The following is a 56017-nucleotide window of genomic DNA, read 5'->3' as shown; positions in this document are numbered from 1 at the left end:
AATGTTGTTCTGGATCTGCACCGGATTCAGCACACCATTCGCCCGCGCGATGACCTGGATGTGGTCGTCGAGGTTGCCCGCGAACTGAGAGTTGCTCAGCGTCAGAGTGCCGGTGCCGGTGCCCTGGTCGACATGCACGCCGTCGCCGACGCTGCCGTTGATCGTCAAGCCTTGCAAAGTGATCGCCGACTTCAGGTCGGTGAGTCGAACACCGTCACCGGTCGAGGAGGCGATGGTGCCGCCGGTGACCTTGAGCCCGGTGCCGGAGACGCCCGATGCGACGATGCCGCTCGGTGCGCCCGATGACGAGACCGTGGTGAAGGCGGAGGTTCCGGCCGTGCTGACATTCTGCAGAGTGAGCGGTGTTCCGGTCGTGGTGACCAACGTGTTGTCAGCCTCCCAACGGATCGTGCCGCCGGACGCTGAGAAGGCCGGCCGGGTGTCGGTGCGCAGCCCGATCGCCCCGGTGAAGGCGACGGTGCTTCCAGTGACCGCGGACGTCACGCTGACGCCACCGGAGAACTGCCCGGCCTTCGTGCTGATCGCCGCGAACCGGACGGTGCCCGAGGTGCGTCCACTCACCGCGACTGCGGCGTCTGATGTGGCTGCCGTCCAACTCGGCAGGCTGATCGGTGCGAGCACGTCCAGGTTTCCGCCACCACCGGTGACGGTCACGGCCCGGCCACCGGCCCCGTTGATCATCACCGAGCTCTCCACCGTTGCGGCGTTGACGTTGTTCGCGCTGAGCGCTGCACCAGTGCCTGTCGGCGTGATCGTCAGCCCCGCCACGCGACTGCCCTGGGCAAGTTGCACCAATGCGCCGGTCGCCGCTCCGGCAAGGGTGCTGACGCCACCGGCCGGCAGCAGGGTGACGCCATCGACGACGAGCGCTTCCCCCGCACCGACCAGGCTCTGGCCGGCCTCCAACACCAGCCCGGCAGCAGGAAATCCGGGACTGCCTGCGGCGATCCGGATGACGTCGCCGGGTGCGTCGGCGTCGAGGGCCCCGCTCAACGTGCTGAGCGAGGTCAGCGGAGCCCACGCGCTGCCGGTGCCCCCGGCTGACGCCGCGGCGTCGACGTACCAGACCGCGACGTCGCGCAGCCCGATCGTGATCGTCTCGGGAACGATGTGGGTGCCGTCGGTGACCTGGACGACGAAGGAGTCCTCGCCGCCGCGGGCGCCGAGCGGCGGGCGGTAACTGAAGCGGCCCTGAGAGTCCACCGACGCGGAGCCGCCGCGGCTGGTCGCCAGCCCGTTGGCGGCGACGACGCTCAGCGGCCCTCCTTCGGGGTCGACATCGTTGGCCAGCGGCAGCGCGCCGACCAAAGTGACGGTAGGAGCGGGGACGCTCAGGCCGAGCGCGGCCGACGTGTTGCCGATCGCGCCGGTGTAGGTGTCGGGAGCGATCACCGGCGCCTCGTCGACGTCGTCGACGGTGATCACAAGCGTCTCTACCACCGGCGCGTCGATGCCGTTGTCGGCCGAGACGATGACGCTGATCGTCGGTTCGGTCTCGTGGTCGTAGGGCCGGGAGCTCCGTAGTTCGTTCCCGACGGTGGTGGCCGGGCCGGAGACGACCGTGAAGTCGTAGCTCTCCCCCGTTTCCGCGTTGGGCGCACTCAGCTCGCCGACGGTGGTGCCGGCCGCCGAGTTCTCGTCGATCTTCGACGGCGTGAGCACGATCTCCGCGTCGCTGAGAGCCTTGACGCTCACCAGCTTCTCAAAGGCCGCTCCACCGCGATCGGTGACCCGGACCGTAGCCGCGCGGCGTCCCGGCGTCAGTACGCGGGTGGTGCGCAGCTCGGTACCCACCATGGTGAAGTTGTCGTCGCCGACGACCACCGCGAAGGTGTGCTGTTCATCGGCGTCGGGGTCGATCACGTTCTGCGCGGTGCCGACCACGAAGCCGGCTGGCGCGCCGTCAGGAACGTTGACCACGGACAGGTCGAAGCCGGTCGGCTCCTCGTTGACGTCGGTGACCTGGACCTCCAGCGCCTGTTCCTGCACGACCCCGGCGCGGGTGACCTCGACCCGCACGGTGGCGCTCGGTGTCGCCTCGTGGTCGAAGGAGACCGCCGTCAGCAACTCATCACCGGAGATGGTGAAGCTGGCGTTGTCGGCGTCACCCGCGCCGCTGATCAGGCGATACTGCGCCTCCCGGACACTGGCCGGTGCGGCCGACAACCGACCAACGGAGGTACCCGGCGCGCTGTTCTCCGCAATCCGGGCCGGGTTCAGCACCAGGTCACTGACCGGCAACGGCGCGACCTGAACCGCGAAGACGCGCACGACGCTGCGCCCGAGCAGGTCGCGAGCTTCGACCTTCACGCTGAGCTGTGGCTTGACGGCCATGTCGGGTGGGCTCTTGATCAGCAAGCGTTGGCCGGAGATGGTGAACGCAGCGTTGTCGGCCCCGCCTGCGCTCAACCGGAAAGTCAGCTTGTCGCCGACGTTGGCGTCGCGCGCTGCCAGGGTGGCGGCGACCGCGCCGACCGGGGCACCGTCGACGACGCTCAGGCCGGTTGCGCCCAGCCCGGTAGGTGCTGCGTTGACGAAGACCCGGCGCTTCTCTTTGCCACGACACTTCGCCGAGTTCTGGACCCAACGCGCGGCGCGATCGGTACGCGCGCACAGGGTGAGGGTGGTGTTGCTCGGCACGGTGACCTTGTTGCCTCGCGTGCGCTTGCAGGCCTTGACCTGCTTCGAGGAGGTCGCTTGGGTGACGGCACCCTTCTTCGCCAGGCACCAGGCGGTGCGCTTGGCGACCGTGACGGTCACCTTGCGCTCGCCGCCCTTGCAGGAGCCCGCGGCTGGAATCCGGATCTCACCGCCGCGCTTCGCCGCGCACACAACCGTAGGGCTGGTGGTCGCGACCTTGGCCACGGCTGGTTGACCGGGATCGGCGAACGAGGCGGGAAGTTGCGCGGCGAGCGGCAGGGTCCCTGCTCCTGCCATCACGAGAAAGAGGCTGAGGACCCTGGCCAGGGAGAGTCGCATGGTTGGTCACTCGCTTCGCAGAAGAGCACGACGGAAAAAGCCCGAGAGGTGCAATCCTCACCCCACCTTGGACCTGGTCCAAACCAGTCCGAACCATTTCCCCCGATCGACCACCACAACCACCCGTCCGAGTCATCCGGACCCGGGACGGTCGGTCCCGGAACGGGCCACTTTCGACGCGCACGCCCGCACCGCAGAGCGCGGGCTGGCGGAAGCGGCCCGGCACGAAGCACTACCGCGGCGGCGTAGTGCTTGCCCGGTGAAAGCTCAATGTGACCTCAGCGCAGGAAAACGGACGAATTCCCAGCGCTGAGGTCACATTGAGTTGGGTCAGCTGGTGACGGCGCCCTTGCTTGCGGACTGCACCAGCTTGGAGTACTTGCCGAGCACGCCGTGGGTGAACTTCGGCGGCTCCGGAACCCAGCCCTGCTTGCGCGATTCCAACTCGTCGGCGTCGACGTGCAGCTCCAGGGAGCGGTTCGGGATGTCCAGGGTGATCTGGTCGCCGTCGCGGACGAACGCGATCGGACCGCCGTGGCTGGCCTCGGGAGCGACGTGGCCGATGCACGGGCCGGTGGTACCGCCGGAGAACCGGCCGTCGGTGATCAGCAGGATGTCCTTGCCGAGGCCGGCACCCTTGATCGCACCGGTGATCGCCAGCATCTCGCGCATGCCCGGACCGCCAGAGGGACCCTCGTAACGGATGATCACGGCGTCGCCGGCCACGATCTTGCCCTCGGCCAGAGCGTCCAGTGCCTCGCGCTCACGGTCGAAGACACGGGCGGTCGCGGTGACCACCTCGGCGTCGAAGCCAGCCGACTTGATCACCGCGCCCTCGGGGGCCAGCGTGCCCTCGAGGATGGTCAGACCACCGGTCTTGTGGATCGGCTCGGAGACCGGGTAGATCACCGCACCGTCGACGCTCTTCGGGTTCAGCGCCTCGATGTTCTCGGCCATCGTCCTACCGGTCACGGTGAGCACGTCGCCGTGCATCAGGCCAGCGTCGAGCAGCGCCTTCATGACCACCGGGATGCCGCCGATCTTGTCGACGTCGGTCATCACGTACTTGCCGAACGGCTTCATGTCGGCGAGGTGCGGGACCTTGTCGCCGATCCGGTTGAAGTCGGCCAGCTCGAGGTCGACGTCGGCCTCGCGGGCGATCGCCAGCAGGTGCAGCACAGCGTTGGTGGAGCCGCCCAGCGCCATGGTGATCGCGATCGCGTTCTCGAACGCTTCACGGGTCATGATCTGGCGCGCGGTGATGCCCTGCTTCAGCAGGTTGACCACGGCCTCACCGGAGCGGTGCGCGAAGCCGTCACGACGGCGGTCGACAGCCGGCGGCGCAGCCGAGCCCGGCAGGCTCATGCCCAGCGCCTCGCCGATAGAGGCCATGGTGTTTGCGGTGTACATACCGCCACAGGCACCCTCACCCGGGCAGATCGCCTTCTCGACGCGCTTGACCTCGTCCTCGCTGATCTTGCCGGCCAGGCAGGCACCGACCGCTTCGAAGGCGTCGATGATGGTGACGTCCTTGCCGTCCACATTGCCCGGCATCGTGGAGCCGGCGTAGAGGAAGACGCTCGACAGGTCGAGGCGGGCAGCCGCCATCAGCATGCCCGGCAGGGACTTGTCGCAACCGGCCAGCAGCACGGAACCGTCGAGACGCTCGGCGCTCATCACGACCTCGACGGAGTCGGCGATGACCTCACGGCTCACCAGCGAGTAGTGCATGCCGTCGTGGCCCATCGAGATGCCGTCCGAGACCGAGATGGTGCCGAACTCGAGCGGGTAACCGCCGGCCGCGTGGACGCCGTTCTTGACGGCCTTGGCCAGACGGTCCAGCGAGAGGTTGCAGGGAGTGATCTCGTTCCACGACGACGCCACACCGATCTGCGGCTTGGCGAAATCGTCGTCATCCATGCCTACTGCACGGAGCATGCCGCGCGCGGCCGCCTTCTCGATACCGTCAGTGACGTCGCGGGACCGGGGCTTGATGTCGAACTCACTCATAGCCGAGATCGTAGTCCTGCGGCCCGCGCCGCCGACCGGGTGTCCACGCGTCAGCGACTCTTCTCGACGACGTCCTTCAACTGGCGCAGGCCTCGCTCGAAGTCTTTGCCGACCATCTTGTCCATGCTGAAGATCTTGCCGAACAGCTTCATCAGCCCGTTCTGCTCACCGCGCATCTGCCACACGATCTCGGTGCCGGCCGCCACCGGCGTGATCGTGAAGGTCACCTGATTGGTGGCCTTGAACGGCTTGAGGAAGGTCAGCTCCACGTCGACCCGCTCCGGGGTCGAGGCGGTGATCCGCATGCTTCCCGAACCGGCCTTCCGGTTTCCACGCCAGGCGTAGGTCGCCCCGACTCCGGAGTCGGGGCCGGAGTGTTCGCGATCCATCGCCGGGTCCATCTCCTCCCACGGCGACCAGGCGGGCCACCGGTGGAAGTCGTTGATCAACGGATAGATCTGGTCCGGGTCGGCCAGTACCGTGATGCTGCGCTCAACGAGGAATGACATGCTGTGAATCCTAGTGGCTCCGACCGGGATCGGAGCGCCCCGAAATCAGCAGGAGTACCGCGTGCGCCGGGCAGTGATCTTCGTGATGATCGGGATCGCTTCCGTGCAACTCGGCGCAACGATCGCCAAGCACCTCTTCGACCGCGCCGAACCGGCCACGCTGGTGCTCTTCCGGCTCGCCACCAGCGCCGTCCTGCTCGGCATCGTGGTGCGCCCCTCGCTCCGCGGGCGAAGCCGCGCCGACTGGTGGGTGGTGTTCGGCTACGCGACCAGCCTGGCGGTGATGAACTGGTCGATCTACCAGTCGTTCGCCCGGATCCCGCTGGGCCTCGCGGTGACCATCGAGTTCGTCGGACCGCTCTCGGTGGCCCTCCTCGCCTCCCGCCGAGCCCGCGACCTGCTCTGGGTCGGGCTGGCCGCGGCCGGGGTGGTCCTGCTCGGCTTCGACAGCTCCGGGATCAACCTCGCCGGCGTCGGGTTCGCGCTGCTCGCCGGTGCCGCCTGGGCCGCCTACATCCTGCTGAGCGCAGGTACTGGACGGCGCTGGCCCGGGTTGGACGGGCTCACCGTGGCCAGCATCATCGCCACCGTCTGGCTGCTGCCGATCGCGCTGCCGTCCGGCGACCCGGCACTCGTGGACCCGCAGATCATCGCCGTCGGTGTCGCGGTCGGCCTGCTCAGCTCGGTGATCCCCTACAGCCTGGAACTGGCCGCGCTGCGGACTCTGGCTCCGGCCACCTTCGGCATCCTGATGAGCTTGGAGCCGGCCGCTGCCGCGCTCGCCGCGCTGGTTGTCCTGGACGAACAATTGACCGGGCTCCAGTGGCTCGCTCTGGCCTGCATCGTGGCCGCCTCGATCGGAGTGACCGCCGCCGCCAGCCGCGGGTTCACACAATCGTCATCTGGAGTTGACGCCGCAGTAGTGCCTGAACCGTAGGTTGGTGAACACCCCACCACCTCTCCCCCGGGACGGTCGCCATGAAGCACCTCCGCCTCCCCCTCACCCTGGTCCACTCCTGGGCCGTCGCCTCCCAGCATCGCGCCCGCCGCAACGCCATGGTCGCTGCCACCGACCTGACCGCTCGCCGCGCCGAGATGCTCGACGTCCAGGAGTTCATCGTCGCCGCGACCCAGCGTCGAGCGCTGGCCGCGCACGCCTGATCGAGCGTCGGCAGGTACGAATCGCGGTTGGTGCGGCAGAATTGCCTCATGACCGCCGCGTCCGTACCCGCCGAGCCGATCAGCGTCATCCCGGCTCCTGCCGACCTGATCGAGCCCTTCTTCTACGACGTCGTCTCCGCTGACGGCACCGTGTTGAAGGCCTGGACGAACGACCCTGACTGTCTGATCGACGGCCCCACCGTGCTGCTGTGCAACGGCCTGGGCACGAATGCCTGGACCATGCCGGCGTTCCTGGAGCCCGACTGCAAGGTGCGGGTGATCTCGTTCAACCACCGCGGTGTCGGCGGCTCCGCACGCCCCAGCGATCCCGACCGGGTGGGCGTGGAGGAGTTCGCCGAGGACGCCCTCGCCGTCCTCGACGCGGCCGGGCTGGAACACGCGGTCTTCATGGGCTGGTCGATCGGCGTGAACACCATGTTCGAGGTGGCCGTCCAGCACCCTGAACGGGTCGACGGGCTCTTCGCGATGGCCGGCGTGCCCGGCAACACCTTCGGCACGATGCTCGAGCCGCTGCTGATCCCCGCCGCCCTCGCGCGGATCGTCTCGGTCAACGTCTCGCGAGCATTGAAGCGGACCGGCAAGCTGATCTCACCGATCAGCACCCGGCTGCCGATGGGCCCACGAACCATCTCGGCCCTGAGCCACACCGGTTTCATGTTCCCGCTGCCCGATCCCGAGCTCGCCCAGCGCGCACTCAAGGAGTTCGTCAGCACACCCGTCGACTGGTACTTCCACCTGGCGGTCCGGACCTCGACCCATAAGCGGGTCTCGTTGAGCGGCATCGACGTGCCGGCGATGTTCGTCGCCGGGAAGTGGGACCTGCTGGCCGGTCCGCGCGCAATGCGCGGCGCGGCGTCGCGGATGAAGGAGGCCACCTACGTGGAGCTCAACGGTTCGCACTTCATCGGCATGGAGCAGCCCGACGCCGTCCACGAGCTGCTGCTGGAGTTCTTGGCTAGTGGGGTGGGTCGGTGGTCCTGCGATGGTTGACGTGCTTGGGGTGCGTGCATCGCAAGGCGGAGGCCCGTCGAGTGTTCGACAACGCGGCGAGGTGCGTGCCCCAAGTGCGCCAACCGCTCAGGATCGCTGGCCCACGCCGCTAGCCTCGACTGACATGAGCGCCCGACGAGCCGGCCTGCAGTGGTCCCTCCCGATCCTGATGTCGGCGAGCCTGTTGGTCGCCTGCAGTTCTGACGACGAGCCCTCCAGTACCCCGCGCTACACCCAGCCCAGCGACGCCGCCAGCGAAGAGGCACCCAGCGATCGGCCGACGTCGAGCGGCAGTTCAGCGGACGCCGACCCGCGGGTGGTGCGCACCGTCGCCACCGACCTGGCCGCGCCCTGGGGCCTGGCCTTCCTGCCCGACGGGACCGCGATCGTCACCGAGCGGGACACCCGCCGGGTGCTGGCGATCAAGGGCGGCACAACCCGTGAGATCGCCGTCCTGGGGTCGTTGCCGCAGACCGGCGAGGCGGGGCTGCTCGGCGTCGCCGTCTCCCCCGACTTCGCCCAGGACCGGCTGCTCTTCTTCTACCTCACCACCGACTCCGACAACCGGATCGTGCGCGCCACCTTCGACGGCCGTTCCCTGGGCCAGCCCGAGCCGATCCTGACCGGCATCCCGCGGGGCTTCACCCATGACGGCGGCAGGTTGGCGTTCGGCCCCGACGGCGCGCTCTACGCCTCGACCGGCGAGACCGGTGACACCGCGTTGTCACAGGACCGGTCCTCGCTCGGTGGGAAGATCCTGCGGATCGACACCGACGGCAACCCGGCCCCGGGCAATCCGGACCCGACCTCCCCGATCTGGACGCTGGGTCACCGCAATGTGCAGGGGCTGGCCTTCGACGACCAGGATCGGCTCTGGGCCAGCGAGTTCGGGGCTCAGGACTTCGATGAGCTCAACCTGATCGAGGCCGGGGGCAACTACGGCTGGCCGAAGTTCGAGGGCAAGGGCGGCACCGCCGTGTTCACCGACCCGCAGGTCACCTGGCGCACCGATGAGGCCTCTCCCTCGGGCCTGGCCTACCTCGACGGCAGGCTCTGGATGGCCTCCCTGCGCGGCGAGCGGCTCTGGTCGGTCCGCGTCGTCGACGGCAAGGCAAGCGATCCCCAGTCCTACTTCGTCGGGAAGTACGGGCGGTTGCGGACCGTCGTCGTGGCCCCGGACGGCGACCTGTGGGTGACCACGTCGAACCGCGACACCCGTGGCACCCCGGGCCCCAAGGACGATCAGATCCTGGTGGTCAGGCCGTAGCCACGCCAGCGGTGTGGTCCCAGGCGAGCGCCGCACCCTCCACCGCCGCTACCCACACCCGTTCCCGCTCCTCCAGGCTGCCGGCTCCGGGCAGCAGCAGGACAACGGCGTGCCCCATCGTGCCCGCCGCGAGCAACACCTGTTCGACCTGCTCGCTGGCCAACTGCTGAAGGTCGAGAGCCGCGACATCCTCGCGACACAAGGCGATCACGTCGGGATCGGTGGTGGCGAGCGCCGCGATCAGGACGTCGGCTGAGCCCAGCATCCTGGTCGCGCGCACCGTCAACAGATCGGCCGGTCCCGGCCCCGCGCCGACGAAGTGGATGGTCATCGCCGCGACCCTATCGCCCAGGTTGCGCGAACACATCTTGCGCTCACCGTGAGGCCAGCATCCTGTTCCTGCCCTCCGACGACTCTCCCGACCGGATCGTCGCCGTCACCCAGCACCTGCCACGCAGACCGTCACGGTGACCGCACTCGCCGCCTACGGCGCACCCGGCGTGCGCCACACCTCGGTCCGCCCGGTCGTGCTCGACCGGCACGGCGTGGTGCTCCGCCTCGAGGGGGCCGACGCCAGCCCCCTCGACGTGCGTCTCGCCTTCGCCCGCACGGAGCGCTGCGGATGCGACCTGGAGGCCGCCATGATCGAGCGGATCGAGCGCGCCGCGCGCCAACACGGACGGCGAGGGCCTGAGCTGCGCCGGCTGAGCCGCCGCGCCCTTCTGCCTGACCTATGCTCGGCCGCATGCTCGGAGCCGACGACCCTCTCCCGCTCCGGCCCCGCCGCATCCTGGTCGCCGGCGTCAGCGGGAGCGGCAAGACCACCCTGGCCGGCCGGATCGCCGACGCCGTCGGCTCGCCCCATACCGAGATCGACGCCCTGTTCCACGGTCCCGACTGGACCCCGCGCCCCGAGTTCCTGGACGACGTCGCCGCACTGATCGCCCAGCCCGCCTGGGTGACCGAGTGGCAGTACACCGCTGTTCGCGCGGTGCTGGCGGCCGAGGCAGAGCTGCTGATCTGGCTCGACCTGCCGTTCCGGGTCACCCTGTGGCGAGTGGTGCGGCGCACCGTGCGTCGCTCGCGACGCCGCGAGGTGCTGTGGAACGGCAATGTCGAGCCGCCGCTGCACAGCATGCTGACCGACCGCGACCACATCATCCGGTGGGCGATCCGGACCCGCCGCAAGTACCCGGCGCTGGTCGCCCAGACAGCCGCCGCCAACCCGGGCCTCGTGGTGGTCCGGCTGTGTTCTCAGCGCGAGGTCGAGACCTGGTTGCGGGCGCTCGCCTCGTCGGCGTCCAGGTAGACCGTGCTGCCGAGGGCCACGAACTCTCCGGCCTTCCGCTGCATCGCCTCCGCCACCTCGGCACCGTCGAGGGCCGAGCCTCCACTGCCGAACCGGTCACGGACGTCCTGGCTGATCCGCATCGAGCAGAACTTCGGCCCACACATCGAGCAGAAGTGCGCGGTCTTCGCGTTCTCCGCCGGGAGTGTCTCGTCGTGGAAGAACTCGGCCGTGTGCGGGTCCAAGGACAACGCGAACTGGTCGCGCCACCGGAACTCGAAACGGGCCTTGGAGAGCTCGTCGTCCCAGGCCCGGGCGCCTGGGTGTCCCTTGGCGATATCCGCGGCGTGCGCGGAGAGCTTGTAGGTGATCACCCCGGTCTTGACGTCGTCGCAGTTCGGCAGGCCGAGGTGTTCCTTCGGCGTCACATAACAGAGCATCGCGGTGCCGTGCATGGCGATGGTCGCAGCACCGATCGCCGAGGTGATGTGGTCGTAGCCCGGCGCGATGTCGGTGGCCAACGGGCCCAACGTGTAGAACGGCGCACCGTTGCACCAGTCCTGTTGTAGGACGACGTTCTCCTCCACCAGGTTGAGCGGCACATGACCCGGTCCTTCCACCATCACCTGGACGTCGTAGGCCCAGGCCCGCTCGGTGAGTTCGGCGAGGGTACGCAGCTCGGAGAGTTGGGCTTCGTCGTTGGCGTCCGCGGTGCAGCCCGGACGCAACCCGTCGCCCAGACTGAAGCTGACGTCGTAGCGCGCGAAGATCTCGCACAGCTCGTCGAAGTGCGTGTACAGGAAGTTCTCCTGGTGATGGGCCAGACACCAGCCCGCCATGATCGAGCCGCCACGGGAGACGATGCCGGTGATCCGATCGGCGGTCAGCGGTACGTAGCGCAACAGCACACCGGCATGGATCGTCATGTAGTCGACGCCCTGCTCACACTGCTCGATCACGGTGTCGCGGAAGATCTCCCAGGTCAGGTCGTCGGCCTTCCCGTTCACCTTCTCCAGCGCCTGGTAGATGGGCACGGTGCCGATCGGCACCGGCGAGTTACGGATGATCCACTCCCGGGTGGTGTGGATGTCGTCCCCCGTGGAGAGGTCCATCACCGTGTCCGCGCCCCAGGTGATCGCCCAGGTGAGCTTGTCGACCTCTTCGCTGATCGACGACGTCACCGCGCTGTTGCCGATGTTCGCGTTCACCTTCACCAGGAAGCGGCGTCCGATGATCATCGGCTCCGCCTCCGGATGGTTGACGTTCAGCGGAATGATCGCGCGACCTGCGGCGACCTCGCTGCGCACCAGCTCGACGTCACAGCCCTCCCGGAGCGCGACGAACTCCATCTCGGGTGTGATCCGACCAGCCCTGGCGTAGTGCATCTGGGTGACCGTGCTGCCCTCGCGGGCACGCAGCGGCGCGCCCCGCTCTCCCTCCCACCGCTGCTGCGCTTCACGGCGGAGCGCACCCCGGCCGTCGTCGAGCGGGGACGGCGGCCTGCCCTCGTAGTTCTCGGTGTCGCCACGCTCGGCGATCCAACCGTCGCGCAGTTTCGTCAACCCCTGTTCAGGTTCGCTGCCCGGGCCTGCCGTCGTGTAGCGGTCGAAGTGGTCACCGTTGGTGAGGGCGACTCGGGTGTACGGAACCTGGAGGTCGGCGCGGCTGCCCGCCAGGTAGCGCCGGCTATGGGACTCGTGGACGTTCATCGGGTGCTCCTCAATTCGTTGACATGGGCGATCGGCCCGCGTCCGCGCCCGAGCCTCCAGGCGCTACCGCGAGCCAGTTGGGTGGTGGTGAAGCCAGCGGCCATCTCCGCGGCCGACTCCAGTTCGTGGCCATGGGCCAGCAGCGCCGCGACGGCGGCACTGAAGGTGCAGCCGGTGCCGTGATCGTTGGTGGTGGCGAGGGTCGAATGCTGGAGGCGCTGCACGGTGCCGTCCGGCAGAGCCAGCCAGTCGGTACAGGTGTCGGCAACGTCTCCGGGACGCCATTCGGGGCCTCCGGTCAACAGAACTCCGCAGCCGTGACCCGCCAACCGCTTGGCGAGCTCGGCCGGCTGGGCCCGGCCACCAGCGGCGTCGGCCCCCGCCAGAGCCGCAGCCTCCGTCAGGTTGGGCGTGACGACGGTGGCCACCGGCAGCAGCGACCTCAGGTAGGCGTCCCGCACGGCTTTTCCACCGAGCACGGCACCGCTGGTAGCGACCAGGACGGGATCGACGACCAGGGGCAGCCCGGCGCATCGCTCGGCGACGAGCCGGACGGCCTCGGCGGAACCCAACATGCCGGTCTTCACCGCCGCCACCGGAAGGTCGTCGAGGACGGCGGAGAGTTGCGCCGAGACCACCTCCAGAGGAACGGGATGGATCGCGTCGACCCCCAACGTGTGTTGGGCGGTGACCGCCGTGACCACGCAGGCGCCATGCACTCCGAGCGCGGCGAAGGTGGTGAGGTCGGCCGCGGTGCCGGCGGCGCCACCGGAGTCGGTGCCGGCGACACTGAGCACGACCGGAGGCGTCGTCATCGGCACTCCTCGACGAGTCGACCAACGACCGCGCCGGGGTCGACGGCACGCATCACCGCCCCCATCACCGCGACGCCGTGGGCGCCGGCCGCTCGGAGTGCCCGGGCGTTCGCCACCTCGACCCCACCGAGCGCGAGCACCGGAATCTCGTGGCCGGCAAGGGCGGACCAGTCCAACGGACGCCGCCCCGGCTTGCTCAACGACGGCGCGACCGGCGAGAGCGTGGCCCACGAAGCACCAGCACGGGCCGCCGCACCCACCTGGTCCGGGCGGTGGCAGGAACGCCCCCAGGCCAGCCCCTCGGTGCGGCCGCGCACCGGGTACGAACCGTCCGGATCGGGAAGGTGCACACCGGCCACCCCTGGCACTGCACGATGAGCGCTCCAGAGGGTCAGACCCTCGCTCCGTAAGCGCTCTGCCAGCCTTTCGCGGTCCGCGTCGGCAAGATCGAGCTCGCGCACCAAGACGTGGGTCAGACCAGCCTCAGCGCATCGCGCCAGATGGTCGACCAACTCGACGTCCACCGGCAACTGATGCCGGTCGGTGAGCACGACCAGGCGAGGAACACTCATCCGATCCGCCCCACCATCGGGCTGGATGCGCGAGCGCCTGCCCGCCGGGGAATTCGGCCCGCGGTGGCCGCTGCCTCACCGGCCACCACCGCCCAGCGCAACGCCTTCGCCATCAGCACCGGGTCCGCGGCACGGGTGACCGCGGTCGCGGCCAGGACCGCATCGCAGCCCAGCTCGATAGCGCGGGCCGCATCCGAGGCGGTGCCGATCCCGGCGTCCAACACGACCGGGATGTCGACGGCGGCGATCACCGCTTCGATCGCGTGCGGGTTGAGTACCCCGAGACCAGAGCCGATGGGTGCCCCGAGCGGCATGACCGCTGCGCAGCCGACGTCGGCGAGGCGACGCGCGAGGACCGGATCGTCAGTCGTGTAAGGCAGGACGGTGAAGCCGTCGCGGACGAGCTGCTCGGCGGCGTCCAGCAGCTCGACGACGTCCGGCATCAGACTGTTCTCGTCGCCGATCACCTCCAGCTTGACCCACGAGGTGTCCAGCGCTTCGCGGGCCAGCTGGGCGGTCAGTACGGCCTCACGGGCCGAAAGACAGCCCGCGGTGTTCGGCAGGATCGCCACGTCGTGACGCCGTAGCGTCGCCAGCAGTCCGGTCTCGGCCTGACTGCCCTGGCGCCGCATGCTGACCGTCACCAGAGCGGGCTGGGCGGCCGCAAGCATCGGCTCCAGCAAGGCGGAATTGGGCAGGCCGCCGGTGCCGAGGAAGAGTCGGGAGGCGAAGGCCCTGCCCGCGATCTCGAGACTCATCCGCCCTGCACCGCCGTCACGATCTCGACGACGTCTCCAGGTGCGAGCACGGTGCTGCGATACCGAATGCGCGGCACCACCATCCCGTTATGGGCAACGGCGCTCCCGGCCTGCTCCGGGCGGTGCCGGGCGACGAGATCGCCCAGCGTCCACCCCTGGGGCAGGGACTCGTCGACTCCGTTCACGGTGATCCTCATGGCTCTCTCCTGTCGGTAGGACGTGGGGTATTCGTTTCAGGCGTCGGCGCGGATCGCGCAACCACGGCGCGCCGGGGATCGAAGAGCTCCTCGACGCGGCCCGTCGCCAGGTGCTGCGCAACGAGCCGGGCCACAAGTGGCGCCAGCAGGACGCCGTGGCGGTGCAGCCCGGCAGCCAGCACGACCTGGCCGTACTCCCGGCCCCCGGCCCAGGGCGGCGGGCCGACCAGCGGCAGATTGTCGACTGCCGCCGGCCGATCTCGGGCGGCCGCTTCCAAGAAGACCGCCCGGTCCAGAGCCGGAACCAGCTCACGGGCGCCCTGCAGCAGCCGAAGCACACCCCCGGCACTGACCTCGGCGGGCGCGTCGTGCTCCTCGCTGGTCGCGCCGACCACCACATCGCCATCCGGGCGTGGAACCACGTAGACGGGTTCGCCGCGGACCCAGCCACGCAGGGTGTGCCCCGGAGGTGACCCCAGCCTGAGCCGAAGGATCTCGCCACGCACCGGCCGGACCAGGCCACGCCAGGGCTCCGGCAACTGGGCCCCGGTCGCGATCACCGTCACCTCAGGCGCACCTCCGGATGGCGTCGCGGCGACCGGGATCCGACGGCGTAACGCCGCGACCACCGCCCGTGGATCGACCGCCGGTTCATCCGGCAGCCACAGCGCAGCGCTGACCCGTGGTCCGACCTCGGCTTCGAGACGTCGCAGCTCGGCACGGGTCAGCAACTGCGGCACCTCACCCAGCTCGCTGAGCAGACTGGCGTGCCGCTCCACCTGCTGGACGTCGCCCGCGTCGCAGCCGACCACCAAGGTGCCATGGCGGTCGAGACGGACGCCGAGGCGGGCTGCGAGCTCCGGCCACAACGCCAAGCTCGCCCGCCCCTGAGCAAGCAGCTCCGGTTCGTCGTGCCACACCTCACCGGCCGGCGTCAGCATGCCAGCGGCCGCGAACGAGGCCCCCGATCCGGGAGCAGGATCGACCACCTCGACCCGATGTCCCTCGGCGAGTAGCGCCTCGGCCACGCTGAGCCCGACGATCCCGGCGCCGAGCACCCTGACCGCGCTCACCGGGCGGCGTCCACCAGCTCCTTCGCGGCCAGGACCGGATCAGGTTGTCGCCAGATCGAGCCGATCACCGCAACGCCGTGGGCTCCGGCGGCCCGGGCCCGGGTCGCCAGCGCCGCGTCGATCCCGCCGATAGCGATCAACGGCAGCACTCCGACAGCGCTGGTGATCGCCGGACAACCGAGAGGTTCCGGCAAACCCTGCTTGGATCCACTCACCGCGATCGGCCCGAACCCGGCATAGTCGGCACCGAGCGCCGACGCCCGGTCGACGTCGTCACGGCTCCGGCAGGTGGCTCCGATCACCAGCTCCGGCGCCTGCTCGCGGGCGCGGTCGATCGGCAGGTCCTCGCGGCCGAGGTGGACGCCGTGCGCCTGGGCCGCCACCGCGACGCCGAGCCGGTCGTTGATGACGACCATGCTGCGATCACCGACGAAGGAAAGCACCCGGTCGACCAGATACCTCAACGACCAGTCGGGAAGCTCCTTGTCACGCACCTGGAACCCGGCAACACCGACGTCGGCCAACTCCGGAAGCAACGCGAGATCGTCGCGTCCTGAGACCAGACAGAAGAGTCGTGGCAGGGGTGGAGCAATGCGGAAGGCGCTCATGTTGTTCCTTGCTTCCTTCGCCGGAATTACCCGGAGCAGGTTCAACGGTCAGAGCAGCTTCAGCTCCATCTCAGCCCACTGCTGTGGGCACCCGTGCTGGATGCAAGGAGGCTAACACCAACCCGAGCTCGGACTACACCACCTGTCCAGAACCGAAGCCAGCAAGGAGATTGCGGCCTCAGCGGAGCCGTTTACGCCGCGGAGTAGGCATCGGTTTGCGGGTCACCGTGACCGCGCCCATCAACGCGAAGCCCTTGACCCGCACCACCGGCGACATCGCATCCAAGCTCGCCTCGACCCGATCGCGGCTCTGGCTGAAGTCACCCATGATCCCGATGCCGTCGACGATCACCTTGGTCTGCGCGTTCACGATGATGTCGATCCCGCCCATGATCGTGCAGGCGGTGATCTCTACCTGCTGGCTGGCGAAGACCGCCTGCCGCAGGTCCAAGTCGACACCACCCATCAGCGCGAAGGCGTTGTGGGTGGCGCCGATCTCCCACACGCCCTTACGGGCTTGGCCGCCCATGATCGTGACCGAGGTGTCGAAGCGTGAGACAGCCGACGTCTCCGTGGGCTGGACCGGCTGCACCGAGGCTGCCTCCAACACCTCCGGAAGCCGCGGAGGCTGCTCCGGTAGGTCGGCCAGGATCGGCGGCAGGTCGGCATAGACCTTGGCCGCGTACGCGGCGTCCAACCGCTCGTCGAGCTCGTCCAGATCGAGCCGTCCCTCACCCGCAGCCCGCCGCAACACTTCGGCGACCTGGTGCCGATCGGCGTCCGAGATCCGCCACTGGCTCGGGTCAGGCTGCTGGGGCTCGTCACGAGATGGCTCCATGTCCCGAGCCTAACCGTCGTCCGGCCCCCGCTCGGGCAGCTCATCCAGTAGCCGGCCGGGCCCGGCGTGGTCAGCCGAGTGCGGCTTCGGGTTCGGCGCTGAGCAGGCGGACGACCGCCGCCGCGGCGGAGCGGCCCGCCCGGTTCGCTCCGATCGTGCTGGCCGAGGGGCCGTATCCGACGAGTTGCACCCGCGGGTCCAGCGCTGTCTGCGTGGGGGTCTGCCCTGCACCCGGCGTGCCGACCAACTGGATCCCGCCCTCGGGAGAGCGCAGGTGAAGAGGCGCCAGATGGCCGAGCGCAGCGCGGAAACCGGTCGCCCACAGGATCACGTCGACCTGCTCGTAGGAGCCGTCCGCCCACCGGACGCCGTCCTCCTCGATCGAGGCGAACATCGGCTTCCGCCGTCGATAGGCACCCAGCTCCTGGGCGCGCCGCTCCTGGGGCCGAAGTGCGAGCCCGGTGACGCTGACGACGCTCTGCGGAGCGAGACCTTGCAGAACCCGCTCCTGGACCATCTGCACGGCCTGGTAGCCGGCCTCGCCATCGAACTCCTCGCGCCAGACCGGCTCCCGCCTGGTCACCCAGAGGGTCTCGGTGATCGGCGCAAGTGCTCCGATGAACTGGACGGCGCTAGCGCCCCCGCCGACGATCAGCACCCGCTTGCCCCGGAAGTGGTCGGGGCCCGGATAGCCCGCCGTGTGCAGTTGCTCGCCCCGGAAGAGCTCGTGGCCGGGGTAGTGCGGGATGAAGGGGCGGGTCCAGGTCCCGGTGGCGTTGACCAGAGTGCGGGTCAGCCAGCTCCGCTCACCGGCCCGCACCTGCAACAGGTCGCCTACCGACGTCACCGAATCGACGCGGACCGGCCGTTGCACGTCGAGCCGATGCGCCTGCTCGTAGGCCGCGAAGTAGTCCGGAACCGCCCGGTTGGCGCGAGCGGCGCCCCGAGGCGGTGCGGCCGCCTCGGGGAGATCGGCAACGCCGTGGACGTCGTCCATGGTGAGCGCGTCCCAGCGATGTTGCCAGGCTCCGCCGGGAGCCTCGTCGGCGTCCAGGATCACGGTGCGGACCCCGCGGCGCAGCAGATGATGGGCAGCCGACAGGCCGGCTTGACCGGCACCAATCACCAACGATTCCCAAGGCTCCACGCCGATTCCAACACCGATGCCCCGGTAGGTATGCCCGACGCGGTGTGAGCCGGGTTGCCCGAAGTCGGCCCGCCGGGCGCATCCGCACCGACCCGCGGCCCATCGACGGGGCGATTCGGCGTACCCTGAGTTCTCGTGAGCAACGCTGCATCCGGACCCGAGTTCCGCTACTCAGACCTTCTGCCGACCCAGGGCTCGAACGGCGCCGACGAGACGCCGTACCGCCTGATCACCACCGAGGGCGTGGAATCTTTCGAGGTTCCGCAGGCCGACGGCAGTACGCAGACCTTCCTCCGGGTCTCCCCCGAGGCGATCCAGCGGCTCACCACCGAGGCGATGCACGACATCAGCCACTTCCTGCGCCCCGGCCACCTGGCCCAGCTGCGCAAGATCATCGACGACCCCGAGGCGAGCGGCAACGACCGCTTCGTGGCGCTCGACCTGCTCAAGAACGTCAACATCTCGGCCGGTGGCGTGCTGCCGATGTGCCAGGACACCGGCACCGCGATCGTGATGGGCAAGAAGTCCGAGGGTGTGCTGACCGGCGCCGACGACGGTGAGGCGATCAGCAAGGGTGTCTACGACGCCTACACGAAGCTGAACCTTCGCTACAGCCAGCTCGCGCCGCTGACCACCTACGAGGAGAAGAACACCGGCACCAACCTGCCTGCGCAGATCGAGATCTACTCGACGCCGCAGACCAGCGGGAAGCCCGAGTACAAGTTCCTCTTCATGGCCAAGGGCGGCGGTAGCGCCAACAAGTCGTTCCTCTTCCAGGAGACCAAGGCCGTCCTCAACCCCAAGCGGATGCTGGAGTTCCTCGACGAGAGGATCCGCTCGCTCGGTACCGCGGCCTGCCCGCCGTACCACCTGGCGATCGTGATCGGCGGAACCAGCGCCGAGTACGCGATGAAGACTGCCAAGTACGCCTCGGCGCACTACCTCGACGACCTCCCGACCGAGGGTTCGATGAGCGCCCACGGTTTCCGCGACCTCGAGCTGGAGGAAGAGGTCTTCAAGCTGACCCAGTCCTTCGGCATCGGCGCCCAGTTCGGCGGCAAGTACTTCTGCCACGACGTCCGCGTGGTCCGTCTCCCCCGTCACGGCGCGTCCTGCCCGGTCGCGATCGCGGTCTCCTGCTCGGCAGACCGCCAGGCCCTGGGCAAGATCACCCCGGACGGCGTCTTCCTCGAGCAACTCGAGACCGACCCGGCCCAGTACATGCCGGAGGCCGGTATCGCCGACGACATCGCCGGCGGCGAGGTCGTCAAGATCGACCTCAACCAGCCGATGTCGGAGATCCTCGCCGAGCTCTCCAAGTACCCGGTGAAGACCCGCCTCTCGCTGACCGGCCCACTGGTGGTGGCTCGCGACATCGCTCACGCCAAGATCAAGGAACGCCTTGACGCCGGCGAAGAGATGCCCGAGTACCTGAAGAACCACCCGGTCTACTACGCCGGCCCGGCGAAGACCCCCGAAGGCATGGCGTCCGGTTCCTTCGGCCCGACGACGGCCGGCCGGATGGACTCCTACGTCGAGCAGTTCCAGGCTGCCGGCGGCTCGATGGTGATGCTGGCCAAGGGCAACCGGTCCAAGCAGGTGACCGATGCCTGCGGTACCCACGGCGGTTTCTACCTCGGCTCGATCGGTGGCCCGGCCGCCCGTCTGGCGTTGGACTGCATCAAGTCCCAAGAGGTCATCGAGTACCCCGAGCTCGGCATGGAAGCGGTCTGGAAGATCGAGGTCGAGGACTTCCCGGCCTTCATCGTGGTCGACGACAAGGGCAACGACTTCTTCACCGACCCCTCCGGCGCGGTCACCGTTCCGATCACCGGCATCCGAGTCCGCTCCCAGGAGCGCTGACCCGGTGGCGGGAGAAGCGCCCCGACGCCGGGTGATCAAGGGGCTCGACGCCGACCAGCGTCGCGAACTCCGGCGCCAGGCGCTTCTCGACTCCGCCCTGGACCTCTTCGCCCGTCAGGGATACGCGGCGACGACGATCGAGCAACTGTGTCAGCACGCCTATGTGGCGACGAAGAGCTTCTACGAGGTCTTCGAGAGCCGTGAGGCCTGCTACCACCAGTTGCTGATCCAGGTCACGCAGCGTTCCTTCGCGGCAGCCTTCGCCTCCCGTGAGGGGGCGGAGCAGACCGAAGAGGCGATCAGCCGGGCCCTCCTGTCCAGCCTCGCCGGCAGTTTCGGCAACGACATCCGTACCGCCCGGGTGACCTTCGGCGAGGGGGCCGCCACCTCGGTCGCCGTCGAGCGGATCCGTCGGGAGAATCGGCGGACGATCGCGGCCTACATCGAGTCGATCTGGGCGGAGTTCGACGTCCCCGGAGTCCTCCCGGGCCTCTCCACCGGCCTGGTCGGTGGCCTCCTCGACATCATCGCCGACTGGAGCCACAGCCAGTCGATCGATCTGGACCCGGCGGAGAGCTCGGCCCAGGTCGAGGCGCTCAGCCGGCGGTTGACCGTCTTCTACGGAACCCTGCGGGCCGGGATGGGTGTGGACACGCCCGTCTCCACCCGCCGCTGACGCGACCGGTTCCGCTCTCGGTGCGGCCCGGGCGCACGGCCGTGACGATCTTGGAAAAGATTCCTTGTTCACAACCTGAGATCATGTTGTACTGAGTCCGACCTTGATCCTCGGGGGAGGAACGACATGAAGCTCAAGCATCTCGCCGGCGCCATCGCCGTCTGGCTGGGGATGGTCGGCGCCACCGTCGCCATCACACCGGCTCAGGCCCACAGCGCCGCACCGCCGTCGTCCGGTATCAACAACTGGAACTGCAAGCCGAGCGCCGCACATCCCGAACCCGTCGTGCTCGTGCACGGCATGGGTGCCAACGCCCCGGTCAACTTCGCTACCCTGGCGCCGGCCATCGCAGCCGACGACAACTGCGTCTTCATGGAGACCTACGGCACGATCTGGCTCGGCCCGGCGATCGGCGGACTCGACTCGATGCGGACCAGTGCGGCCACGCTGGCCAGGTTCGTCGACCGGGTCCGTGCCGCCACCGGCGCTGCCAAGGTGAACATCGTCGGACACTCCGAAGGCACCACCGTCCCGGCGTACTACCTCAAGTTCCTCGGCGGCGACACCGCCGTCAAGAAGTTCATCGGCTTCGGCTCCAACTTCGCCGGCACCACGCTCTACGGCCTCGGGCCTCTCGCCGTCGCCCTCGGCTTCGACGACGCCCTCAACTCCGGCGGATGCGGTGCCTGCAAGGAGTTCCTACCTGGCTCGGATTTCCTCGAGGACCTCAACGCCGGCGGCGTCACCGTCGCTGGACCGCAGTACACCAGCATCATCAGCACCTACGACACCGTCGTTGTGCCCTACACCAGCGGGCGTCTGGCACCGGCTCCGAACGTCAAGAACATCGTGCTCCAGCAGGCCTGCGGGCTCGACTTCTCCGGACACCTCGGCCTCGCCGTCGATCCGAACGTCGCGTCCCTGGTACTCCGCGAACTGGACCCGAGCAACCGGCTCCGCTGCGTTCCCTACTGGGCCCTGGGCCTCTAGTCGCCCCTGAGACCGCCTCGGTGAGGCAGACCCGCCGGTAGGTGTCGAACCCGTCGTAACGGGGGGACGGGACCGACGCCTACCGGCACCCGATCAGGATGCGTGGGGCTGTATCCCACCACGGCAACCCCTGCCGCTCCCATGGCCCCACGCATCCGCCACCGACACGAACGCCGATCTGGCCACGCCTGCTTGCCCGGCTGGGAAAGAATCAAGACGTGGCCCCACTTTCGCTCCCTTCGCACCTGCCGCGCAGCGTCGGCGCACGTCCAGCCCCGGATGCCCATACGGCGTCCGCCCAGTTCCGTGACGGTGCCTTCCACAACTCCGAACCGGCCTCGTTGCTCGCGGAGGAGAGCCGCTTCCGGCTCGCCCGCGACTTCGCCCGCAAGGGCCGCTCCGGCAAGCCGTCAGCACCGATCCCTCTGGTGACGCCGTCGATCATCAAGGGCGCCGCACCGTGCTCCGCGACCTGGCTCGGCCATGCCACGGTGTTGCTAGAAGTGGATGGCCACTGGGTCCTTGCCGATCCGGTCTGGAGCAGCCGGGTCTCCCCGTTCACCTCCCTCGGCCCCAAGCGCCACCACCCGGTTCCGCTCGCTCTGGCGGGGCTGCCGGAACTGAGTGCCGTGGTGATCTCCCACGACCACTACGACCACCTCGATCTCCGCACGGTGGAGTGGTTGACCCAGAACCAGACGATGCCCTTCGTCGTCCCCCTCGGCATCGGCGCTCATCTACGCGCCTGGAACGTCCCGGAGGATCGGATCGTCGAGCTGGACTGGGAGGGCAGCTTCACCACCGCCGACCTCACCATCACCTGCACCGAGGCGCGCCACTTCTCCGGCCGCTGGCTGCGCAACAACACCTCGCTGTGGTCGTCCTGGGTGATCGCCGGCCCCACGCATCGCACCTTCTTCGGCGGCGACACCGGTTACTCCCGCGCCTTCGCCGGGATCGGCGAGCGACACGGCCCCTTCGACCTGACCATCCTCCCGATCGGCGCCTACGACCACCGCTGGCCCGACATCCACATGGACCCGCGCGAAGCCCTGCTCAGCCACCGCGACCTCCACGGCGGCGTGCTCCTGCCGATCCACTGGGCCACCTTCGACCTCGCCTTCCATCCCTGGGCCGAACCCGTCGAACGGCTCACCGCCGAAGCAGCCGAGGTCACCCTCGCCCTCCCCCGCCCCGGCGAGCGGTTCGACGTCACCGGCGCGCTCCCCAGCAGCCCCTGGTGGCGCCCCTGATCCACAGCACCGACGACGCCCTCCCCCCAACTGTCGGAGGGCCGCCCTAGCGTCTGTCTCCCTCAACCACACCCAACAAGGAGGAAGACAATGACCACCACTTCACGCCCCACCTGGCAGCACGACGACTGCCCGACCTGGTGCATCAGCGAACACGCCGAGCACGACACCGTCGCGGACCGGGTCCACGACAGTTCCGGCAGCTACCTCACCGTGGTCGCCGAAGATCCGGTCCAGCACACCGAGGACGAGGTCCTCGTCTTCCTGGCCACCTTCCGCAAGGTCGGTAGCACCGAGGACTGGATCCACCTCTCCACCCCGGACGACGGCCAGATGAGCCTGACCCTCTCCCTCGAGAGCGCCGCACGACTCAGCCGGGTCCTGACCGAACGGGTCGCCATCGCCCGCTCCTCGATGACAGCCGCAGGTGCCCGCTGATGGCCACCGCTAAGTTGGGCCTCAACGCCCATCGTCGGCCTTGGGCAGCGACGGTAGATTTCGGACAACGCCCGATGAAGGAGATTCCCCATGCAGTGCCCCACCGACGGCGCGACGCTCGTGATGAGCGAACGCAGCGGCATCGAGATCGACTACTGCCCGACCTGTCGTGGAGTCTGGTTGGACCGCGGCGAACTCGACAAGATCATCGAGCGTTCGCTCAGCCAGGGTGGCCCAGCCGCGCCGGCCCCTGCCGCGTCGGCCCAGCCGCAGTACCAGCAGCCGCGCACGGAGCAGCCCCGCTACGACTCCGATCGCTACGACCGGGATCAGAGTCGTGGCTACGACAAGGGCTACTACAAGAAGCGCCGCAAGGAGAGCTGGCTCTCCGAGCTGTTCGACTGACGCCCGGGTGAGTAGTCCGCTCCCTTCCCCGCGGCAGCTCGATGTCTGAGATCGCCTATCGCGAGATCGCCCGCGCCGAGTCGCCACGCGGCGAGGTCGTCCTCCGTGAACGTCGTACGGAGGGCGCCTCGACCGTGGTGGAGCTTCGGGTGAACGGAGTCTTCGTGATGGACACCGTCGAGACCACGAGTGAGCGCGCCCTGGCAACGGTCGCGCTCGCTCAGGTCACCGACCCCGCACACGTCCTGGTCGGCGGCCTCGGTCTCGGCTTCACGCTGCGTGAGGTTCTCGACGATCAACGCGTCCAGAAGGTGACCTGCGTGGAGCTCGAGGAGAGCTTGGTGGGCTGGATGCGCGACGGCACCCTGGCCCACGGCCCGGCGATCCTCGCTGATCAACGCGTGGAGCTGGTCACCGCCGACGTCGCCCAGGTACTCACCGAGGCCGGCGCCGACACGTTCGACCTGGTCCTGCTCGACGTCGACAACGGTCCCGACTATCTGGTCCATGACACCAACGGATCGCTCTACCAGACGCCGCTGCTCGCACTCGCCGCCCGCGCCACCCGACAGGTACTCGTGGTCTGGTCGGCCGCGGAGTCCAACGCCCTGCACCAGGCGATGACCGAGGCCACCGGCAACTGCACCGCGCACTCCTACGACATCACGCTCAACGAACGCGCGGAAACGTACTGGCTCTATGTGAGCCGCACCGGCCGCTGACCGCGGCCCCTCAGGGGTGGGTCATCGAGGCGACGTCCAACGCCTCGTCGAGCTGCTCGACGGTCAGTTCTCCACGTTCGACGAACCCGAGCGCGAGGACGGTCTCGCGGATGGTGTGGCCCTGGGCCAGGGCCTGCTTGGCGACCTTCGCCGCCGCCTCATAGCCGATGTATCGGTTGAGCGGGGTGACCACCGACGGCGAGGACTCCGCGTAGCGCCGCATCCGATCGACGTCGGCGGTGATGCCGTCCACACAGCGAGTGGCCAACAGCGTCGACGACGTCGACAGGATCCGGATCGACTCCAGCAGGTTGCGGGCCATCATCGGCATCATCACGTTGAGCTCGAAGTTGCCCGCCGCACCGCCCATGGCGAGCGCGGCATCGTTGCCGATCACCTGGGCACAGACCATCAGCGTCGCCTCCGGCAGGACAGGGTTGACCTTGCCCGGCATGATGCTGGAACCGGGCTGAAGGTCCGGCAGATGGATCTCCGCGAGTCCGGTCGTCGGGCCACTCGACATCCAGCGCAGGTCGTTGCAGATCTTGGTCAGCCCGACCGCAATCGTCCGCAGCACCCCACTGAGCTCGACCAGCGAGTCACGGGTGCCCTGGGCCTCGAAGTGGTTCCGAGCCTCGGTGAAGGTCACCGACCCCCGCGCTGAGAGCTCCTCGATCACCGCTGCGGCGAACCCGGGCGGGGTGTTGATCCCGGTGCCGACCGCCGTCCCGCCCAGGGGCAGCTCCGCGACGCGGGGCAGGACCGCGTCCAACCGCTCCAAGCCGTAGCGGACCGTGGCCGCCCAACCACCGAACTCCTGCCCCAGCATCACCGGCGTGGCGTCCATCAAGTGAGTACGCCCGGACTTCACCACCTCCGAGAACTCCTCTGCCTTCGCCTCCAGCGAGGTCGCCAGGACCCGCAGGCCGGGCTGGAGATCCTCGATCACCGCCAGCGTCGCCGCCACGTGAATCGCGGTCGGGAAGGTGTCGTTGCTCGACTGACTGGCGTTGACATGGTCGTTCGGGTGCACCTCCACGCCAGCAGCCTGGGTCAGCGAGGCGAGCACCTCATTCATGTTCATGTTCGAACTGGTCCCCGAGCCGGTCTGGAAGACGTCGATCGGGAACTGGTCGCCGTGCTCGCCGGCGGCGATCACCGCCGCCGCCTTCTCGATCGCCGCTCCCTTCTCGGCTTCAATCACGCCGAGGTCGGTGTTCACCTTGGCCGCTGCACCCTTGACCAGGGCCATCGCCCGGATCAGCCGCGGCTCCAAGGTGGTACCGCTGATCGGAAAGTTCTCGATCGCACGTTGGGTCTGGGCCCGCCACAGGGCCGCCGCCGGGACCTGCACCTCACCCATGGAGTCATGTTCGATCCGGTACTCGCTCATGCTCCGAGGCTATGCCGTCGACCAAGTGGAACGAGCACCACCAGGACCGTCCCTTCCCCTGCTGCGTAGGGTGCTGGGTATGGATGACATCCATACTCTGCACACGCAGTACGCGACCGAGGATCGTCTGGAGATCCGGCGGGCCGTCTGGCAGCCGGGCCCGGAGGGCAACCCGTCTACCGCGGCGCTCGACGCCATCCTCCGTTCGGGGGCTGCCGACGTCCTCGAACTCGGCTGCGGAACCGGTGCCTTCGCGGCCCGGCTCGCCGCCGTCGGCTCGATGCGCGTGACGGCGACCGACGCGTCGGCGCGGATGGTCCAGGTGACTCGCGACCGCGGCCTCGAGGCCCAGGTGGTGGATGCCCAGGCGCTCCCCTTCGCCGACGACTCGTTCGACGCCGTCGCCGCGCTCTGGATGCTGTACCACGTACCGGATCGTCAGCAGGCGCTCGCCGAGATCCGACGGGTGCTCCGCCCGGGCGGGGTCTTCGCGGCGATCACCGTCGGCACCGACCATCTGGCCGACCTCCGCACCGAGGCGGGCGGACGCCCATGGGAGCCCGCCTTCTCCAGCGAGAACGGGCCGGAGCAGTTGGCCCCGCACTTCGCCGACGTCACCGCGGAGCATTTCCATACCCGGGCCTACTTCGAGAACCGGGACGCCGCCCTGGAGTACCTGCACACGATGCCGGACGACATCGCGTGGGACCTGCCGGAGTTCGCCGAACCGCGCGGCTTCGGCGGCCACGTCACCCTCTTCACCTGCCGCTGAGACGGCAAGAGCCGCCTGCTGACCTGGTCAGGAGGCGGCTCGTTGCGGTGGATCAGTACCAGCCGCGGGCCTGGCTGTGGCCCCACGCGCTGCACGGCGATCCATAGCGGTCCTCGATGTAGCCGAGGCCCCAGCGGATCTGGGTCACCGGGTTGGTCGCCCAGTCGGCGCCGGCGGATGCCATCTTGGAGCCGGGCAACGCCTGCGGGATGCCGTAGGCACTCGACGTCGGGTTGTCGGCGTTGACGCGCCAGTTCGACTCGCGGGTCCACAGCGAGTCCAAGCAACCGAACTGCCCGGCGTCGAAGCCGAACTCGGCGAGGAGAACCTTGGCGACCTCTTTCGGGTCGGCGTCGGAGTGGTCCTCGGTGCGGGTGATGGCGTTGCCCTTGGGCTGGGCGCTGAGCAGCGCTGCCTCGGTGGCTGCCGGCACCTGGTCGCGGCGGTCCGAGCGGGAGACCTGCTCGGTACGGCGCTCGGCGATCGCCGCAGCGTCGGGAGCCTCACCCGTGCTGGCTGCCACGCCCGCGGACAGGTTGGCCGAGACGTTGTCGAAGTTGCCCGATGCGGGGCTGTCGCCCGCCACACCTGCAGCAACAGCGGTGCCGGTTGCGGCAACCGCGATGGTGGAGAAGACCAGGGTGTTGCGCACGACCCGCTTGGGCGCGCTGGCAACGGGAGCCCGGTGCGTGGGCACGTACTTCTTGTGTTTGGACACAGGCCGTCTCAGGGTCTCGACTACAGGGGCGACCCCTCGACTCGACGTCCCCACAGCCGCGAGCGGTCCTCCGACACCCTGCCCCACGATCCAAGCCCAGGCAAACCGAACCGCCCAATCTGTGGAACCTCATTCATCACATTGGTCACAACCATCACAGTGACCTCACTCACCACAGCGACCGCGGCGAGATGTCCTGTTTGGGTGGCGCCTGGATGTGAGGCAGAGCGCGTCGGACCGGCGTTACATCGTCACGTGCTCCAGCATCTCGGTGACCAAAGCAGCGATCGGCGACCGCTCCGAGCGGGTCAGGGTGACATGGGCGAAGAGCGGGTGCCCCTTCAACTTCTCGACCACCGCGACCACCCCGTCATGGCGCCCGACCCGCAGGTTGTCGCGCTGCGCGACGTCGTGGGTCAACACCACCTTGGAGTTCGCACCGATCCGCGAGAGCACCGTCAGCAGCACGTTCCGCTCCAGTGACTGCGCCTCGTCGACGATCACGAAGGCGTCATGGAGCGAACGGCCTCGGATGTGGGTCAGCGGCATCACCTCGAGCATGCCCCGGTCGATGATCTCGTCGATCACGTCCTGGCTCGTCACGGCGCCCAAGGTGTCGAAGACCGCCTGCGCCCACGGCGACATCTTCTCGCTCTCCGAACCCGGCAGGTAGCCGAGCTCCTGACCGCCCACCGCGAAGAGCGGACGGAAGATGACCACCTTCTTGTGTGCCCGGCGCTCCATCACCGCCTCCAGGCCCGCGCAGAGCGCCAACGCCGACTTGCCGGTCCCGGCCCGGCCGCCGAGCGAGACGATGCCGACCTCCGGGTCGAGCAGCATCTCGAGGGCGATCCGCTGCTCGGCGGAGCGGCCGTGGAGGCCGAACGCCTCGCGGTCGCCGCGGACCAGGTGGACCTGCTTGTCCGGCCCGACCCGACCCAACGCGGTGCCCCGATCCGACAGCAGGACCAGACCGGTGTGGCACGGCAGGTCCCGGGCCTGGTCCAGGATCGCGACCCCGTCCTCGTAGAGCTCGTCGACGTCCGCCGCGGCCACCTCGATCTCGGCCATCCCGGTCCAGCCAGCGTCGGACTCGTGGATCGACTCCGCGCGGTACTCCTCGGCGTCGAGGCCGACGGCTGACGCCTTGATCCGCAGCGGGAGGTCCTTGGAGACCAGCGTGACGTCGGCGCCCTCGTCGGCGAGGTTGCGAGCGACCGCGAGGATCCGGGTGTCGTTGTCGCCGAGGCGGAATCCGCTGGGCAGGGCGTCGGGGTTCGTGTGGTTCAGCTCGACGCGCAGGCTGCCGCCGGCGTCACCGATCTCGATCGGTTGGTCGAGCCGCCCGTGCAGCACCCGCAGCTCGTCGAGCATCCGCAGCGCCGACCGGGCGAAGTACCCCAGCTCGGGGTGGTGCCGTTTGCCTTCGAGTTCGGTGATCACCACGACCGGGAGCACCACCTCATGCTCGTCGAACCGGCGGATCGCGCCCGGGTCGGCCAGCAGGACGCTGGTGTCGAGGACGTAAGTGCGGACCGATGCCTTCTTGGAACGCTTCGCAGCCACGGGGTACCCCTCACAAGCCAGCGAGCACTCCGCGCCGGCCCTAGCTCACACAGATGGACCGGGACGGCACCCGAAGACCGGAGTGCCGGCCTCCTCGCCGAGCCCGCACGGCAGCCACCGCACGGTCTCCACTCGGGTCGTGAATGCTCACGATCGGGCCTCCTGGTATCCGCCGGCTTCCCCACCGGCTGACGCCTCGAAAGTACGCCGCCACGCCGCCCGGATTCGGCGACACGCCACAACGCCAGGTTGCGAATCCATGAACTCTCCCCAGCCCTCCGCCCCGATAGTCCCTGACGTTTCGCCCCTCTCATCGGCGTGTCGAGGGGCCAAACGTTCGGCAGCGTTCGCGCAACGGCAAGAAGCTGCGGTTTAGAGCTCGGCGAATTCGCGGGTTCGCGTGCCGCTACTCCTGGACCGCCTTGGCCAAGGTGATGGCTCTGGTGAGTTGGGTCTTCTCCGCCGGGTTCATCGACCGACCCGCACTGACGGCGTCCTGGTAGGTCCAGTGGGCGTTCAGGACGCTGCGCACGATCACCCAGTCACGCGCGCGCTCCTCGTCCATGCCGGCGGTGTCGATCAGGGCATGGAACCGCAGCCGGACGTCGTCGCGCACCGAACCACCCGCGCCGTACTCGTCGAAGCGGTTGCGCAGCATCGGCTCCAGTTCGTAGGCCGGGTCGCCGTTGGCCGGCTTCGGGTCGATCGCGAGCCAACGCTCGACGCCGTCGCGGGAGTCGAGCAGCACGTTGGCGTAGTGCAGGTCGCCGTGGATCACGCTCCGGTCGGGCGCAGCCGTGAGGTCACGCGCCAAGGTGAGCGCCTGATCGACCATCCGGCGTGGCACCGGCACGCTGCGGGCATCAGCGCGCAACGCCTCGGCCCACCGTCGGACCCGCGCGCGCTGCGAAGGAAGCTGCGGCATCACGGGCACGTGCAGCACCGGGTAGAGCCCGGCGACGATCTCGCAGGCCTGCTGGTCCCAGTAGTCGGTCAGGTCGGTCCTGGACAACCGTTCCAGCAGCAGTGCCCGCCGTCCGGGATCGGCACGGAGCAACCTGACGGCGCCGCGTCCCTGCCAGCGCTGTAGCGCGACCGCCTCGGGCTCCGACTCCTCGTCGGGCAGGGCGACCTTGAGTACCGCAGCCTGGCCCGACGCCGTCCGAACCGGGATCGCCACCGAGCAGTAGCCGTGCCAGACCGGCCCCTGGGCCCGGAGCTCCCACTCGCCGATCAGCTCATCGACCAGCCGCGGTAGGCCGTCGAGCCAGTCCGCCCAGGGGTCGCCGAGGCCCGCCCGACCCATCAACTCGGCTGGGATCCGCACCTGGTGACCTCCTCCACGAAGTCGCAAGTTCGCGTCGTTGCGGCGACGCTGCCGAACGGAAAGCCCCTAGTTGAGGCGGTTTCGGGGGCTTTTCGTCAGGGACTATCTTCCGGTGAGCGGAGCGGGTCAGGTGCCGTAGCGGCGTTCCCGCTGGGCGTAGGCGCGGAGCGCGCGGAGGAAGTCGACCCGGCGGAAGTCGGGCCACAGCGCCTCGCAGAAGTAGAACTCACTGCGCGCGCTCTGCCAGAGCAGGAAACCGCCGAGGCGCTGCTCCCCCGACGTGCGGATCACCAGATCCGGGTCGGGCTGGCCCTTGGTGTAGAGGTGGTCGTTGATCAGCTCGACCGACATGGTGCGGGCGAGTTCCTCGAGGGAGGTTCCGGCCCGGTCGGCCTCGGTCAGGATCGACCGGACGGCGTCCGCGATCTCCTGGCGTCCGCCGTAGCCGACGGCGATGTTGACCAGCATCCCCTCGACGTCGCGGGTCGCCTCCTCCGCCTCTTTGAGGCGGGCGGCCGTCCGCTGCGGGAGCAGGTCGAGAGCACCCACCGGATGCAGGCGCCAGCGGCGCTGGTCGGCCAGCGAGAGCACGGCCTCCTCGATGATTCCGAGCAGCGGCTCCAGCTCGGCGGCGGGCCGCGACAGGTTGTCGGTGGAGAGCAGCCACAAGGTGACCACCTCGATCCCGACGTCCTCACTCCAGCCGAGCAGCGGCTCGATGTTCGCCGCTCCCGCCCGGTGACCGTGCGCTGTGTCGGCGCCTACTGCTTTCGCCCAACGCCGGTTGCCGTCCAGCATCACCCCGATGTGTTTGGGGAGACCGTCGGTCGGCAGCGTCCGCAGCATCCGCGCCTCGTACGCCGGGTAGAGCGTGCGCCGCACCGCTTCCTTCCAATTCGCCACAACTCGATGGTAGCCGGGCGCCGACGACGTGATGTGGGCCGCAACGATGCCGCAGGCAACCTACGGTCGGGTAAGTTAGCGCCATGAACGACATGATCCGCACCCGAGTCGACGCTGTCCGCGACGGTTTCGAAGGTCTTGTCGACCACGTCGAAGACGCGATCGCCGAGATCAAGCCCAAGCTGCGCGGCTGGCTGCACCTGGCCTCCGCCCCGCTGATCCTGGCTGCCGGGATCGTGCTGATCGTGCTCTCCCCCACCACGACGACGAAGATCGGTTCGACCGTCTTCACCATCTCGGCGTTGGTGCTCTTCACCGTCTCGGCGGTCTACCACCGCGGCACCTGGTCACCCCGCACCTGGGCGTTCCTACGCCGCTTCGACCACGCGAACATCTTCGTGCTGATCGCCGGCTCCTACACGCCGTTCGCACTGCTCTTCCTGCACGGCGCGGCCCAGGCGACCCTGCTCACCGTGGTCTGGGTCGCTGCGCTCGGTGGAGTCTTCTTCCGGGTCTTCTGGACCGACGCCCCACGCTGGCTCTACACGCCGATGTACATCGCACTCGGCTGGGCCGCGGTCTTCTTCATCCCGCAGTTCATCGACGGCGCCGGCCGCTACCAGGCCGGGATCGCCATCGCCGCACTGGTGCTGGTCGCCGTCGGCGGCGTGCTCTACACCCTGGGCGGCGTCGTCTACGGCCTGAAGCGGCCGAACCCGTGGCCGCAGTACTTCGGCTTCCACGAGGTGTTCCACTCCTTCACGGTTGTCGCCTTCATCACCCACTACGTCGGCGTCTCGCTGGCGACGTACTCGTTGCGCTGAGCGCGCGCATCCAGCCTCCTTCCTGACGGTTCGGCGCGTGCGCCTGACGGTTCGGCGCGTACACCTGACGGTTCGGGCCGTGCGCCTGACGTTTCGGCGGGACTGACGCGTGGGAACCTTCTCCGCACCCTCGACAGTCTGAAGAGTGTTGAGGGCACTGTGAAGGAGACCAGGTGGAGTTCAGCGAGTATGTGGCGAACCGGAGAGCGCGGCTGGTGCGCTCGGCGGTCCTCCTCGGCTGCTCGGAGGCCGACGCCGAGGACGTCGTCCAGACAGCGCTCTCCCGGGCGCTGCGCGCGTGGCGCAAGGTCCAGCGCGCCGACTCACCCGACGCCTACATGCAGCGGATCCTGCTGAACACCCTTCGCGATGCCAAGCGACGCCGCTGGTCCGGCGAGGTCCCCACCGAGACGCTCCCCGATTCGATCGTCGACGACGGCACTCAACGCCATGCCGAGGGTTTCGCCGTCCGCCAAGCCCTCGCCGCGATGAGCCCTGAACACCGCGAGGTACTGGTGCTCCGCTTCTACGCCGACCTCACCGAACGCGATACCGCGCTCGCCCTCGGCGTCGCCCCCGGCACCGTGAAGAGCCGAACGTCACGTGCGTTGCGTGCTCTCGCCGCCGACCTCGACACCACCAGGAGTCAGCGATGATCCACGAAGACGAAGCCCGCCGCCTGATGCACGCAGCAGCCGAGACGATCGAGATCGACGCTGCTACGGTCCATCCCGAACGAGCGTCCCGTCGAACGCCGTGGCTTGCTGCGGCCGCCGCCCTGGTGGTGATCGGCGCAGGGGCCGGGGTTGCCTGGCAGCTCGGCGGCGACGACGGCTCGAGGGCAGGACGGCCCGCATCCAGCCCGTCGAACACCCCGAGTGCACGCAATGAGTTACCCGCGGGCAGCGTTCCGTCACTCTTCGGCATGCCTACCGACGACGCCACTGAGCTGCTCCGAACCGAGGGTCTCACCGAGCAGATCACCGAGAAGTACAGCTGCCTCTACCCCGCCGGCCGGGTGATCGAGAGCAACCCCAGCGTCGGGATCGTGCCGACGGGGCCGGTCAATCTCACCGTCTCCAGGGGCCCCGGGCCGGCGATGGACTGCGCGATACTCCCTTCGGACTATGAATGGTCCCTCCTTGATCTTGCCGAGGGGCGCGACGCGACGTTGAAGTTCGACGCAGAGGTGTCGGTCGTCGTCGACGGCGGCAGGGCGTCCACGCTGACCCGCAAGCAGGCGCTCGACCCGGCCACCTGGGCGTCAGGCAACGGGCTGGGCATCGTAGGCGCCGCTCTCCGCTCGGTGCGCGCTCCCGAGCGGGAGGGCGACGCTTGGCTGGTCCCTGAACTTTCACTACGGATCGGCCTCCCGCCGTTGACGGAGTGTGGGGTCACCCGACCGGGGACCGCAGCCGACCTTGAGGTCACCACGCTCGCCGTGAACCTCCCCGGCGAGGCCTGCGGCGCTGCGGTCGACGTCCTCCGCACCTCTGACGGACGCTGGGGCCAGGGCGAGATCGTGGCGCTCTTCGTGCGTAGTCCGCGGCCCACCGTGGTCGAGACCGCGCCGGTCCCCGACGTCCGCGGCCTCAGCAAGGACGCCGCCCAGGAGGCGGTGATCGCGGCCGGCTTCGCGGTACAGGACTCCACCGAGATGCGCTGCGAACCTCGCGTCGGCGCCGCCAGTCAGCAGCCCAAGGCCGGCAGGTCCCAGGCGATCGGCGGCGTCGTCAGCGTCACCTTCGAAGAAGAGCCTCGCGGTGCCAACTGCGCCGGCCTGACCAAGGCTGCGACCGACCTACTCGCCTGGGCCCGCGGCGGGTCAGCGCCAGCCTTCGCCGACGAAGTCGTCCTGATGCGCGGATACGCGGAGTCGGCGACTCTGAGCGGCACCGAGGCTGCGGACCGGAACAACTGGCGGACCTGTGCGCCGGCCCTCTCGTTCTGCCCCACCGCGCTCGACGCATTGGCCGACACCGACGGCAAGATCCAGCGCCGCTGGGACACCGACAACGTGCCCGAGCTCGACGACGGCCACTTCTTGATGGACTGCACCGCCGACCTGGGCGGCCTTCCCGATGGCTTCTACGACGCCACCCGGATCCACCTCTACCCGCCGTCGTCACTGCCCTGCAACCAGCAGTGGGACGTCACCGTCTGGGTCGACAAGGCCGGCGCCATCACCGGCGTCGACTATGCGCCGCCGCAGTAGTCGCCCCTCAGCCAGGCGCGGGGGTGATGGTCAGCGGGCCCGCAGCTCCTCGCGGGTCCGGACCACCCGCACCGCACCGCCGTCGCCGGGCACGGGGTCGGGGACCACGCCGTCCGGATCGAGGAAGAGCACCTCGCGGCCATCCAGGGAGAGTCTGCGGACCACCTCCAGCAGCATCACCCGCCCCACCCGATCCACAGACTGCAGGCGTTCGATGTCGAAGATCACCCGATCGGTCCTCTCGGTCGACTCCACCACCGCCCGGACCACCACCTCTGCGGTGGTGAAACCCAACGACCCTTGGAGTTGGAAGACGATCGCGGTGCTGTGACCGTCGTCGAAGGTGCGGACCTTGCGGAGCACCGAACGACTCGGCGCCGGCACGTCCATCAGGTGCAGCCCCATGTCCTCCGACATCCGGCCGAACAGATGGACGCCACGCACGCTGTTGCCGTGCACGTCGAGCCTCGGCGAGAAGGTAGCCACCCCCACCTGTCCCGGCAGCGCCCCGATCAGCCCGCCCGCGACACCGCTCTTGGCGGGGATCCCCACCGTGGTCACCCAGTCCCCGGCCGCGTCGTACATCCCGCAGGTCGTCATCACGCTGAGCACCTGGCGCGCCACCCGCGGCGAGATGACCTGGCGTCCGGTCACCGGCTGTCGACCGCCGTTCGCCAACGTCGCGGCCATCACCGCCAGGTCTCGCGTCGTGACCAGCAGTGAGCACTGCCGGGTGTAGCCCTCGACGACGGCGGTCGGCTCCTCGTCGAGGATCTGGTAGCTGCGGAGCATGTGCGCAAGCGCCAGGTTGCGGTGTGCCGTCTCCAGCTCCGAGGCGCAGACGGCCTCATCGACGCGCAGCGGGCGGCCGGCGAACTCAGAGAGACCGGCGACCACCCGTTCCATCCGCTCGGCGGCGCCCCACCCCGCCATGCCGGCGAGCGCATGGGTGGCGATCGCCCCGGCGTTGATCATCGGGTTGCGCGGGCGCCCGGTGCCGGGCTCCAGCGACAGCTCGTTGAAGGCGTCCCCGCTCGGCTCGACGCCGACCTTGGCCAGGACGCCGTCCAGCCCCCGGTCTGCGAGCGCCAGCGCATAGACGAACGGCTTCGAGATCGACTGGATGCTGAACTCGACGTCGGCGTCACCGGCCGCATAGACGACCCCATCGACCGTGGAGAGCGCCACTCCGAACCGGTCCGGATCAGCCTTCGCCAACTCCGGGATGTAGTCGGCGACGGCGCCCTCCACCGCATGAGCACTATCGCCGAGCACCTCGGCCAGGTAGTCCGGGATCGGGGACTTCATCGGCTTCTCCTCGAATCGCAGCCAGGTCCCGTCCACCGTAGTGGTGCGTGGGTCAGCCCTCGGTGGGTTTGCGCGCCCACCGTGCGAGGACGAAGACGCCTTCGCTCTCGGCGGTGACGCCGTCCTCGGTGCTCAGCGTGCACTTGACGATGAACTTGGTGGGCGTGCGCGACTCGACCCAGGCCTTGGCCACGACCGGGCCCAGCCGGGTCGGTTGCAGGTAGCGGACGGTGAGCGTGCCGGTGAAGGTCGGGCCGTTGCCCATCACGTGGGCGGCTCGACCGCTGGCATGGTCGAGGACCAACGCGACCCAGCCACCGTGCAGGCAGCCGGGCGGACCTTCGTAGGCGGCACCGAAATCGGCCTCGTAGCGGACGCCTTCCGCGACGGGGATCTCGCGCAGCGGCGGGGCGACGGCGTTCTTCAGGCCGGTGGCGGCGTTGCCCCAGTTCCAGGCGAGGCCGTCGTCATTGAGGTGCATCCCGAAGGATCCCGTGTCCGCCTTGGCGCCCAGCAACTCCCGTGCGGCACGGATGTGTTCGCGGGCCGCGGTGATCTCGTCTGCTTCGACCTCGCTGAGGATCGCGGTGTCGACCAAGTCGCGGAGCTCGTCGCCGAGCGGTCCCCACAACGCGGCCCGCTCAGCGAGTTCGTCAGCGGTCACCGACTCGTTGACGCGTTTGTGCCAAACAGGACGCTGCTCGCTGCTCACCTTGGTCTCCGGCCTACTCGGGTCTCGTCCATCACGAGGAACAAGGGTCACTTTCGCCTGTCCGCACTTCGGGTCGCGCACCGGGTCTCGCTGGCCGGACGGGTTGTCAGCACACAGCGGCTCGACCCACGGCTTGAATTACGCGAACTATCGGCGTACGTTAACGATATATCGCGAAGTGGTCGCGATACTCAGACTCGAAAGAGAGCACCCCATGAACAACTTCTCAGAGTTCAACGAATTCACCGGCCCCCGACGTCGTCGCGGCCCCGGACGCGGCCCTGGCCCCCACCCGGGAGACGCCCACCGCGGCGGCCCCGGCGAACACGGGGAACACGGCCACGGCGGACGCCGAGGTCGTGGCCCCGGACACGACGCCGGTTTCGACTTCGGCGCAGGCTTCGGCGGCGCCTTCGGACCGGTCGGCCCACCGCCCTGGCTCTCCGAGCTGTTCGGCGCCCCGCGGCCGCGTGGCCGCGGTCGCGGCGGACGGCCGGGCCCCAAGGTCCGACGCGGCGACGTCCGCGCCGCGATCCTCGATGTCCTGCGCAGCTCCGAGCAACCGATCAACGGGTATCAGGTGATCGGCCAGATAGCCGAACGGAGCGGGGACGCCTGGCGCCCCAGCCCGGGCTCGGTCTACCCGACCATCCAACAACTGCAGGACGAAGGCCTGATCGACCTCGACGAAGGCGCCGGACGGCGCGCCCTCCGGCTGACGGAGGAAGGTGTTGCCTGGTGCGCCGAGCACGAGGCCGAACTGGCCGCCGTCTGGGCACCCTTCGACGCCGAGCCCGAGCAGCCGGCCGACGAGTTCGCCAGCGCCAAAGCCCAAGTGGGCCAGGTGATCTCCGCCGTCTGGCAGATCGCAGCAACCGGTTCCGCCGCCCAGCGGCATGCCGCCGTCGAGGTGCTCAGCGACGCACGCCGTCGCCTCTACGGCATCCTCGCCGACGGCGATGAGGCAACCCAGCAGGACTGAACACAGGAACGGGCCACGCCGACCGGCGTGGCCCGTTCTGCTGTTCCCGGCAGACTGGACTCAGACGGGATAGAGCGGAAGCGCCTTACGGGGTTGGAAGACGAAGCTCGCCCCGGTGCTGATCCGGGTCACCGCCACCTCGTCGAACTCCTTCGCCCCCTCGCCCCGCGTCACCTGCACGGCGAACGAGTCAGCCATCCCCGTGATCGTGACATCGAAGCTCGCGTCGAGCGCTCGGACCGCAGCTTGAAGCGGCCGCAGTTCCTCGGGCCCACAGAGGGAGATCCACGCTCCGTCGAGGTGCGCCGGGCCGGGCCGCACCTCGAGCCGGTCCCCTGCCCCTGAGGCGGTGACATAGGCGGCCGGGTTGAAGATCGGATGCAGCAGCAACAGCTCGACGGCGCCGTCGGGCGTCCGCGGAACGTCGACCGCACGCATGATCCGCTCCGAGGCGATGCCGGCGATGCCGATCAACGTGCGCAGTGCCAGCCGCTCGGCATCGGCAGGCGCATCGGGCAGCCGCTTGGCGACCGCCATCCGGAACCCGTTGAAGAGCAGGTGCATCTGCAGGCAGACCTCGTCGGCGATCCGGACCAACGCCGAGTGCGAGAACTCCGCGAAGTCGAGGTCCGCCAACAGCGGGCCCGCATAGTCATGACGCCCCTCGCCCTCACCTGCGATCGGAGCGAGCTCCACCAACGCAGCTTGGGATTCGGCGTTGCGTAGACACTCCGCAGTCGCCTCTACCGGCGGATGGCCCGGGTCGATGATCACCGTCCAGGCACAGTGCGGCGAGCGGTCGCTCGGCACCCGCGGCGGCCGATGGATGGGCCGCACCTGGGCATGCGGGTTGGTGGCTACGGCCGTCGCATCGAAGGTCGGGTCCTCGATGTCGTGGCACATCGCGCGGACGTACTCGGCGCCCATCGGCTCCACGTCCATCAATGCACCACAGTGGTCGAGGTGGAACGCGCCATGGTTCGGATCGTCAACGGTGTAACGGAAATCCATGAACTGGGGCGGTGCGCCGATGTCGAGCTGCAGGCCCTTGAAGATGGTGACCACGTCGTCACCGGCGTAACCGAGCGCGCGCTGCATCCGTCGGGTGTAGATCGGCGAGGCGGCCGCCCACTCGTCGATGGCGACCTGCGCCATCTCGTCGCGTCCGAATGCGCCGATGCACCAGGCCATCCCGGACCGGTCGATGAGTTGCCCGATCAACAGCAACTCGGGGACCAGGCGCGCCAGTTCGTCACGGCTCAGGGCTGCATAGCGAGATCGCTCTTCCACATTTCCCATAGTGACCCCTATGATAATTGCAAGTCAACGCCCCGTCTTGAGATCGGATCGCCTTATGCGTAACGGCCTTGTGCTCTTCACCAGCGACCGCGGCATCACCCCTGCCCGGGCCGCCAAGGCCGGAGAGGACGCCGGTTTCGACACCTTCTACGTCCCCGAGCACACCCACATCCCGATCAAGCGCGACGCCGCGCACCCCGGGACCGGCGACGAGACACTGCCCGACGACCGGTACCTGCGCACCCTCGACCCGTGGGTATCGCTGGCGACCGCAGCCGCCGTCACCGAGCGGATCAGGCTCTCGACCGCCGTCTCGCTCCCGGTCGAGAGCGACCCGATCACCCTCGCCAAATCGGTGGCCACCCTCGACCACCTTTCGGGCGGCCGGGTGACGATCGGCGCCGGCTTCGGTTGGAACACCGACGAACTGGCCGACCACCATGTCCCCGCCGGCAAGCGGCGAACCGTGCTGCGCGAATACCTGGAGGCGATGCGCGCGCTGTGGACCCAGGAAGAGGCCAGCTACGCCGGCGAGTTCGTGAACTTCGGCGCTTCCTGGGCCTGGCCCAAACCGGTCCAGGACCATCTGCCCGTGGTGATCGGCGCAGGCGCAGGCCCGAAGACCTTCGCCTGGATCGCCGCCAACGCAGACGGCTGGATGACCACCCCGATCGAGACCGAGATCGCCGAACGCTGCCGACACCTGCACCGAGCCTGGGCCGACGCCGGACGCGCGGGCGCACCGCAGATCCACGTGCTGATCACCATGCGCCCCTCCCCCGACGACCTTGCGGCCTGGGCCGACGCCGGCGTCACCGACCTGATCTGGGGCATCCCCGACAAGAGCGCCGACGAGGCGGCCGGCGCGATCGGCCGGCTGGGCGAGCGATTGAAGCTCTAACCGATCGCTGGCCGTAGAATCGCGGCGTGACGCTCAGCGCGAAAGGGACCCGACTCAACCGTCGAGGTCTGGAGACCCGTCGCCACCTCCTCAAGGTCGCGCTCTCCGTCCTGGCACAGGGCGGCCCCGAGGCCGTCAGTGCCAACCTGATCGCACGCGAAGCAGGTGTCACCTGGGGAACCGTGCAACACCAGTTCGGCGACGCCGACGGCCTGTGGGCCGGCGTCCTGGAGTACGTGGCGGAACACCGCGGCCCGGTCTTCGAGACCGTCACCGAGAGCTCCGACGTCGCCGGCCGGGTCTCCGCCGTGGTCGCCGCGATGTGGGCCTCCCTCGACCTGCCCGGGCAGAAGGCGCTCTACAACCTGCGCAAGGCTCTGCCCCGTGAGCGTGGGGAGTTGGAGAGCCAGTACCCGAAGACCGCTGCTGCGATCGCCAACTGGGACGGCGAATGGACCGCGATGTGCGAGGCCGCCTTCGAGGGGCTCGACGTCGACCGTGACCGCCTGGCCCGGGTCCGCGCGCTGCTGCCCGGCGCGATTCGCGGCGTCCGCGAGGAGCAGTACTTCAGCTCCTACGCGGACACCGACGCCGCCAAGCAGGGCTTGGTCGACGCGCTCTCGCTCTACCTGGCGTAGCCCGGCGCTGGATGCGGCGCGACCGGTCAGTTGCCGCACCTTCGGGGGCTGTTACTGCCCCTTCAGTGGCTATTTGTGCGCCTTCGGGGCTATTGGTTCACCCTCGAGGGTCAGGCGCGACGGGCGTCGGGGCGGCAGACCCGGCACAGGGTGAGCGCATCGGTGCGCGCGCCGAGCGGCACCAGGTCGGAGCGGTGTGCGATCAGTTGGCAGTCCCGGCGGTGCACCGTGTCACCCTCGCCGACCGTCACCTGCAGCGCGCCGAGGTCCTCCCCTTGGGGGTCGAGCGCGGCCGCCCGCGACGTGACGTCGGCCAGAACCAGCAGCGTGTCGGCCAAACGCTTGGCGGACTCGCGCTGGTCGGCAGCGATCCGTGCCAACCAGGCACCGAAGTAGAGGAACCCACCGACGAAGGTGAGGCCGAGACCGAAAAGACCGCCGGAGACCAGGTACGACAACTGCTCGTGCTGGTACGGCGTATTGGCTGCGCCGTACCAACCGAAGGCGATCACCACCAGGCCCAGCGGCAGCAGGATCGCACCGGCCCAGAAGAGGACCATCTGCAGCAGTTGGTAGTGGTTGTTCATCAAGGGAGCGACACCGGAGCGGTCGCGGGTCCCGGCGCGGGGCAGGCTCGTCGTGGTCATGTCACACCTTTCGAAGATCGGGAAGGCCGCTGTCGAGGCCGTGAGTGCAGGCGCCACCGGCACCTAGTGCCAGGAGGCCGGCCCGTCTGAACCAGCTACCGATCGCTGCGGCGATCGCCATGCCGCCCAGCAGCAGACCGCCCGAGATCGAGAAGAGCTTCGGCAACCCCGCCGCGACCGGCTGCACCGGCGGTAGGTCACCGGCCGCCGTGGTCGGTGTGTCGACGCTCGGCGCATCGGGGGCGGCGGGTGCGTCGGGGAGACTTCCCGTGCCATCCTCGCTCGCCGGAGTACCGGCGCCGTCGTCGCTCCCCGGGTCGGTGGCCGGTGGAGTCCCAGCGCCATCGTCGGTGCCGGGCATCGAGACCGGCGGGACCGTCTCCAGGTTGGCGCGGGCCTCTCCCAGGGTCAGCACGATCCGCGGTGCCAGGCTGCCGAGACCGGCAACCAGGCTCTTGGCCATCCCGGCCTCGGCCGGCATCAGCTCGGCGAGCTGGGCCAGCGGCAACGCCGAGAGCAGCGGCGACAGGATGTCCGTCTTGATCTCGATCACCAGGCCACGGCTCACCGAGACGGTCGTATTGCCCTCACTACGACGTTCCGGCTTCGGCACCGTGAACGTCACGCCGAGCTGTTCCAAGGCGGCAGCAGGGTTGTCGGAGAGGAACGGGATCGCCTGGGTCTTGCCCATCGCGACCACACCGTCGGGGCCGATACCGAACTCCTGGCCCGCGATGGTCATCCCGCCGTAGCTCGCCTTACCGCCGGCCTGGCCGGTACTGCCATCGCTGGAGGCGGTCGCCACCGAGCTGACCCCTTCCAGCTTGATCAGTCCACCGAGCAGGCTGACGTCACCCAACCGCGACTTCGAGGTGACCTGCACCTTCCCGTCGACGAGCGCGGTCTTCGAGGTCGACACGTAGCCGTTGAAGTCGATCAGGGTGGAGAGTCCGGCGGGCATCCCGGGCACGCCGGACTCCTGCTTCGCCGCCCCCGTCAACTGGCCGAGCCCCAAGGTCTGCAACAGGTTCCCGGCCAGCCCCGAGGAGGCCGGCACCTCCTCGACGTCGCTGTCGGGCGAGAACCCGGTCGAGCCGGTCGCCAGCTCACCGTCGGCGCTGGCCCTCATCACCATTCCCGGGAACGGCTCGTCCTTCTGGGACTGGGAATCGGAGGGGTAGACGGCGTTGACCTGTACCGGGTAACCGCCCGCGAAGAGCTGCGGGGGCAGCCCCAGTTGCTCCCCGAAGGTCTTGAGCCCCTCGCCCACCGGGTCACCGGGCCAGAACCAGCTGGCCCGGCTCGAGCTACTGCCCGAGTCGGCCTTCGCCTTGCTGTAGGCCATCATGAACTCCAGCTGCGGGCTGGACGGGATCGGCAGCGAGGGCTCGAAGACCTCGACATGCACCGGCGTCGCCCACGCCGTCGAGGAGTAACCACCGAACGTGGGCGCCGCTGGCGTCTCCTCGTCGGCTGCCGCGCTCCACGGGAGGGCCGCGCCCACCAGGAGGGTCGCGCCGACCACTGCTATCCGTCTCATGCCGCTCCCCCGAGGATCACATCGGTCATCGTGCTCATCACTTCGGCCGGTTCGCCGGTGGCCACCACGCGTCCTCCCGACATCACCGCCGCATAGTCCGCGACCCGCAGTGCGGTGCGGGCGAACTGCTCGATGCAGACGATGGTCACGCCGCTGGCGGCGATCATCCGCACCGTGTCGTAGAGCTCCTCGACGATCAAGGGCGCCAGCCCCATCGACAGTTCATCGAGCAGCAGCAGTGCCGGGTCGGAGGCCAGCGCCCGCGCCATCGCAAGCATCTGCTGCTCGCCACCGGACATGGTGCCGGCGAGTTGGTGACGCCGTTCGTGCAGTCGCGGAAAGTAGTCGAAGGCGGTCTGCTTGATCAGCGACGCCGACACCCCGGCATACGACATCAGCAGCAGGTTCTCCTCGACCGTCAGGTTGGGGAAGACCGAACGCCCTTCGGGGATCGTGCAGAGACCGACCCTGGCCAGTGCATCGGGCGAGGAGCCCTTCACGTGGACGCCGCCGAGGTGCAGATCCCCCGACGTCGGCGCCTTCTGCCCGCTGATCACCTTCACCAGCGTCGACTTGCCGGCACCGTTCGGCCCGAGGAGCGCCATCACCGCACCCTTCGGCACACTCAGGTTGACCCCGCGCAGCACTTCGATCCGGCCATAGGCCGCATGGAGGTCGATCACCTCCAGCATCGGCACGCTCATCAGCTCACCCCCACCGCAGGAAGCACCGTGGTGGCGTCGAAGGCGGCCAGGTCGGTGCGGGTGTCCTGCTCGTCGCTCTGACCGAGGTAGGCCCGCTGGACCCGCTCGTCGCTACGCACCTCGGCGGGCGAGCCGGAGCAGATGATCTCGCCGAAGTCGAGCACGTGGATGTCGTCGCAGACGGTCATCACCAGGTCCATGTCGTGCTCCACCATCAGGATCGCCCGGCCTTCGCCGGCCAGCGCCAGCAGCAGTTCACCGAAGGCGTCGGTCTCGTGCTCGTCGAGTCCCGACGACGGTTCGTCGAGCAACAGGAGCCGCGGATCGCCCGCCAGGCAACGCGCCAGCTCCAACAGCCGGGCGGTTCCGGTCGGGATCGCGTCGGCGCGCTCACCCGCGTAGTCGGCGATGCCTACCCGCTCCAACAATCGGTCCGCCTCGGCGCTCTGGCTCCGCCAGACTCCCCGCAGGCCACCCGCGATGTCGAGCGCCACCCGGACGTTGTCGTGCACCGTCAACGAGCCGAACGCCTCCAGCCGTTGGAAGGTTCGCGCCATCCCCCGGTGCGAGCGACGGTGGACCGGCATCCTGGTCACGTTGCGGCCGTCGAACCGGACGGTTCCCTGAGTCGGCCGCTGCAGCCCGGTGATCACGTTGAAGCAGGTGGTCTTACCAGCACCGTTCGGCCCGATCAGTCCGGTGATCCGTCGTTCTTCGGCGGTGAAGGTGGCGTTGTTGACGGCGGTCACTCCACCGAACCGCACCACCACGTCCTCGACCTCAAGCAGGGGCATGGTTGGTCTCCTCGTCGGGCTCACTGGGGGTGCGGGCGGCCGGGACCGCGAACGTGCTCTCCGGCGCCGCGACGGCATCGTCGTCGTCAGCTTCGGCGGCGTCCTCGATCGAACCGCCGCCAGCAGGGACTGCGTCGAGCGACGGCGCCCAGATCGGGATCCGCTCCCGCACCCAGGGCTCGCCACGTTCACGCGCCAGCCGACCGAGCCGGAAGAGCTGGTTGGCGAGTCCGTTCGGGTCCCGGCCGAGCGCCACGGCACCGAAGCCGAGGACGACGAAGAAGAGACCGGCCAGCTCCGGGTTATTTGCCTGGAGCTCGGGCAGCAGCATCAGTCCGACCCCGCCCAGGCAGGCGCCGGTCACCGAGGTGACGCCGAAGACGACCGCAAGGAGCAGCAGCGGCAGACTGTTGAAGAACTGGAAGTCGGCGGCGCCGATGGTGCCGCGGAGCCCGGCGAAGAGACCGCCGGCCAGGCCGGCGATGCCAGCGGACGCGGCGAAGAGCGCCACCCGGAACCAGCGTTGGTCGAGGCCCAGTGTGCCGCAGGCCGAGGGGCTGTCCCGCAGGGCGATCAGCAACCGGCCGACCACCCCGCGGCGCAGCGCCAGGACCGCCAGCGCACAGAGCACCAGGAAACAGACCATCACCAGGACGTAGCCGCTGCTCGACTCGATCTTGACGCCGAGGATCGAGAGCCGCTCAGCGGTGAGCGCGCCGTTGAATCCGAAGGCCCACTCCTCCTGGAAGATCATCTTGTCCATCAGCACGCCGAAGGCGAGCGTGGCAAGAGCCAGGTAGAGGCCCGTCAGCCGCAGCACCGGCAACGCCACCAGCGCACCGACCCCCGCCGCGATCAACGCGGTGAGCAACAGGCCGTAGAGGTTCGGCTCGTCCAACTTCGAGTAGGACAGGGCACCGACCCCGGCGAAGGTGAGCTGGGCGAGTGAGACGTGGCCGCCGTAGCCGGTCAACAGGACCAGCGAGAGCATCACCATCGCGAAGGTGGCCGCCGTGCCGACCAGGAGCAGGTTCGCCTCGGACATCCCGATCGTGATCACCATGACGAAGACCAGCAGCCCCACGCCGCAGAGCGCGGCTCGACGCAGCGTCGGCACCGGCGCCGAGACGGTGCCCTTGACCTGACCGATCCGCAGCTGCGCCTGGGGCAGCACGATCAGCAGTACGAAGAGGAAGAGGGCCGGGATCACCGGACGGATACCGGCGATGAAGCCGTCCGTCGGCAGGTACCCGACCGCGAGGCTCTCCAGGATGCCCAACGCCATCGCGCCTGCGAAGGTCAGCGGCAGGCTCTTGAGCTTGCCGAGCATCGCGGCGGCGTAGGCGTTGATCACCAACAGGGTGAGCGCGTAGTAGTCGAGGCCCACCACCGGAGCGAGCAGGATGCCGCCCAGCGCGGCCAACGACATGCCGATCGCCCAGGCCAACTGCGCGACCCGGTCCGGCTGTCCACCGAAGAGCTGAAGCAGCTCGGGATTGTCGACAGCCGCGCGCATCGCGGTACCGACCCGGGTCCGGTTGAGCAGTACGTAGAGCGCCAGCGCCACCAGAACCGAGCAGACGATGGTGATCAGCTGGTGGGCGGTGATGAAGGTATCGCCCACCTGGTAGCCGGATTCGGGACGGAACGGCAGCAGGATCCGCGACTCGGGCGGCCACAGGTACTGCGCGACGCCGATCAGCCCGACCAGAAGACCGACGGTCACCACCAGCGAGACGCTGACCGGTGCCGAGCCGAGGTTCCGGGTCACGAACCGCTGGATGAACCAGCCGATAGCCGGGGCCACCACGCCGAGGACCAGGACCAGCGCCAACCAGGTGGGCATCCCCTGGCGTACCGAGAAGTCCCAGAAGGTGAAGGCGAGCACCATCCCGAACGCACCGTGCGCGATGTTGAAGACGCGGGTGGTGGCGTAGGTCAGGACCAGACCGCTGGCCGCGATCGCATAGGCCGCGCCGGTGAAGACACCCAGCACGACGAAGGCGAAGAAGCCGCTCACCGGCTCAGCCGCCGATTCCGGTGGCGACCATCGGTGCACACATGTAGCTGCCCGGGCTGACCTGCTTCCAGGTGCTGCCCTGGAGCTGGATCACCTTGCTGCACTCGGCTCCGAGACCCCGGCCGATGTGCTGCTTGGCGTGCAGTCCGTTGCCGGTCCAGTTGTCGACGCCACGGAGCGCGGCGACCATGTTCTTGCGGTCCAACCGGCCGCCGAGGGCGAGTGCCTTCTCCACGAAGAGGCGGGTCGCCGACCAGGCGTAGAGGCCATACATGTTCGGTGCCGCACCGGGCTTCACCTGCTGCAACCAGGAGAGATAGAGCTGCATCTCCTTGTTGTTGGCCTCGAACATGTCGTTGGTCAGGTAGACGAAGGTCTTGTCGCCGACGCCGCCGGCCTGGTCGACATAGCGCTTGTCGTAGACAGTGCCGTCGGCCAGCACGACCTCGGGAGAGAACGCCTGCTGCTTCATCGCCTGCTGCAGCTTCACGTAGTTCTGGTACGGGCCCTGGTAGTAGACGAGCTTGATGTCCTTGCTCTTCATCTGCTGGACGTACGGCGCAAAGTTGAACTCCGCGACGTCGATCCCCTGCACGTACTTGACCCCGTAGCCGATCTTGCCCCAGGCCGAGGCGAGCGACTTCGCGTTCGGCGGCGCGGCACCGGCATTGATGTAGAGGACGGCGGCGCTGTCGGTGGCGCTCTTGTACTTGCTGCGCAACCACTTGGCGTAGGCGACACCGATCTTGGAGGTGTCGACCACCTGGGTGGCGAAGCAGGTGGAGCACTTCTGCCGTTCCGGGTTGACGATGGTCGAACGCAGGTCCGGCAGGCCACAGTTCTGGGCGGTGGCCGCACCACCGGAGTCGAACGCCGACATCGAGCCGACCGCGGCGAAGGCCTGGTCGCAGGCCTTCAGGTAGGCCTGCTGGTCGGCGCCGGCGTCGGCGCGGGTGTCGAGGGCCAGCACATCCAGCTTGCGTCCACAGATCTCGCTCTGCGAGTTGAAGTAGGCGACGTAGGCACGGGTGCCCATCTGCGCCGACTCGAAGATGCCGGGCACCGGACCGGAGAGGTCGGAGGCGTTGGCGATCAGGATCTTGTCGTCGGTGACCCCGGTCTGGTTCTTGAAGCCGTTGCAACTGCCCTTGGGGCCGTCGCCGGTGGAGGCGTTCTCGCCCTTCACCGGCGAGGTGCCGGGCTTGCTGTCGGGATTGCTTCCCGCGTTGTCGGTGCTCCCCGGCGCGGAGCCGGAGTCGCCGCTGTCGGTTCCGGAATCCCCCGTGTCGCCGGTGTCGACGGTGCCGTCGTCGGGCAGGCCCTCGCTCCCCGGCGCCGTGCCGGAGTCTCCCTGGTCGCCGACATTGCTGCCGGTCCGAACCGTGCCGTTGGCCCGAGCCACGTCCTCGGGCGCGACCTGCGAGCCGCAGGCGGCCAGAGCCAAGGTCAGGGCGATCCCGAAGAGAGCGACACCCGCCTGCGGGCGGCGGTGGCCAACTCGTCGTTTGAGCATCATCTGTCTCGTTCCTCACAGGAGCGGTAGGCACTGTCTCAACGAGGGCTCTATTCGAAAGTTATGAGCTAGCTCACATTTGGCTGAGCTTTCTCACCGCGGCTCAGCGCCCTTTCGCGATGGTCTCCTCGACCAGGCTGTTCAACCGCGCGCCGACCGGCCATCCTGCGTAGTGCGACAAGAAGATGACGATCTCGCGCAACGCCTCGGCGTCCAGGTCGCCGGCCTGGAGCGCAGCGGGGATCTGGATGCCCATCACGTCGTGCGCTCCGGTGCCGGCCAGCAGCCCGACCAGCAGCAGCCGACGATCCCGGTCGCTGAGTCCCGGTCGGGTCCAGATGTCGGCGAAGAGATGGTCGGCGGTGTAACCGAAGAAATCACCGTCGCCGTCCGACATGGTGAAGCCGTAGACCTCCTCCATCTTGGACAGGCCGCGGCGGCGGGTCTCAGGCAGGTCGGCGAAACGATCGGTCATCTCAGGGCCTCTCAGCAGGGTCGGCCGGAAGCCCGAGGCCGGTACCGAACCGGTCCAGGGCGATCCGCGCCAGAGGTGTCTCTACGCCGAGCTCGTCAGCGAGTTCGACGGCGAATCTCAGGTCCTTCTCGCCCAGGGCCCGAACATGGGCGAAGACGTCGAACCAGAAGTCGTCGGCGGGGATCGGCGCCGACGTCGGTCGATGCATGATCGCCCCTGGGCCACCGGTCACCGCGTCGGTGTGCCGGACGACGTCGCCCAGCGCGAGTAGGTCGAGCCCGGCCGCCTCGGCCAGACGCTGAGCCTCGGTCGCGGCGGTGAACGCGACGAAGTGCATCAGGTTGCGGGCCAACTTGAACTTCGTGCCAGCCCCGAGCGGACCGGCGTGGACCACCTTGCTGGCCATCGCGGCCAAGACCGGGCGGACCAGATCGAACGCCTCGTCGCCGCCGCCGGCCATGATCGCCAAGGTGCCGGCGTTGGCCCCCATCGCGCCGCCCGAGACCGGCGCGTCCACGATCGCGATTCCGGCGGAGGCCGCCGACGCCGCCAGCTCGGCGGGCGTCGTCGGAGCGACCGTGGAGTGCACCACCACGGCGCGCACCGCAGCGCCGTCCGCAGCCTCGATCGCAGCCAGTAGTTCGGTCAGCACCGACCGGACCTGGTCGTCGTTGCGGACCATCACGCAGACCACCTCGACCTCGGCCAACGCCGCCACCGACGCAGCCACGCCGGCTCCTGTCGCGGCCAACTCCACCAGTGGTGCCGGTTCGAGATCGAAGACGGTGAGCTCGACGTTCGCGGCCCCCGCCAACCGCAACGCCATCGGCTTGCCGATGTCGCCAAGGCCGACGAAGCCCACCCGGAGCGGAACCTCGACGGTCACGACCGGAACACCTGACCGCCGTCGACGGCGAGGATCTGCCCGGTCACCCAGGCCGCGTCGTCGCTCAGTAGATAGAGGCAGGCTCCGACCATGTCCTCGGGTTGGCCCATCCGCTTGATCGCCAACGAGTTCCGGACGATGTCGTGCGCAGCGTCGCCGGCCTGGGTCCGGGTCGCGGCGGTGTCGGTCGGTCCCGGCGCGATCGCGTTGACCCGGATCTTCATCCCGCCGAGCTCGTGGGCCAACTGTTGGGTGAGGCCGTTGATGCCGACCTTGGCCAACCCGTAGAACCCGGAGTAGAGCCACGCCGCCGTCGAGGACTGGTTCACGATCGCGCCTCCCCCACGAGCCTGCATGTGCGGATAGCAGGCCCTGGTGACGACGAGTGCCCCGTCCATGTTGACCGACATGAACCGGCGGTAGTAGTCCCAGTCGACGGTGACCAACAGGTCGAAGGCCATCTCGCCGTAGATCGCCGCGTTGTTGACCAACAGGTCGATTCCGCCGAACGCCGCAACGGCGGCGTCGGCCATCGCGGTGGCTGACCCCGGGTCCGCGACGTCGGTGCGGACGAAGATCGCACGGCCGCCGTCCGCCTCGATCTGCTTCGCGACCGTCTCCCCCGCCTCGACGTGGAGATCGGCGACGACGACCGCTGCGCCGTTGGCAGCAAGGGCTCTGGCGTAGGCCTCACCGATCCCCTGTGCGGCCCCGGTGACGATGGCGACCTTGTCGGTGAACCTCATCGGCCCTGCCCTTCGCTACGCGCCGGCTCGGCCAGCGTCTTGATCTCCAGGTACTCCTCGAAGCCGGCCATGCCCATCTCACGCCCGAGTCCGGACTGCTTGTAGCCGCCGAACGGTGCGTCCGGGCTGAACCAGACGCCGCCGTTGACGGCGATGGTCCCGGTCCTGATCCGCGCAGCCACCGCCTTGGCACGCTCCAGCGAACCCGACTCCACCGAGCCGGAGAGTCCGTAGGGCGAGTCGTTGGCGATCCGGACGGCGTCGTCGTCGCCGTCGTGGGCGATCACCACCAGAACGGGCCCGAAGATCTCCTCCTGCGCCAGCCTGGAAGAGTTGTCGAGTCCGGCGATGACGGTGGGCCGGATCCACCAACCGTCCTGATCGATCACCTCCCCGCCGGTCGCGAAGGTGGCACCCTCGGCGCGCGCGATCTCGAAGTAGGCAGCGATCCGATCGCGCTGGACCTGCGAGATCACCGGACCGCAGATCGCGCTCGGATCGGCCGGGTCTTTGGCCCCGATCGACTCCATCGTCGCGGCCGCCACCGCGACGGCCTCGTCATAGCGTGCCCGCGGGACCACCAACCGGGTGGTCAACGCGCACCCCTGACCGGCGTGGATGCAGGCGGCGAAAGCTGTCGCCCCGGCCGCGGCGGCGACGTCGGCGTCGTCCAGCACGATCGCCGCGGACTTGCCGCCCAGTTCCAGGAAGACCTTCTTCAACGTGGGCGCGGCGGCAGCCATGATCGCGCGCCCGGTCGCCGTGGATCCGGTGAAGGAGACCATGTCGATCCGCGGGTCGCTGGCCAGCACAGCGGCGACCTCGTTGGCCGACGGGGTCACCACGTTGAGCACCCCGGCCGGGATGTCGGTCTGCTCCGCGACCAACCGGCCCAGCTCGCAGGCGACCCAGGGGGTGTCGGGGGCAGGCTTGAGTACCACCGTGCAGCCGGCTGCCAGGGCCGGGCCGATCTTGGCCAGGTTGATCTGGGTCGGCACGTTCCACGGGGTGATCGCGGCGACCACCCCGACCGGTTCGCGCAGCACGGTGCGGTGCGTCGGGATGCCCATCGGCGCCGCCTCGCCCAGGTCGGTGGCGAACTCGTAGTCGGCCAACAGGTCGGTGACCCAGGCCAACCCGTCCACCGGCACGTCGAAGCCGGCCGCTCCCATCATGAAGCTCGGCATGCCGACCTCCGCGGTGGTCAGCGCCCGGAAGGCGTCGGCGTTCTCCAGCAGTGCCGCGTGCAACTGGCGCAGGCAGCGAAGCCGGAGCTCGCGGTCCGTCGACCAGTCGCTCTCGTCGAAGGCCCGGCGCGCCGCCGCGATCGCTGCCTCTACGTCGTCAGCGGTCGCGTCCGGGGCGTAGCCGATCGTGGAACCCGTTGCCGGGTTGAGGATCGGGTAGCTGGTGCCGTTACTCGCCGGGCAGAGCTTGCCGTCGATCAGGAGGTGCGCGGGCGGAGTGTCGAGCGTCGTCATCGGCTCGCCTCACTCGTCTCGGCGGGCGCAGCCTGCTGGGTGATGAAGTCGCCGCGCTCGACCGGCGGCGGCCAGACCGTGGAGGGCAACTCGTCGTAGTGGTAGTGCCCTGGCACCTCGTGCCCGAAGACCGACATCCGCTTCAGCAGCGTCTCTGAGGCCTTGTCGGCGCTGAGGATCTCCATGAAGGTGTGCGTGGTGGAGGGCATGTCGAACCAGTCCCGTTGCCAAGCGATCTTGATCTGGCCGACGTCGGGTCCGGAGGCCTGCCGCTCCACACCGAACCACGAGCCACCGATGCCGAGGATCTCGTACTCGGATCCCGTTGCGTCGTTGGTGATTCCCGACCGCTGTTTCCAGAAGCCGAGCACCATCGACTGCTGCTCGTCGATCATCGTGCAGACGTAGTCGTAGTGCCAGCCGTCGAAACCGTCCATCTCGATCCCGATCGCCCAGTCCCGGATCTGGTCGCGCCCGATCGCCATGAAGTGCTCGTCGTGGCTGTACATCCAGCCGTAGTTGGCGTCGACGGCGTACCAGTCGGCCAGTACCCGCCAATCGCCGCTACGTTCGGCGTCCCGGTTGGCTGCCAACCAGCCCGCCCAGAACTCCTCGATCTCAGCCCTGCTCAAGGTGTCGCTCACTGCTGTCTCCATTCCCGAACCGTCAGTCATCCGTGCCGAACCGTCAGTCATCCGTGCCGAACCGTCAGTCATGCGCGTCGAGCCGTCAGTCATGCGCGTCGAGCCGAGAGCGTCAACGCCATCGCCGGGCAGTACCGGACGGCGGCCGCAACCTCGCCGCGCAGCCCCTCGGGTGGCGACTCGTCCAGCAGGACCACCACGTCGGCGTCCGCGTCGAAACCGAAGACCGCAGGTGCCTCGGTCTGGCACATCTGATGCCCCTGGCACAGGTCGACGTCCGCTTCGACCCTCATCGCACGCGCCTGCGGTAACGGACCCGGCACGGCTTGGCCAACTGGATCACCATCTTGGAGGTGTCGTCACGGTAGGACTCCGCGGGCTGCGCCATCTCGAAGGTGTAGTCGCGCAGGATCACCGAGAAGATCGCCTTGAGCTGCATCATCGCGAACGCGTTGCCGACACAGCGGTGCTTGCCCGCCCCGAACGGGATCCAGGTCCACCGGTTCTGCAGGTCCTCCTGGTGCGGGTCCAGGTACCGCTCCGGGTGGAAGCGGTCCGGCTCCGGGAAGTCCTCGGCGATCCGATTGGAGACCCGTGGCGTCGCGCCGACCATCGTCCCCGCCGGGATCAGATGGCCACCGAGCTCGATCTCCTCCTTCGCGACGCGCAGCAGGAGGACCAGCGGCGGATGCAGCCGCAGCGTCTCCTTGAGCGACGCCTCCAGGTACGGGATCGACCGCAGGGCTTGGAACGAGACCTCGGAGCCATCCGCGTAGAGCTCATCGAGCTCGGCGACCACGCTGGCGAGCATCTCGGGGTGACGCAACAACTCGATGAGCGTCCAGGCAGCCGTCCCCGAGGAGGTGTGGTGCCCGGCGAACATCATCGAGATGAAGATGCCGGTGATCACGTCGGCGGTGTAGTACTCGGAACCGTCGGGGTTCTTCAACGAGATCAGCACGTCGAGCAGATCACGGTCCTCGCGAGCCACCTTTCCCCGGGCGACCCGCTTGTCGATGATCGCCTGGACCAGCTCCACCAACTTGATCCGAGCCGCGTCACGGATCCGGAAGGAGTCGATATCGGCGTAGGCGTCGACATAGGCCAACGCGTCCGTGCCGCGCTCAAGGTCGTGGTAGTGGTGGGCGAAGGAGGCGTCCAGCTCTTCGCGGAACGGCTTGCCGATCAGGCAGGCCGAGGTCGTGTAGATGGTGAGCTCGGCGAAGAAGTCGAGCAGATCGATCTCGCCCTCCTCGCCCCAGCCTGCGACCATCCGATTGATCTCGGCCTCGATGGTGGCCGCGTGCCCGCGCATCATGTCGCCGCGCAACGCCTGGTTCTTCAACATCTCCTGACGTTGCTCGGGAGTCGCATCGAAGACCACCCCTTTGCCGAAGATCGGGGTCATGAACGGGTACGCCTCACCCTGGTCGAGCAGCGAGTCCGGAGCCCGGAAGAAGGCCTCGTTGGCCTCGGCGCCGCTGACCAGGACGACGTCGCGGTCGGCCAACCGGAAGCGGCCGACGTCGCCGCACTCGTCGCGGACCCGGTGCAGCAGGCCGATCGGGTCGTTGCGAAGGTCCTCGAGGTGACCGTGCTCGTGGCCAGGAAAACCGCTGGAAACCTCGGGGATCCCGGCCAGCGCGTGACTCTCGGCGGTGATGCTCATCGCTTCTCCAGTTCGATCTCGGGTTGCACGTCGACCAGGGGGATCGAGGCGCCGCGGGGCATCCTGACCATGGTGGCGATCACGTCCGCCACGACGTCGGGCGTCATGAAATGCCCACTCCGGGTGAACCCGAGCCGGCTCCAGCCATCAAGCACCATCGAGGTTTCCTCGGCGTTCCAGTCCATCCCCATCCCGGTCCAGGTCGGGCCCGGACGCACCACGCCGACCCGGACGCCACTGCCTTCGGTCTCCAGGCGCAGCGAGCGGGCGAATCCTTCGATCGCCCACTTGGTGGTGGCGTAGGAGGACATGAACGGACGCACCGCATCCGCGCAGTCCGAGGAGATCAGGACGACGTCGCCGCGTTGACGCTCGACCATTCCCGGAACGACGGCGGCAACCAGGCGGTGCACGCCCAGCACGTTGATCTCCACCTCTTCGCCGAACCTCTCCGGCGGCGTCTCGACGATCCGGCCCGGCCGCAGCACCGCGGCGCTGCAGACCAACGCCTCGATGGCGCCCAACGCTTCGGTGCTCGCGGCGACGAACTCGTCGACCGAGCTCTGCGTGGCGAGATCGAGCGGATGGGCGAAGGCCTCTCCCCCGGCGTCGCCGATCTCCTGGGCCAGAGCAGCACAGGCATCTACCCGCCGAGCACCGAGGGCGACCGGGTGGCCGAGCGCCGCCATCGCCCGCGCGGTCGCGGCGCCGATCCCCGACGATGCACCGGCCACCAGCACCGGGCGCCGTTGCGGGTGCGCGGGCAAGCTCATCGGGCCACCACCTTGATCGGCAACGAGGCGAAGCCCCGCACGTTGGTCGAATGCACCCGCACCGCGGCGTCGTGGGCGACGTCGACCTGCCCGATCCGGCGGACGAACTCGGCCAGCGCGATCCGCGCCTCCAGTCGGGCCAGGTTGGCGCCCAGGCAGAAGTGTCGCCCGCCACCGAAGCTGACGAGTTGGGCGAGTTCGTCCTTACTACGTTGGATGTTGAACCGGTCGGCGTCGGTGAAGACCCGCTCGTCCCGGTTCGCGGAGCCGAGCACCAGCATCACTTTCGCCCCGGCCGGCGCGACCACACCATCGAGTTCGTAGTCGGCCAGCAGGTGCCGCGCGACCATCTGGCTGGAGGTGTCATAGCGCAACGTCTCTTCGATCCAGACGTCCACCAGGTCGGCGCCGGGCGCGAAGACCGCGGCCTGTTGTTCGGGGTGGGCCGCCAGGTGGAAGAGGGCGTTCCCCAGGAGTTTGGTGGTGGTCTCGTTCCCGGCCACCACCATCAGGAAGAGGAAGGCGATGATCTCCTCGTCATCGAGCCGGTCGCCGTCGATCTCGGCCTGGCAGAGCGCAGAGGTCAGGTCGTCGGTGGGCCGGGCTCGACGCTCGGTGACCATCTCGGCGTAGTAGGCGACCAGATGCAGCGACGCCTCCATCCCGGCAACAGGAACGTCGCGGACGCCCTCTTCGCGGTGCACCACCAGGTCGGCGAGGCGCCGGATCTCGTCGCGGTCGGCGACGGGGACACCCATCATCTCGGAGATGACATCCATCGGCAGGCGGCCGGCGAAGTCGGTGATCCAGTCGAGTTCACCATCGAGGCACTGGTCGAAGTAGTCCTCGGTGAGCGCCTCGATCCGGGGCGCCAACTCCTGGACCCGGCGCGGGGTGAAGCCGCGGGAGACGAGCTTCCGCAACCGCGTCTGGCGCGGCGGGTCCATCGCCAGGAAGCTCATCACCTTGTAGGCGTCTGGGCGCCAGGCCGACGCGTCCAGCGAGACACCCATCGCGTTGGAGAAGCGGGTGTCGTCACGCAGCGCGGCGGCGACGTCCTGGTGCCGGGTGATCGCCCAGAGGTCGTCGATCGCGTTGTGGTGCAGGGGCTCGCTGGCCCGTAGTCGTGCGTAGACCGGGTACGGGTCGTCCTGGAATCCGTAGTCGTACGGATCGAAGCCGACCTCGACGCGGGCGCTCATACGTTCCCCTTCAGGATCACCGCGTTGACGGCGTCGAGGCGGTCGGCGAGTTGGCTGTACGGGACCAACCCCATCCCGGCCTGGAGCAGGACTCCGGAGAAGGCGAGGACCAGCGCGTCGACCACATCGGAGTCGTGTCCCTCACCCAGCGCGAGTTCGAAGCGCCGCACGAACTCGGCGCCGATCCGCAGGCGCAACCGGGCGACCTCCGGGTCGCTGCCGAGCAGGGCCGGAGTGACCGCTGCCGCGAGCTCTGGCTCGGCGACCATCAGTTCGCCGTACTGGCGGACCACGGCACGGACCCGGCTGCGGGCGTCGTCGGCGTCAGCGAAGGCGGGCGGCTCGACGGCACCGAGGGTGCGCGAGAAGAGCTCGGCGAAGAGGTGGTTCTTGCTGGCCAGGTAGGTATAGGCGGTGGCCGGCGACACCCCCGCCCGGGTAGCCACACTGCGGATGGTGAGGGCTTCGTGGCCGACCACACGCAGTTCTTCGGCCCCAGCCGTCAACAACCTCTCGAAGGTCTCGGCCTGGCGGGCGTTGAGCCCGGATCGCGCTTCACTGGACACCTGACTGGACATGTGTCCAGTGAAGCGGCAAGGGCGCGGCTTGGCAAGCGATTCCGCAGAATTCCCATCGCCCACCCCGCCCTCGGGAGCTATCTGTGCGCCCTCGGGGGCAGGGGGCGCGAAGCGGCCGACGTAGGCTCTGAGCGCCTAACAGACAGGGGATTCACCATGGTTGCGAGTCGCGCAGCACGAGAACGGAAGGCCGCCGTCGCCGCCGGCCCACTGGCCCGAGTGGCGATCAGCTTCGGCGCCGACGACGCGTTCGTCTACAAGATCAACTGCGTGCGCTGCAACGTGCCCGACCGGGGCTACTGGTCCACCTACCGCAACGGCGCCGACAACGGATACATGGCCGCGATGGACCGCTGGATCTTCCACCTGCACGAGAAGCACCCCGACGCCGAGGCGCCCTGCCTGGCCTATCTCCCGGAGGCCCAGCAACGTCTGCACGAGCGCCGAATCGCGCAGGAGACGGACCCCGACGCCTGA

At 68.8% G+C, this 56017-nt stretch carries 57 protein-coding genes and 1 riboswitch (1 of these 58 only partly in view); of the genes, 20 read left to right on the top strand and 37 right to left on the bottom strand.

The genetic code is table 11. From position 1 onward, the window contains the following. From ACLM5J_RS06550 to ACLM5J_RS06540, 3 genes are all read right to left on the bottom strand, one after another. Positions 1–2958, bottom strand: partial view of an Ig-like domain-containing protein gene (locus ACLM5J_RS06550; protein ID WP_413655269.1) — the 5' portion only. 681 nt of this gene lie to the left of the window's left edge; the window shows 2958 of its 3639 coding nt (coding positions 1–2958); it begins with the start codon at positions 2956–2958; its stop codon lies beyond the left edge, outside the window. Positions 2959–3330: 372 nt separating this feature from the next. Next, the gene (ilvD, locus tag ACLM5J_RS06545; RefSeq protein WP_413655268.1) at positions 3331–5010 is read right to left on the bottom strand and encodes a dihydroxy-acid dehydratase; all 1680 of its coding nucleotides are present in this window, start codon (positions 5008–5010) and stop codon (positions 3331–3333) included. Between the two features lie 50 nt (positions 5011–5060). Continuing rightward, positions 5061–5519 carry an SRPBCC family protein gene (locus ACLM5J_RS06540; RefSeq protein WP_413655267.1) on the bottom strand — a complete coding sequence of 153 codons (459 nt, stop codon included), beginning with the start codon at positions 5517–5519 and terminating at the stop codon, positions 5061–5063. Positions 5520–5580: 61 nt separating this feature from the next. Between ACLM5J_RS06540 and ACLM5J_RS06535 the strand changes: the two genes are divergently transcribed. The 4 genes from ACLM5J_RS06535 to ACLM5J_RS06520 all read left to right on the top strand — a co-directional run bounded on the left by ACLM5J_RS06535 (position 5581) and on the right by ACLM5J_RS06520 (position 8958). Continuing rightward, positions 5581–6456, top strand: a complete 876-nt coding sequence (locus ACLM5J_RS06535; protein ID WP_413655266.1) for an EamA family transporter — start codon at positions 5581–5583, stop codon at positions 6454–6456. A gap of 41 nt (positions 6457–6497) precedes the next feature. Further along, the gene (locus ACLM5J_RS06530) at positions 6498–6680 is read left to right on the top strand and encodes a hypothetical protein (protein WP_413655264.1); all 183 of its coding nucleotides are present in this window, start codon (positions 6498–6500) and stop codon (positions 6678–6680) included. 48 nt (positions 6681–6728) lie between these two features. Next, entirely contained in the window at positions 6729–7691 is a 963-nt protein-coding gene (locus tag ACLM5J_RS06525; RefSeq protein ID WP_413655263.1) for an alpha/beta fold hydrolase, read from the top strand. Positions 7692–7815: 124 nt separating this feature from the next. Further along, positions 7816–8958 (top strand): PQQ-dependent sugar dehydrogenase, encoded by a 1143-nt coding sequence (locus ACLM5J_RS06520; protein ID WP_413655261.1) that lies wholly within the window; start codon positions 7816–7818, stop codon positions 8956–8958. Here the strand turns inward: ACLM5J_RS06520 and ACLM5J_RS06515 are convergent. After that, positions 8948–9289 carry an SAM-dependent methyltransferase gene (locus tag ACLM5J_RS06515; RefSeq protein WP_413655260.1) on the bottom strand — a complete coding sequence of 114 codons (342 nt, stop codon included), beginning with the start codon at positions 9287–9289 and terminating at the stop codon, positions 8948–8950. The two genes, ACLM5J_RS06520 and ACLM5J_RS06515, sit on opposite strands and share 11 nt — an antisense overlap. Positions 9290–9703: 414 nt before the next feature. Between ACLM5J_RS06515 and ACLM5J_RS06510 the strand changes: the two genes are divergently transcribed. Then, a complete protein-coding gene (locus ACLM5J_RS06510) occupies positions 9704–10267 on the top strand; it encodes an AAA family ATPase (protein WP_413655259.1) in 564 nt (187 codons plus the stop codon). On the opposite strand, the gene thiC is transcribed toward ACLM5J_RS06510, so the two are convergent. The 9 genes from thiC to ACLM5J_RS06465 form a co-directional block, all read right to left on the bottom strand. Then, positions 10213–11955 carry a phosphomethylpyrimidine synthase ThiC gene (gene thiC / locus ACLM5J_RS06505; protein ID WP_413655258.1) on the bottom strand — a complete coding sequence of 581 codons (1743 nt, stop codon included), beginning with the start codon at positions 11953–11955 and terminating at the stop codon, positions 10213–10215. The genes ACLM5J_RS06510 and thiC overlap by 55 nt on opposite strands. Continuing rightward, entirely contained in the window at positions 11952–12770 is an 819-nt protein-coding gene (gene thiD, locus ACLM5J_RS06500) for a bifunctional hydroxymethylpyrimidine kinase/phosphomethylpyrimidine kinase (RefSeq protein WP_413655257.1), read from the bottom strand. The genes thiC and thiD overlap by 4 nt, the downstream gene beginning before the upstream one ends. Beyond that, a complete protein-coding gene (locus ACLM5J_RS06495) occupies positions 12767–13342 on the bottom strand; it encodes a thiamine phosphate synthase (RefSeq protein WP_413655256.1) in 576 nt (191 codons plus the stop codon). The genes thiD and ACLM5J_RS06495 overlap by 4 nt, the downstream gene beginning before the upstream one ends. Next, positions 13339–14100, bottom strand: coding sequence for a thiazole synthase (locus ACLM5J_RS06490; protein WP_413655255.1), 762 nt, complete (start codon positions 14098–14100; stop codon positions 13339–13341). Before ACLM5J_RS06490 ends, ACLM5J_RS06495 begins: the two co-directional genes overlap by 4 nt. Continuing rightward, a complete protein-coding gene (gene thiS, locus ACLM5J_RS06485; protein ID WP_413655254.1) occupies positions 14097–14297 on the bottom strand; it encodes a sulfur carrier protein ThiS in 201 nt (66 codons plus the stop codon). The genes ACLM5J_RS06490 and thiS overlap by 4 nt, the downstream gene beginning before the upstream one ends. Next, positions 14294–15370 carry an FAD-dependent oxidoreductase gene (locus ACLM5J_RS06480; protein ID WP_413655253.1) on the bottom strand — a complete coding sequence of 359 codons (1077 nt, stop codon included), beginning with the start codon at positions 15368–15370 and terminating at the stop codon, positions 14294–14296. The genes thiS and ACLM5J_RS06480 overlap by 4 nt, the downstream gene beginning before the upstream one ends. Continuing rightward, complete coding sequence (locus ACLM5J_RS06475; protein ID WP_413655252.1) at positions 15367–15978, bottom strand: thiamine phosphate synthase; 612 nt, start codon at positions 15976–15978, stop codon at positions 15367–15369. Before ACLM5J_RS06475 ends, ACLM5J_RS06480 begins: the two co-directional genes overlap by 4 nt. Further along, positions 15974–16083: riboswitch (TPP riboswitch) on the bottom strand. Its footprint overlaps the gene before it by 5 nt. Positions 16084–16156: 73 nt before the next feature. After that, the gene (locus tag ACLM5J_RS06470; protein WP_413655251.1) at positions 16157–16816 is read right to left on the bottom strand and encodes a DUF1707 SHOCT-like domain-containing protein; all 660 of its coding nucleotides are present in this window, start codon (positions 16814–16816) and stop codon (positions 16157–16159) included. Positions 16817–16886: 70 nt separating this feature from the next. Further along, positions 16887–17963, bottom strand: coding sequence for an FAD-dependent oxidoreductase (locus tag ACLM5J_RS06465; protein WP_413655250.1), 1077 nt, complete (start codon positions 17961–17963; stop codon positions 16887–16889). 135 nt (positions 17964–18098) lie between these two features. Between ACLM5J_RS06465 and ACLM5J_RS06460 the strand changes: the two genes are divergently transcribed. The 7 genes from ACLM5J_RS06460 (at position 18099) to ACLM5J_RS06430 (ending at position 24310) form a co-directional block, all read left to right on the top strand. Further along, positions 18099–19826, top strand: coding sequence for a fumarate hydratase (locus tag ACLM5J_RS06460; protein ID WP_413655249.1), 1728 nt, complete (start codon positions 18099–18101; stop codon positions 19824–19826). A gap of 4 nt (positions 19827–19830) precedes the next feature. After that, positions 19831–20502 (top strand): TetR/AcrR family transcriptional regulator, encoded by a 672-nt coding sequence (locus ACLM5J_RS06455; RefSeq protein ID WP_413655248.1) that lies wholly within the window; start codon positions 19831–19833, stop codon positions 20500–20502. A 126-nt stretch (positions 20503–20628) separates the two neighbouring features. Further along, complete coding sequence (locus tag ACLM5J_RS06450) at positions 20629–21492, top strand: esterase/lipase family protein (protein WP_413655247.1); 864 nt, start codon at positions 20629–20631, stop codon at positions 21490–21492. Between the two features lie 218 nt (positions 21493–21710). Beyond that, positions 21711–22745, top strand: coding sequence for an MBL fold metallo-hydrolase (locus tag ACLM5J_RS06445; RefSeq protein WP_413655246.1), 1035 nt, complete (start codon positions 21711–21713; stop codon positions 22743–22745). Between the two features lie 90 nt (positions 22746–22835). Continuing rightward, positions 22836–23183 (top strand): DUF6907 domain-containing protein, encoded by a 348-nt coding sequence (locus ACLM5J_RS06440; RefSeq protein ID WP_413655245.1) that lies wholly within the window; start codon positions 22836–22838, stop codon positions 23181–23183. A 90-nt stretch (positions 23184–23273) separates the two neighbouring features. Continuing rightward, positions 23274–23588, top strand: a complete 315-nt coding sequence (locus tag ACLM5J_RS06435; protein ID WP_413655244.1) for a zf-TFIIB domain-containing protein — start codon at positions 23274–23276, stop codon at positions 23586–23588. 41 nt (positions 23589–23629) lie between these two features. After that, positions 23630–24310, top strand: a complete 681-nt coding sequence (locus tag ACLM5J_RS06430; RefSeq protein WP_413655243.1) for a hypothetical protein — start codon at positions 23630–23632, stop codon at positions 24308–24310. A 10-nt stretch (positions 24311–24320) separates the two neighbouring features. Here the strand turns inward: ACLM5J_RS06430 and ACLM5J_RS06425 are convergent, their stop codons facing one another. After that, positions 24321–25703: a class II fumarate hydratase gene (locus tag ACLM5J_RS06425; protein ID WP_413655242.1), complete on the bottom strand. Its 1383-nt coding sequence runs from the start codon at positions 25701–25703 to the stop codon at positions 24321–24323. 79 nt (positions 25704–25782) lie between these two features. Here ACLM5J_RS06425 and ACLM5J_RS06420 point away from each other — a divergent pair, with 79 nt between their 5' ends. Then, positions 25783–26475, top strand: coding sequence for a class I SAM-dependent methyltransferase (locus ACLM5J_RS06420; protein WP_413655241.1), 693 nt, complete (start codon positions 25783–25785; stop codon positions 26473–26475). 52 nt (positions 26476–26527) lie between these two features. Here the strand turns inward: ACLM5J_RS06420 and ACLM5J_RS06415 are convergent, their stop codons facing one another. The 4 genes from ACLM5J_RS06415 to ACLM5J_RS06400 all read right to left on the bottom strand — a co-directional run bounded on the left by ACLM5J_RS06415 (position 26528) and on the right by ACLM5J_RS06400 (position 30989). Further along, on the bottom strand, positions 26528–27193 hold the full coding sequence (locus tag ACLM5J_RS06415) for a lytic transglycosylase domain-containing protein (RefSeq protein ID WP_413655240.1): 666 nt from the start codon (positions 27191–27193) through the stop codon (positions 26528–26530). A 243-nt stretch (positions 27194–27436) separates the two neighbouring features. Continuing rightward, on the bottom strand, positions 27437–28759 hold the full coding sequence (locus ACLM5J_RS06410) for a PhoH family protein (protein WP_413655239.1): 1323 nt from the start codon (positions 28757–28759) through the stop codon (positions 27437–27439). Positions 28760–29165: 406 nt separating this feature from the next. Then, complete coding sequence (locus ACLM5J_RS06405) at positions 29166–30086, bottom strand: aminoglycoside phosphotransferase family protein (protein ID WP_413655238.1); 921 nt, start codon at positions 30084–30086, stop codon at positions 29166–29168. Between the two features lie 126 nt (positions 30087–30212). Then, positions 30213–30989 carry an isoprenyl transferase gene (locus tag ACLM5J_RS06400; RefSeq protein ID WP_413655237.1) on the bottom strand — a complete coding sequence of 259 codons (777 nt, stop codon included), beginning with the start codon at positions 30987–30989 and terminating at the stop codon, positions 30213–30215. Positions 30990–31072: 83 nt separating this feature from the next. Here ACLM5J_RS06400 and trhA point away from each other — a divergent pair, with 83 nt between their 5' ends. The 3 genes from trhA to ACLM5J_RS06385 all read left to right on the top strand — a co-directional run bounded on the left by trhA (position 31073) and on the right by ACLM5J_RS06385 (position 34028). Continuing rightward, positions 31073–31813 carry a PAQR family membrane homeostasis protein TrhA gene (gene trhA / locus ACLM5J_RS06395; RefSeq protein ID WP_413655236.1) on the top strand — a complete coding sequence of 247 codons (741 nt, stop codon included), beginning with the start codon at positions 31073–31075 and terminating at the stop codon, positions 31811–31813. Positions 31814–31986: 173 nt separating this feature from the next. After that, a complete protein-coding gene (locus tag ACLM5J_RS06390) occupies positions 31987–32469 on the top strand; it encodes a SigE family RNA polymerase sigma factor (protein WP_413655235.1) in 483 nt (160 codons plus the stop codon). Continuing rightward, entirely contained in the window at positions 32466–34028 is a 1563-nt protein-coding gene (locus ACLM5J_RS06385) for a PASTA domain-containing protein (protein WP_413655234.1), read from the top strand. The genes ACLM5J_RS06390 and ACLM5J_RS06385 overlap by 4 nt, the downstream gene beginning before the upstream one ends. Positions 34029–34058: 30 nt before the next feature. On the opposite strand, the gene ACLM5J_RS06380 is transcribed toward ACLM5J_RS06385, so the two are convergent. Together ACLM5J_RS06380 and ACLM5J_RS06375 are read right to left on the bottom strand one after the other, a co-directional pair. Continuing rightward, complete coding sequence (locus ACLM5J_RS06380; RefSeq protein ID WP_413655233.1) at positions 34059–35336, bottom strand: glutaminase; 1278 nt, start codon at positions 35334–35336, stop codon at positions 34059–34061. A 52-nt stretch (positions 35337–35388) separates the two neighbouring features. Continuing rightward, positions 35389–36048, bottom strand: coding sequence for a PaaI family thioesterase (locus tag ACLM5J_RS06375; RefSeq protein ID WP_413655232.1), 660 nt, complete (start codon positions 36046–36048; stop codon positions 35389–35391). A 214-nt stretch (positions 36049–36262) separates the two neighbouring features. Here ACLM5J_RS06375 and ACLM5J_RS06370 point away from each other — a divergent pair, with 214 nt between their 5' ends. After that, positions 36263–37030 carry a PadR family transcriptional regulator gene (locus ACLM5J_RS06370; protein ID WP_413655231.1) on the top strand — a complete coding sequence of 256 codons (768 nt, stop codon included), beginning with the start codon at positions 36263–36265 and terminating at the stop codon, positions 37028–37030. A gap of 60 nt (positions 37031–37090) precedes the next feature. On the opposite strand, the gene ACLM5J_RS06365 is transcribed toward ACLM5J_RS06370, so the two are convergent. Beyond that, positions 37091–38329, bottom strand: a complete 1239-nt coding sequence (locus ACLM5J_RS06365) for a hypothetical protein (RefSeq protein WP_413655230.1) — start codon at positions 38327–38329, stop codon at positions 37091–37093. A gap of 55 nt (positions 38330–38384) precedes the next feature. On the opposite strand from ACLM5J_RS06365, the gene ACLM5J_RS06360 reads away from it, so the two are divergent. Further along, positions 38385–39230 carry an LLM class F420-dependent oxidoreductase gene (locus tag ACLM5J_RS06360; protein WP_413655229.1) on the top strand — a complete coding sequence of 282 codons (846 nt, stop codon included), beginning with the start codon at positions 38385–38387 and terminating at the stop codon, positions 39228–39230. A gap of 26 nt (positions 39231–39256) precedes the next feature. Beyond that, the gene (locus tag ACLM5J_RS06355) at positions 39257–39868 is read left to right on the top strand and encodes a TetR/AcrR family transcriptional regulator (RefSeq protein ID WP_413655228.1); all 612 of its coding nucleotides are present in this window, start codon (positions 39257–39259) and stop codon (positions 39866–39868) included. Between the two features lie 110 nt (positions 39869–39978). On the opposite strand, the gene ACLM5J_RS06350 is transcribed toward ACLM5J_RS06355, so the two are convergent. The 16 genes from ACLM5J_RS06350 to ACLM5J_RS06275 form a co-directional block, all read right to left on the bottom strand. Then, the gene (locus ACLM5J_RS06350) at positions 39979–40515 is read right to left on the bottom strand and encodes a hypothetical protein (RefSeq protein ID WP_413655227.1); all 537 of its coding nucleotides are present in this window, start codon (positions 40513–40515) and stop codon (positions 39979–39981) included. A 1-nt stretch (position 40516) separates the two neighbouring features. Further along, positions 40517–42055: a choice-of-anchor P family protein gene (locus tag ACLM5J_RS06345; protein WP_413655226.1), complete on the bottom strand. Its 1539-nt coding sequence runs from the start codon at positions 42053–42055 to the stop codon at positions 40517–40519. After that, on the bottom strand, positions 42052–42759 hold the full coding sequence (locus ACLM5J_RS06340; protein ID WP_413655225.1) for an ABC transporter ATP-binding protein: 708 nt from the start codon (positions 42757–42759) through the stop codon (positions 42052–42054). The genes ACLM5J_RS06345 and ACLM5J_RS06340 overlap by 4 nt, the downstream gene beginning before the upstream one ends. Continuing rightward, entirely contained in the window at positions 42759–43553 is a 795-nt protein-coding gene (locus ACLM5J_RS06335) for an ABC transporter ATP-binding protein (RefSeq protein WP_413655224.1), read from the bottom strand. The genes ACLM5J_RS06340 and ACLM5J_RS06335 overlap by 1 nt, the downstream gene beginning before the upstream one ends. Further along, complete coding sequence (locus ACLM5J_RS06330; protein WP_413655223.1) at positions 43540–45573, bottom strand: ABC transporter permease; 2034 nt, start codon at positions 45571–45573, stop codon at positions 43540–43542. The genes ACLM5J_RS06335 and ACLM5J_RS06330 overlap by 14 nt, the downstream gene beginning before the upstream one ends. A gap of 4 nt (positions 45574–45577) precedes the next feature. Beyond that, positions 45578–47086, bottom strand: coding sequence for an ABC transporter substrate-binding protein (locus tag ACLM5J_RS06325; protein WP_413655222.1), 1509 nt, complete (start codon positions 47084–47086; stop codon positions 45578–45580). 103 nt (positions 47087–47189) lie between these two features. Then, positions 47190–47561 (bottom strand): carboxymuconolactone decarboxylase family protein, encoded by a 372-nt coding sequence (locus tag ACLM5J_RS06320; protein WP_413655221.1) that lies wholly within the window; start codon positions 47559–47561, stop codon positions 47190–47192. Between the two features lies 1 nt (position 47562). Beyond that, positions 47563–48447, bottom strand: a complete 885-nt coding sequence (locus ACLM5J_RS06315; RefSeq protein WP_413655220.1) for an NAD(P)-dependent oxidoreductase — start codon at positions 48445–48447, stop codon at positions 47563–47565. After that, positions 48444–49193, bottom strand: a complete 750-nt coding sequence (locus ACLM5J_RS06310) for an SDR family oxidoreductase (RefSeq protein WP_413655219.1) — start codon at positions 49191–49193, stop codon at positions 48444–48446. The genes ACLM5J_RS06315 and ACLM5J_RS06310 overlap by 4 nt, the downstream gene beginning before the upstream one ends. Next, on the bottom strand, positions 49190–50674 hold the full coding sequence (locus tag ACLM5J_RS06305) for an aldehyde dehydrogenase (RefSeq protein WP_413655218.1): 1485 nt from the start codon (positions 50672–50674) through the stop codon (positions 49190–49192). Before ACLM5J_RS06305 ends, ACLM5J_RS06310 begins: the two co-directional genes overlap by 4 nt. Further along, on the bottom strand, positions 50671–51318 hold the full coding sequence (locus ACLM5J_RS06300) for a hypothetical protein (RefSeq protein ID WP_413655217.1): 648 nt from the start codon (positions 51316–51318) through the stop codon (positions 50671–50673). The genes ACLM5J_RS06305 and ACLM5J_RS06300 overlap by 4 nt, the downstream gene beginning before the upstream one ends. 89 nt (positions 51319–51407) lie before the next feature. Next, on the bottom strand, positions 51408–51611 hold the full coding sequence (locus ACLM5J_RS06295) for a ferredoxin (RefSeq protein ID WP_413655216.1): 204 nt from the start codon (positions 51609–51611) through the stop codon (positions 51408–51410). Continuing rightward, entirely contained in the window at positions 51608–52987 is a 1380-nt protein-coding gene (locus ACLM5J_RS06290; RefSeq protein ID WP_413655215.1) for a cytochrome P450, read from the bottom strand. Before ACLM5J_RS06290 ends, ACLM5J_RS06295 begins: the two co-directional genes overlap by 4 nt. Continuing rightward, positions 52984–53760: an SDR family oxidoreductase gene (locus tag ACLM5J_RS06285; RefSeq protein WP_413655214.1), complete on the bottom strand. Its 777-nt coding sequence runs from the start codon at positions 53758–53760 to the stop codon at positions 52984–52986. The genes ACLM5J_RS06290 and ACLM5J_RS06285 overlap by 4 nt, the downstream gene beginning before the upstream one ends. Then, positions 53757–54962, bottom strand: coding sequence for a cytochrome P450 (locus ACLM5J_RS06280; protein WP_413655213.1), 1206 nt, complete (start codon positions 54960–54962; stop codon positions 53757–53759). Before ACLM5J_RS06280 ends, ACLM5J_RS06285 begins: the two co-directional genes overlap by 4 nt. Next, positions 54959–55540 (bottom strand): TetR/AcrR family transcriptional regulator, encoded by a 582-nt coding sequence (locus ACLM5J_RS06275; RefSeq protein ID WP_413655212.1) that lies wholly within the window; start codon positions 55538–55540, stop codon positions 54959–54961. The genes ACLM5J_RS06280 and ACLM5J_RS06275 overlap by 4 nt, the downstream gene beginning before the upstream one ends. 156 nt (positions 55541–55696) lie before the next feature. On the opposite strand from ACLM5J_RS06275, the gene ACLM5J_RS06270 reads away from it, so the two are divergent. Then, the gene (locus ACLM5J_RS06270; protein ID WP_413655211.1) at positions 55697–56017 is read left to right on the top strand and encodes a hypothetical protein; all 321 of its coding nucleotides are present in this window, start codon (positions 55697–55699) and stop codon (positions 56015–56017) included.

The sequence above is a fragment of the Nocardioides sp. Bht2 genome (assembly GCF_047308515.1).
Classification (GTDB): Bacteria; Actinomycetota; Actinomycetes; order Propionibacteriales; family Nocardioidaceae; genus Nocardioides.
Note: the sequence above shows the minus strand (reverse complement) of the source record. Positions and strands in the feature narration are given on the sequence as shown.

Bases quoted from the DNA above. Each gene is read 5' to 3' on its own strand.
- ACLM5J_RS06360 (WP_413655229.1), top strand. From the start codon at position 38,385: ATGCGTAACGGCCTTGTGCTCTTCACCAGCGACCGCGGCATCACCCCT.
- ACLM5J_RS06270 (WP_413655211.1), top strand. From the start codon at position 55,697: ATGGTTGCGAGTCGCGCAGCACGAGAACGGAAGGCCGCCGTCGCCGCC.
- ACLM5J_RS06285 (WP_413655214.1), bottom strand. From the start codon at position 53,760: ATGAGCTTGCCCGCGCACCCGCAACGGCGCCCGGTGCTGGTGGCCGGT.
- ACLM5J_RS06280 (WP_413655213.1), bottom strand. From the start codon at position 54,962: ATGAGCGCCCGCGTCGAGGTCGGCTTCGATCCGTACGACTACGGATTC.
- ACLM5J_RS06530 (WP_413655264.1), top strand. From the start codon at position 6,498: ATGAAGCACCTCCGCCTCCCCCTCACCCTGGTCCACTCCTGGGCCGTC.
- ACLM5J_RS06320 (WP_413655221.1), bottom strand. From the start codon at position 47,561: ATGACCGATCGTTTCGCCGACCTGCCTGAGACCCGCCGCCGCGGCCTG.
- ilvD (WP_413655268.1), bottom strand. From the start codon at position 5,010: ATGAGTGAGTTCGACATCAAGCCCCGGTCCCGCGACGTCACTGACGGT.
- ACLM5J_RS06425 (WP_413655242.1), bottom strand. From the start codon at position 25,703: ATGAGCGAGTACCGGATCGAACATGACTCCATGGGTGAGGTGCAGGTC.
- ACLM5J_RS06310 (WP_413655219.1), bottom strand. From the start codon at position 49,193: ATGAGGTTCACCGACAAGGTCGCCATCGTCACCGGGGCCGCACAGGGG.
- ACLM5J_RS06515 (WP_413655260.1), bottom strand. From the start codon at position 9,289: ATGACCATCCACTTCGTCGGCGCGGGGCCGGGACCGGCCGATCTGTTG.
- ACLM5J_RS06340 (WP_413655225.1), bottom strand. From the start codon at position 42,759: ATGAGCGTGCCGATGCTGGAGGTGATCGACCTCCATGCGGCCTATGGC.
- ACLM5J_RS06325 (WP_413655222.1), bottom strand. From the start codon at position 47,086: ATGCTCAAACGACGAGTTGGCCACCGCCGCCCGCAGGCGGGTGTCGCT.
- ACLM5J_RS06370 (WP_413655231.1), top strand. From the start codon at position 36,263: ATGAACAACTTCTCAGAGTTCAACGAATTCACCGGCCCCCGACGTCGT.
- trhA (WP_413655236.1), top strand. From the start codon at position 31,073: ATGAACGACATGATCCGCACCCGAGTCGACGCTGTCCGCGACGGTTTC.
- ACLM5J_RS06495 (WP_413655256.1), bottom strand. From the start codon at position 13,342: ATGAGTGTTCCTCGCCTGGTCGTGCTCACCGACCGGCATCAGTTGCCG.
- ACLM5J_RS06540 (WP_413655267.1), bottom strand. From the start codon at position 5,519: ATGTCATTCCTCGTTGAGCGCAGCATCACGGTACTGGCCGACCCGGAC.
- ACLM5J_RS06440 (WP_413655245.1), top strand. From the start codon at position 22,836: ATGACCACCACTTCACGCCCCACCTGGCAGCACGACGACTGCCCGACC.
- ACLM5J_RS06275 (WP_413655212.1), bottom strand. From the start codon at position 55,540: ATGTCCAGTCAGGTGTCCAGTGAAGCGCGATCCGGGCTCAACGCCCGC.
- ACLM5J_RS06345 (WP_413655226.1), bottom strand. From the start codon at position 42,055: ATGAGACGGATAGCAGTGGTCGGCGCGACCCTCCTGGTGGGCGCGGCC.
- ACLM5J_RS06520 (WP_413655261.1), top strand. From the start codon at position 7,816: ATGAGCGCCCGACGAGCCGGCCTGCAGTGGTCCCTCCCGATCCTGATG.
- ACLM5J_RS06385 (WP_413655234.1), top strand. From the start codon at position 32,466: ATGATCCACGAAGACGAAGCCCGCCGCCTGATGCACGCAGCAGCCGAG.
- ACLM5J_RS06450 (WP_413655247.1), top strand. From the start codon at position 20,629: ATGAAGCTCAAGCATCTCGCCGGCGCCATCGCCGTCTGGCTGGGGATG.
- ACLM5J_RS06305 (WP_413655218.1), bottom strand. From the start codon at position 50,674: ATGACGACGCTCGACACTCCGCCCGCGCACCTCCTGATCGACGGCAAG.
- thiD (WP_413655257.1), bottom strand. From the start codon at position 12,770: ATGACGACGCCTCCGGTCGTGCTCAGTGTCGCCGGCACCGACTCCGGT.
- ACLM5J_RS06510 (WP_413655259.1), top strand. From the start codon at position 9,704: ATGCTCGGAGCCGACGACCCTCTCCCGCTCCGGCCCCGCCGCATCCTG.
- ACLM5J_RS06365 (WP_413655230.1), bottom strand. From the start codon at position 38,329: ATGGGAAATGTGGAAGAGCGATCTCGCTATGCAGCCCTGAGCCGTGAC.
- ACLM5J_RS06290 (WP_413655215.1), bottom strand. From the start codon at position 52,987: ATGAGCATCACCGCCGAGAGTCACGCGCTGGCCGGGATCCCCGAGGTT.
- ACLM5J_RS06435 (WP_413655244.1), top strand. From the start codon at position 23,274: ATGCAGTGCCCCACCGACGGCGCGACGCTCGTGATGAGCGAACGCAGC.
- ACLM5J_RS06380 (WP_413655233.1), bottom strand. From the start codon at position 35,336: ATGAAGTCCCCGATCCCGGACTACCTGGCCGAGGTGCTCGGCGATAGT.
- ACLM5J_RS06470 (WP_413655251.1), bottom strand. From the start codon at position 16,816: ATGGAGCCATCTCGTGACGAGCCCCAGCAGCCTGACCCGAGCCAGTGG.
- ACLM5J_RS06420 (WP_413655241.1), top strand. From the start codon at position 25,783: ATGGATGACATCCATACTCTGCACACGCAGTACGCGACCGAGGATCGT.
- ACLM5J_RS06295 (WP_413655216.1), bottom strand. From the start codon at position 51,611: ATGAGGGTCGAAGCGGACGTCGACCTGTGCCAGGGGCATCAGATGTGC.
- thiC (WP_413655258.1), bottom strand. From the start codon at position 11,955: ATGAACGTCCACGAGTCCCATAGCCGGCGCTACCTGGCGGGCAGCCGC.
- ACLM5J_RS06475 (WP_413655252.1), bottom strand. From the start codon at position 15,978: ATGAGCGCCTTCCGCATTGCTCCACCCCTGCCACGACTCTTCTGTCTG.
- ACLM5J_RS06490 (WP_413655255.1), bottom strand. From the start codon at position 14,100: ATGAGTCTCGAGATCGCGGGCAGGGCCTTCGCCTCCCGACTCTTCCTC.
- ACLM5J_RS06335 (WP_413655224.1), bottom strand. From the start codon at position 43,553: ATGCCCCTGCTTGAGGTCGAGGACGTGGTGGTGCGGTTCGGTGGAGTG.
- thiS (WP_413655254.1), bottom strand. From the start codon at position 14,297: ATGAGGATCACCGTGAACGGAGTCGACGAGTCCCTGCCCCAGGGGTGG.
- ACLM5J_RS06525 (WP_413655263.1), top strand. From the start codon at position 6,729: ATGACCGCCGCGTCCGTACCCGCCGAGCCGATCAGCGTCATCCCGGCT.
- ACLM5J_RS06350 (WP_413655227.1), bottom strand. From the start codon at position 40,515: ATGACCACGACGAGCCTGCCCCGCGCCGGGACCCGCGACCGCTCCGGT.
- ACLM5J_RS06430 (WP_413655243.1), top strand. From the start codon at position 23,630: ATGTCTGAGATCGCCTATCGCGAGATCGCCCGCGCCGAGTCGCCACGC.